This window comes from Aquabacterium sp., from assembly GCF_050725395.1.
Classification (GTDB): domain Bacteria; phylum Pseudomonadota; class Gammaproteobacteria; order Burkholderiales; family Burkholderiaceae_C; genus Aquabacterium.
In genome coordinates this window covers 1-57,092 of sequence record NZ_JBOHHL010000019.1, presented here as the reverse complement: position 1 = coordinate 57,092, position 57,092 = coordinate 1, and the positions used below count along the sequence as shown (strand labels likewise).

General features: G+C 65.4%; 49 protein-coding genes and 1 pseudogene. 27 read left to right on the top strand and 23 right to left on the bottom strand.

Translation table 11 applies throughout. The features are described from left to right. Positions 1–178: 178 nt before the first annotated feature. The 7 genes from ACREB4_RS13015 to ACREB4_RS12985 are packed head-to-tail and all read left to right on the top strand — an operon-like array spanning position 179 to position 7,003. Positions 179–1,234, top strand: a complete 1,056-nt coding sequence (locus tag ACREB4_RS13015) for an ABC transporter ATP-binding protein (protein ID WP_431588653.1) — start codon at positions 179–181, stop codon at positions 1,232–1,234. Between the two features lie 42 nt (positions 1,235–1,276). Then, entirely contained in the window at positions 1,277–2,593 is a 1,317-nt protein-coding gene (locus tag ACREB4_RS13010; RefSeq protein WP_431588652.1) for an ABC transporter substrate-binding protein, read from the top strand. 45 nt (positions 2,594–2,638) lie between these two features. Then, positions 2,639–3,712 (top strand): porin, encoded by a 1,074-nt coding sequence (locus ACREB4_RS13005; protein WP_431588651.1) that lies wholly within the window; start codon positions 2,639–2,641, stop codon positions 3,710–3,712. A gap of 34 nt (positions 3,713–3,746) precedes the next feature. Further along, positions 3,747–4,622: an ABC transporter permease gene (locus ACREB4_RS13000; RefSeq protein WP_431588650.1), complete on the top strand. Its 876-nt coding sequence runs from the start codon at positions 3,747–3,749 to the stop codon at positions 4,620–4,622. Beyond that, positions 4,622–5,509 (top strand): ABC transporter permease, encoded by an 888-nt coding sequence (locus tag ACREB4_RS12995; protein ID WP_431588649.1) that lies wholly within the window; start codon positions 4,622–4,624, stop codon positions 5,507–5,509. Before ACREB4_RS13000 ends, ACREB4_RS12995 begins: the two co-directional genes overlap by 1 nt. 9 nt (positions 5,510–5,518) lie before the next feature. After that, complete coding sequence (locus tag ACREB4_RS12990; RefSeq protein WP_431588648.1) at positions 5,519–6,319, top strand: GntR family transcriptional regulator; 801 nt, start codon at positions 5,519–5,521, stop codon at positions 6,317–6,319. Between the two features lie 21 nt (positions 6,320–6,340). After that, on the top strand, positions 6,341–7,003 hold the full coding sequence (locus tag ACREB4_RS12985; RefSeq protein WP_431588647.1) for an aspartate/glutamate racemase family protein: 663 nt from the start codon (positions 6,341–6,343) through the stop codon (positions 7,001–7,003). Positions 7,004–7,020: 17 nt separating this feature from the next. Here the strand turns inward: ACREB4_RS12985 and ACREB4_RS12980 are convergent, their stop codons facing one another. From ACREB4_RS12980 to ACREB4_RS12960, 5 genes are all read right to left on the bottom strand, one after another. Further along, entirely contained in the window at positions 7,021–7,356 is a 336-nt protein-coding gene (locus tag ACREB4_RS12980; RefSeq protein ID WP_431588646.1) for a hypothetical protein, read from the bottom strand. A gap of 102 nt (positions 7,357–7,458) precedes the next feature. After that, positions 7,459–8,850 carry an efflux transporter outer membrane subunit gene (locus ACREB4_RS12975; protein WP_431588645.1) on the bottom strand — a complete coding sequence of 464 codons (1,392 nt, stop codon included), beginning with the start codon at positions 8,848–8,850 and terminating at the stop codon, positions 7,459–7,461. Further along, the gene (locus ACREB4_RS12970; RefSeq protein WP_431588644.1) at positions 8,847–12,059 is read right to left on the bottom strand and encodes an efflux RND transporter permease subunit; all 3,213 of its coding nucleotides are present in this window, start codon (positions 12,057–12,059) and stop codon (positions 8,847–8,849) included. Before ACREB4_RS12970 ends, ACREB4_RS12975 begins: the two co-directional genes overlap by 4 nt. Before the next feature lie 12 nt (positions 12,060–12,071). Further along, positions 12,072–13,298 carry an efflux RND transporter periplasmic adaptor subunit gene (locus ACREB4_RS12965; RefSeq protein WP_431588643.1) on the bottom strand — a complete coding sequence of 409 codons (1,227 nt, stop codon included), beginning with the start codon at positions 13,296–13,298 and terminating at the stop codon, positions 12,072–12,074. After that, complete coding sequence (locus ACREB4_RS12960) at positions 13,295–14,122, bottom strand: alpha/beta hydrolase (RefSeq protein ID WP_431588642.1); 828 nt, start codon at positions 14,120–14,122, stop codon at positions 13,295–13,297. The genes ACREB4_RS12965 and ACREB4_RS12960 overlap by 4 nt, the downstream gene beginning before the upstream one ends. Before the next feature lie 126 nt (positions 14,123–14,248). Between ACREB4_RS12960 and ACREB4_RS12955 the strand changes: the two genes are divergently transcribed. Continuing rightward, positions 14,249–15,262 (top strand): LysR substrate-binding domain-containing protein, encoded by a 1,014-nt coding sequence (locus tag ACREB4_RS12955; protein WP_431588641.1) that lies wholly within the window; start codon positions 14,249–14,251, stop codon positions 15,260–15,262. A gap of 10 nt (positions 15,263–15,272) precedes the next feature. On the opposite strand, the gene ACREB4_RS12950 is transcribed toward ACREB4_RS12955, so the two are convergent. Together ACREB4_RS12950 and ACREB4_RS12945 are read right to left on the bottom strand one after the other, a co-directional pair. Continuing rightward, positions 15,273–15,734 (bottom strand): VOC family protein, encoded by a 462-nt coding sequence (locus tag ACREB4_RS12950; RefSeq protein WP_431588676.1) that lies wholly within the window; start codon positions 15,732–15,734, stop codon positions 15,273–15,275. A gap of 101 nt (positions 15,735–15,835) precedes the next feature. Beyond that, positions 15,836–17,935 (bottom strand): putative bifunctional diguanylate cyclase/phosphodiesterase, encoded by a 2,100-nt coding sequence (locus ACREB4_RS12945; RefSeq protein ID WP_431588640.1) that lies wholly within the window; start codon positions 17,933–17,935, stop codon positions 15,836–15,838. Between the two features lie 571 nt (positions 17,936–18,506). Between ACREB4_RS12945 and ACREB4_RS12940 the strand changes: the two genes are divergently transcribed. From ACREB4_RS12940 to ACREB4_RS12930, 3 genes and pseudogenes are all read left to right on the top strand, one after another. Beyond that, on the top strand, positions 18,507–19,595 hold the full coding sequence (locus tag ACREB4_RS12940) for a lipid A deacylase LpxR family protein (protein ID WP_431588639.1): 1,089 nt from the start codon (positions 18,507–18,509) through the stop codon (positions 19,593–19,595). Between the two features lie 235 nt (positions 19,596–19,830). Next, positions 19,831–20,226 (top strand): annotated as a pseudogene (locus ACREB4_RS12935) (EAL domain-containing protein); the annotation flags it as partial. 258 nt (positions 20,227–20,484) lie between these two features. Then, positions 20,485–22,158: an autotransporter outer membrane beta-barrel domain-containing protein gene (locus tag ACREB4_RS12930; RefSeq protein ID WP_431588638.1), complete on the top strand. Its 1,674-nt coding sequence runs from the start codon at positions 20,485–20,487 to the stop codon at positions 22,156–22,158. An 8-nt stretch (positions 22,159–22,166) separates the two neighbouring features. Here the strand turns inward: ACREB4_RS12930 and ACREB4_RS12925 are convergent, their stop codons facing one another. Next, on the bottom strand, positions 22,167–22,565 hold the full coding sequence (locus tag ACREB4_RS12925; protein WP_431588637.1) for a tautomerase family protein: 399 nt from the start codon (positions 22,563–22,565) through the stop codon (positions 22,167–22,169). Positions 22,566–22,585: 20 nt separating this feature from the next. Beyond that, positions 22,586–23,002, bottom strand: coding sequence for a MarR family winged helix-turn-helix transcriptional regulator (locus ACREB4_RS12920; protein ID WP_431588636.1), 417 nt, complete (start codon positions 23,000–23,002; stop codon positions 22,586–22,588). Positions 23,003–23,206: 204 nt separating this feature from the next. Between ACREB4_RS12920 and ACREB4_RS12915 the strand changes: the two genes are divergently transcribed. Then, the gene (locus tag ACREB4_RS12915; protein ID WP_431588635.1) at positions 23,207–23,581 is read left to right on the top strand and encodes a DUF4148 domain-containing protein; all 375 of its coding nucleotides are present in this window, start codon (positions 23,207–23,209) and stop codon (positions 23,579–23,581) included. Positions 23,582–23,814: 233 nt separating this feature from the next. Here ACREB4_RS12915 and ACREB4_RS12910 read toward each other — a convergent pair whose 3' ends face one another. After that, positions 23,815–24,309 carry a host attachment protein gene (locus tag ACREB4_RS12910; protein WP_431588634.1) on the bottom strand — a complete coding sequence of 165 codons (495 nt, stop codon included), beginning with the start codon at positions 24,307–24,309 and terminating at the stop codon, positions 23,815–23,817. Between the two features lie 151 nt (positions 24,310–24,460). Here ACREB4_RS12910 and alaC point away from each other — a divergent pair, with 151 nt between their 5' ends. Further along, the gene (gene alaC / locus ACREB4_RS12905) at positions 24,461–25,675 is read left to right on the top strand and encodes an alanine transaminase (RefSeq protein WP_431588633.1); all 1,215 of its coding nucleotides are present in this window, start codon (positions 24,461–24,463) and stop codon (positions 25,673–25,675) included. A 5-nt stretch (positions 25,676–25,680) separates the two neighbouring features. On the opposite strand, the gene ACREB4_RS12900 is transcribed toward alaC, so the two are convergent. Further along, entirely contained in the window at positions 25,681–26,607 is a 927-nt protein-coding gene (locus ACREB4_RS12900) for an alpha/beta hydrolase (protein WP_431588632.1), read from the bottom strand. Positions 26,608–26,671: 64 nt separating this feature from the next. Here ACREB4_RS12900 and ACREB4_RS12895 point away from each other — a divergent pair, with 64 nt between their 5' ends. After that, positions 26,672–27,214, top strand: a complete 543-nt coding sequence (locus ACREB4_RS12895) for a TetR/AcrR family transcriptional regulator (RefSeq protein ID WP_431588631.1) — start codon at positions 26,672–26,674, stop codon at positions 27,212–27,214. A gap of 18 nt (positions 27,215–27,232) precedes the next feature. Here ACREB4_RS12895 and minE read toward each other — a convergent pair whose 3' ends face one another. From minE to minC, 3 genes are read right to left on the bottom strand one after another with little or no spacing between them, the layout of a single operon-like run. Further along, positions 27,233–27,493, bottom strand: a complete 261-nt coding sequence (gene minE / locus ACREB4_RS12890) for a cell division topological specificity factor MinE (protein ID WP_431588630.1) — start codon at positions 27,491–27,493, stop codon at positions 27,233–27,235. A gap of 5 nt (positions 27,494–27,498) precedes the next feature. Beyond that, the gene (gene minD, locus ACREB4_RS12885) at positions 27,499–28,314 is read right to left on the bottom strand and encodes a septum site-determining protein MinD (protein ID WP_431588629.1); all 816 of its coding nucleotides are present in this window, start codon (positions 28,312–28,314) and stop codon (positions 27,499–27,501) included. Positions 28,315–28,341: 27 nt separating this feature from the next. Next, positions 28,342–29,112 (bottom strand): septum site-determining protein MinC, encoded by a 771-nt coding sequence (minC, locus tag ACREB4_RS12880; protein ID WP_431588628.1) that lies wholly within the window; start codon positions 29,110–29,112, stop codon positions 28,342–28,344. Between the two features lie 63 nt (positions 29,113–29,175). Between minC and ACREB4_RS12875 the strand changes: the two genes are divergently transcribed. The 5 genes from ACREB4_RS12875 to ACREB4_RS12855 all read left to right on the top strand — a co-directional run bounded on the left by ACREB4_RS12875 (position 29,176) and on the right by ACREB4_RS12855 (position 36,578). Next, positions 29,176–29,838: an ABC transporter ATP-binding protein gene (locus tag ACREB4_RS12875; RefSeq protein WP_431588627.1), complete on the top strand. Its 663-nt coding sequence runs from the start codon at positions 29,176–29,178 to the stop codon at positions 29,836–29,838. Further along, positions 29,828–32,374, top strand: a complete 2,547-nt coding sequence (locus ACREB4_RS12870; protein ID WP_431588626.1) for an FtsX-like permease family protein — start codon at positions 29,828–29,830, stop codon at positions 32,372–32,374. Before ACREB4_RS12875 ends, ACREB4_RS12870 begins: the two co-directional genes overlap by 11 nt. After that, on the top strand, positions 32,374–33,513 hold the full coding sequence (locus ACREB4_RS12865; protein WP_431588625.1) for a lipocalin-like domain-containing protein: 1,140 nt from the start codon (positions 32,374–32,376) through the stop codon (positions 33,511–33,513). The genes ACREB4_RS12870 and ACREB4_RS12865 overlap by 1 nt, the downstream gene beginning before the upstream one ends. A 94-nt stretch (positions 33,514–33,607) precedes the next feature. Then, a complete protein-coding gene (locus tag ACREB4_RS12860; protein ID WP_431588624.1) occupies positions 33,608–34,948 on the top strand; it encodes an Hsp70 family protein in 1,341 nt (446 codons plus the stop codon). 79 nt (positions 34,949–35,027) lie between these two features. Then, complete coding sequence (locus tag ACREB4_RS12855; protein ID WP_431588623.1) at positions 35,028–36,578, top strand: methyl-accepting chemotaxis protein; 1,551 nt, start codon at positions 35,028–35,030, stop codon at positions 36,576–36,578. A gap of 23 nt (positions 36,579–36,601) precedes the next feature. Here the strand turns inward: ACREB4_RS12855 and ACREB4_RS12850 are convergent, their stop codons facing one another. Then, positions 36,602–38,047: an aldehyde dehydrogenase family protein gene (locus ACREB4_RS12850; protein WP_431588622.1), complete on the bottom strand. Its 1,446-nt coding sequence runs from the start codon at positions 38,045–38,047 to the stop codon at positions 36,602–36,604. Between the two features lie 61 nt (positions 38,048–38,108). On the opposite strand from ACREB4_RS12850, the gene ACREB4_RS12845 reads away from it, so the two are divergent. Both ACREB4_RS12845 and ACREB4_RS12840 read left to right on the top strand, forming a co-directional pair. After that, entirely contained in the window at positions 38,109–38,702 is a 594-nt protein-coding gene (locus tag ACREB4_RS12845; protein WP_431588621.1) for a Crp/Fnr family transcriptional regulator, read from the top strand. Positions 38,703–38,808: 106 nt separating this feature from the next. Beyond that, positions 38,809–40,482 carry a hypothetical protein gene (locus ACREB4_RS12840; protein WP_431588620.1) on the top strand — a complete coding sequence of 558 codons (1,674 nt, stop codon included), beginning with the start codon at positions 38,809–38,811 and terminating at the stop codon, positions 40,480–40,482. A 12-nt stretch (positions 40,483–40,494) separates the two neighbouring features. Here ACREB4_RS12840 and ACREB4_RS12835 read toward each other — a convergent pair whose 3' ends face one another. After that, the gene (locus ACREB4_RS12835; RefSeq protein ID WP_431588619.1) at positions 40,495–41,652 is read right to left on the bottom strand and encodes a pyridoxal phosphate-dependent aminotransferase; all 1,158 of its coding nucleotides are present in this window, start codon (positions 41,650–41,652) and stop codon (positions 40,495–40,497) included. Positions 41,653–41,723: 71 nt separating this feature from the next. Further along, positions 41,724–42,407 carry a ribulose-phosphate 3-epimerase gene (gene rpe / locus ACREB4_RS12830; RefSeq protein ID WP_431588618.1) on the bottom strand — a complete coding sequence of 228 codons (684 nt, stop codon included), beginning with the start codon at positions 42,405–42,407 and terminating at the stop codon, positions 41,724–41,726. Between the two features lie 262 nt (positions 42,408–42,669). Here rpe and ACREB4_RS12825 point away from each other — a divergent pair, with 262 nt between their 5' ends. Further along, positions 42,670–45,702, top strand: coding sequence for a type VI secretion system Vgr family protein (locus tag ACREB4_RS12825; protein WP_431588617.1), 3,033 nt, complete (start codon positions 42,670–42,672; stop codon positions 45,700–45,702). Positions 45,703–45,732: 30 nt separating this feature from the next. After that, positions 45,733–48,219 carry a hypothetical protein gene (locus ACREB4_RS12820; protein WP_431588616.1) on the top strand — a complete coding sequence of 829 codons (2,487 nt, stop codon included), beginning with the start codon at positions 45,733–45,735 and terminating at the stop codon, positions 48,217–48,219. Between the two features lie 6 nt (positions 48,220–48,225). On the opposite strand, the gene ACREB4_RS12815 is transcribed toward ACREB4_RS12820, so the two are convergent. Beyond that, entirely contained in the window at positions 48,226–49,209 is a 984-nt protein-coding gene (locus tag ACREB4_RS12815; protein ID WP_431588615.1) for a formylglycine-generating enzyme family protein, read from the bottom strand. 608 nt (positions 49,210–49,817) lie between these two features. Between ACREB4_RS12815 and ACREB4_RS12810 the strand changes: the two genes are divergently transcribed. Next, positions 49,818–50,864, top strand: coding sequence for a PEP-CTERM sorting domain-containing protein (locus ACREB4_RS12810; RefSeq protein ID WP_431588614.1), 1,047 nt, complete (start codon positions 49,818–49,820; stop codon positions 50,862–50,864). On the opposite strand, the gene ACREB4_RS12805 is transcribed toward ACREB4_RS12810, so the two are convergent. After that, positions 50,803–51,156 (bottom strand): hypothetical protein, encoded by a 354-nt coding sequence (locus ACREB4_RS12805; protein ID WP_431588613.1) that lies wholly within the window; start codon positions 51,154–51,156, stop codon positions 50,803–50,805. The two genes, ACREB4_RS12810 and ACREB4_RS12805, sit on opposite strands and share 62 nt — an antisense overlap. Before the next feature lie 140 nt (positions 51,157–51,296). Between ACREB4_RS12805 and apaG the strand changes: the two genes are divergently transcribed. From apaG to mltA, 3 genes are all read left to right on the top strand, one after another. Beyond that, a complete protein-coding gene (gene apaG / locus ACREB4_RS12800; RefSeq protein ID WP_431588612.1) occupies positions 51,297–51,671 on the top strand; it encodes a Co2+/Mg2+ efflux protein ApaG in 375 nt (124 codons plus the stop codon). Positions 51,672–51,770: 99 nt separating this feature from the next. Beyond that, complete coding sequence (locus ACREB4_RS12795; protein WP_431588611.1) at positions 51,771–53,780, top strand: site-specific recombinase; 2,010 nt, start codon at positions 51,771–51,773, stop codon at positions 53,778–53,780. A 137-nt stretch (positions 53,781–53,917) separates the two neighbouring features. Beyond that, on the top strand, positions 53,918–55,093 hold the full coding sequence (mltA, locus tag ACREB4_RS12790) for a murein transglycosylase A (RefSeq protein WP_431588610.1): 1,176 nt from the start codon (positions 53,918–53,920) through the stop codon (positions 55,091–55,093). Positions 55,094–55,104: 11 nt separating this feature from the next. Here mltA and cynS read toward each other — a convergent pair whose 3' ends face one another. The 4 genes from cynS to ACREB4_RS12770 form a co-directional block, all read right to left on the bottom strand. Next, positions 55,105–55,548: a cyanase gene (gene cynS / locus ACREB4_RS12785; RefSeq protein WP_431588609.1), complete on the bottom strand. Its 444-nt coding sequence runs from the start codon at positions 55,546–55,548 to the stop codon at positions 55,105–55,107. A gap of 27 nt (positions 55,549–55,575) precedes the next feature. Next, positions 55,576–56,001: a DUF1348 family protein gene (locus ACREB4_RS12780; protein WP_431588608.1), complete on the bottom strand. Its 426-nt coding sequence runs from the start codon at positions 55,999–56,001 to the stop codon at positions 55,576–55,578. Between the two features lie 101 nt (positions 56,002–56,102). Beyond that, entirely contained in the window at positions 56,103–56,768 is a 666-nt protein-coding gene (locus tag ACREB4_RS12775; protein WP_431588607.1) for a response regulator, read from the bottom strand. Beyond that, the coding region (locus ACREB4_RS12770) for a sensor histidine kinase (RefSeq protein WP_431588606.1) at positions 56,765–57,092 on the bottom strand (328 nt) is incomplete at its 5' end. The genes ACREB4_RS12775 and ACREB4_RS12770, both read right to left, overlap by 4 nt.

Below are 57,092 nucleotides of genomic sequence, written 5' to 3'. Positions count from 1 at the left end.
TACCCGAGCCCGGCGGCCACCAATCAAGTGCATGCACAAATCACAGGCACATTGAATACAGTTTTTGTATGCAATCTGGTGCGCACTGCAGGCGTTTCGCCCCGGAAAAGCGCAAAAAAAGCTGGCACATGCATTGCAATGAAGGCCTCCGTTGGCGCAAGCCCGATGGAGAAGTCCGATGTCATCCCCGCCGCTTCACGAGCAACGCAAGGCCACCATGGCCGCCCAGGCCGACCTGGAACTGACGAGCCTGGTCAAGCGCTATGGCGCAGGCCCCCAGGCTCCCATGGCCGTCGACCACATCGATCTGAAGATCAAGGCCGGCCACTACTGCTGCCTGCTGGGCCCGTCGGGTTGCGGCAAGACGTCGACCCTGCGCATGATCGCCGGCCACGAAGACGCCAGCGAAGGCGACATCGTGCTGGGTGGCCGCAACATCACGCACCTGCCGGCGTCGGCGCGCGGCACCTCGATGATGTTCCAGAGTTATGCGCTGTTCCCCCACCTGAGTTCGCTGGACAACGTGGCCTTCAGCCTGAAGATGCGCGGCATGGAGAAGGCCGAGCGCCACGCCAAGGCCCAGGCGCTGCTGGAACGCGTGTCGCTGGGCCACCTGGCGCACCGCAAGCCGGCCGAGTTGTCGGGCGGCCAGCAACAGCGTGTGGCCCTGGCCCGCGCCCTGATCACCGAACCGCGCGTGCTGCTGCTGGACGAGCCGCTGTCGGCGCTCGATCCCTTCCTGCGCATCAAGATGCGCGCCGAACTCAAGGCCTGGCAAAAGAGCCTGGGCATGACCTTCATCCACGTGACCCACTCGCAGGAAGAAGCCATGGCCCTGGCCGACCAGGTGGTGGTGATGAACGCCGGCCGCATCGAGCAGGACGGCACGCCGCACCAGATCTTCAACGCGCCGCGCACCGAGTTCGTGGCGCGCTTCATCGGTGGCCACAACGTGATCCCCACCAGCACCGCCAAGCTGGCCGTGCGCACCGACAAGACCCAGCTGAGCCGCGAAGCGCTGCCCACCTCGAACACCAGCCTGCCGGCCACCGTGACCGGCGTGGAGTACCAAGGCACCTATGTGCTGCTGACCCTGCAAAGCCCGGCCTTGCCCAACGAAGGCGAGCTCAACGTGGTGCTCAGCGAAGCGGCTTTCGACGCCGCACCCTGGCAGCCCGGCGAGCGCGCTTCCGCCCACTGGCTGGCGTCCGACGTGCATGCCCTGGCCGCCTGATCCATTTTCACCACCCCACAGTTTTCATCCCTGGAGAGACCCATGCCTCAACGCCCCGAAGATCTCGGCACGACGCCCACCACTGAATCCACCGACACGAACACCGGCCTGTCGCGCCGCACCGTGCTCAAGGGAGGCCTGCTGGGCGCCACCGGCATCCTGGCCAGCGGCTACGCGCCCTTCGTGCATTCGGCCGACCCCATCGTGCTGCGCTACCTGGGCACCGCCGTCAACCAGGACAAAACCATCGCCGACAAGTTCGAGGCCGACACCGGCATCAAGGTGCAGTACATCCCCGTGACGACCGACGACGTCACCAAGCGCGCCGTGACCGCGCCCAACAGCTTCGATCTGATCGACACCGAGTACTTCTCGCTCAAGAAGATCATCCCCACGGGCAACCTGAAGGGCATCGACGTCAAGCGCATCAAGAACGCCGACAAGATCACCTCGCTGTTCACCAAGGGCGAGGTCAACGGCAAGAAGGTGGGCGACCAAGGCACCGCGCCCAAGAAGGTGATGTTCCTGGAAGGCGAGAAGAGCAAGAAGTTCGCCTCGACGCCCACGCAGTTCATGACCCTGATCCCCACGGTCTACAACGCCGACACGCTGGGCATCCGCCCTGACCTGATCAAGCGCCCCATCACCAGCTGGAAAGAGCTGCTGAACCCCGAGTTCAAGGGCAAGGCCGCCATCCTCAACATCCCCTCCATCGGGATCATGGACGCCGCCATGGTGGTCGAGGCCATGGGCCTCTACAAGTACCCCGACAAGGGCAACATGACCAAGAAGGAGATCGACCTGACGATCAAGACCTTGATCGAGGCCAAGCGGGCCGGCCAGTTCCGCAGCCTGTGGAAGGACTTCAACGAGTCGGTCAACCTGATGTCGTCGGGCGAAGTGGTGATCCAGTCGATGTGGTCGCCCGCCGTGACCGCCGTGCGCACCAAGGGCATCGCCTGCACCTTCCAGCCTTTGAAGGAAGGGTACCGCGCCTGGGCCGCCGGCTTCGGCGTGCCGGCCACCGCCTCGGGCAAGAAGCTGGACGCCACTTATGAATTCATCAACTGGTTCCTCGATGGCTGGGCCGGCGCCTACCTGAACCGCCAGGGCTACTACAGCGCCGTGCTGGACACCGCCAAAGCCAAGATGGAAGCCTACGAGTGGGCTTACTGGATGGAAGGCAAGCCCGCTTCTCAAGACATCAAGTCGCCCACCGGCCAGCTGCTGGCCAAGGCCGGTGAAAAGCGCGATGGCGGCAGCTACGAGGACCGCATGGGCGGCATCGCCTGCTGGAACGCGCTCATGGACGAGAACACCTACATGGTCCAGAAATGGAACGAGTTCGTGGCCGCCTGATTTTTCTTTCCCCTCATTGATTTCACCCCTCGGAGCATCCCACTCATGAAGCATTCCCTCTTCACCTGCTCGGCCCTGGCCGCCGCCGCCCTGCTGTGCATGGCCGGCAGCGCGCAGGCCCAGTCCTCGGTCACCATTTATGGCGCCATCGGCCTGGATGTGCTGAGCGCCAGCAAGGTCTACAACCCCGCCCTGGGCACCACGAAATCCGTGGCCAAGCTCGAAGACAACGCCATCGTCAACTCCCGCATCGGCGTCAAGGGCGTGGAAGACTTGGGCGGTGGCCTGAAGGCGGTGTTCGACCTGGAGTCCTCCATCGCGCCTGACACGGGCGCGGCACGCAGCGCCTTCTGGAACCGTGGCGCCTACGTCGGCCTGGCCGGCGATTTCGGCTCCATCAAGCTGGGCCACCAGTGGAACGTGGCCGACGACTACATGGGCAACTACTTTGTCTTCGGCTACTACTCGCCCTTCTTGATGAGCGGCTTCTTCGCCCTGAGCGATTACTACGACAACGCCATCAAGTACAACTCGCCCAACTGGGGCGGTTTCGAAGGCGGCGTGTATTACTCGGCCGGCGAGAAAACCGTGGGCAAGAGCGCGGGCCAGAAGATCCAGGGCGCCGCCACTTACACCGTGGGCGGCTTCAGCATCGGCCTGACCGCTTTCCAAGAAAAGGACCCCTTCGGTCTCTACAAAGGCAACAGCATGTACGCCGGCGGCCTGAGCTATGACTTCAAGGTGCTCAAGACCCGCCTGGGCCTGGCCTCGTCCGAGGTGAACTACCTGGTGCCCCCGCCTGGCACGGCCAGCACCAACGCGGGCGCCTTCAAGGCCAAGCTGTTCGACGTGGGCCTGGACGTGCCCATTGGCGCTGCCGCCGCCATGTCGGTGGACTACGTGAAGAAGGACGTGGACAACAGCGCCGACGGCACCGGCTTCACCCGCGTGCGCGCCAGCTATGCCCTGTCCAAGCGCACCAGCCTGAACGCCAACCTGATCTTCTCGCGCAACATGGGCAACGCCAACTTCGCCTTCGTCACCGAAGGCAATGGCTTCGCCGGCCTGCCCGGCCAGAAGCAGACACTGGTGACCGCCGGCATCACGCACAGCTTCTGATCCAACCCTTCGACGCAGCAGCACCATCACCACCATGAAAACCTTGCCCGCCTGGATCCAGGCCTTGCCCATGGGCGGGGTCTTTCTGGTCTTCTTCGTGATGCCGCTGCTGCTCGTGGGCGCGGTGAGCTTCTGGCCGCAGAACGAGTACACGCTGGAGCCCGGCTTCACGCTGGACAACTACGTGTCCTTGTTCGACGGTTGCTTTGGCGGTGGTGAATCGGGCGAGCTGTGCACCACCTTCAAGACCTACCTGTCGACGCTCAAGTTCTGCGGCCTGGTGTGGCTGATCACCCTGGTGATCGGTTTCACGCTGGCCTACTTCGTGGCGTTCCACGTGCCCAGTGTGGGCGCGCAAACGGTGATCTTCACCGTGATGACCATCCCCTTTTGGACGTCCAACGTGATCCGCATGATCTCGTGGATTCCGCTGCTGGGCCGCAACGGCTGGGTGAACCAGACCCTGCAAAGCCTGGGGCTGACCAACGCGCCACTTGAATGGCTGCTGTACTCGGATTTCGCCGTGGTGCTGGCCTTCGTGCACCTGAACACCACCTTCATGATGGTGCCCATCTTCAATTCGATGATGAAGATCGACCGTTCGCTGATCGAGGCGGCGGACGATGCCGGTGCCACCGCCTGGCAAACGCTGTGGAACGTCATCGTGCCGCTGTGCCGCACCGGCATCCTGATCGGCTCCATCTTCGTCATCACCCTGGTCATGGGCGACTTCGTCACCGTGGGCGTGATGGGCGGCCAGCAGATCGCCTCGGTCGGCAAGACCATCCAGGTGCAGACTTCTTACCTGCAGTTCCCGCTGGCCGCCGCGAATGCCGTGGTGCTGCTGGGGGTGGTGTTGTTGATCATCGTGGCGCTGAACCGCCTCGTTGACTTGCGCAAGGAACTCTGATGGCCGGCACCGTTCGCCGCCGCTCGCGCGGCTTCATCCCCCTGGCCATCGTTTGCGCGCTGTACATCCTGTTTTTGTATGGGCCGGTGATCACCATCTTCGTGCTGAGCTTTCAAGGGCCCGAAGGCGGGCTGACCTTCCCGATGCGCGGCCTGTCGCTGCACTGGTACCAAGAGCTGTTCAAGGGCTTGGGTGTGGTCGACATCGGCGCGGCCATCCGGCGCTCCATCGCGCTGGGCGTGGTGGTGATGCTGCTGACCACGCTGTTCTCGCTGATGGCGGGCCTGGCTTTCCGCAAAGGCTTCAAGGGCAGCGGCCTGTTGTTCTACACTGCAGTGGCCAGCCTGATCATGCCGTCCATCATCATCTCGCTGGGCATCGGCCTGCAGTTCCGCTTGTTCGATGGCGTCATCAAGTCGATGCTGGAGCACGCGGGCTGGACCGAAACGCTGGAGTCCTACACCACGCTGATGGGCCTGTACACCTCGGGCCTGGGCGCGCACCTGACCTGGACTTTGCCCTTTGGCATGCTGATCATGTTCGCGGTGTTCAACCGCTTCAACCCCGCCTATGAAGAGGCCGCGCGCGACCAGGGCGCCACGCCATGGCAGACGCTGCGCCACGTGGTCCTGCCCCTGATCGGTCCCTCGCTGGTGGGCGTGGGCATGTTCGGCTTCACGCTCAGCTGGGACGAGATCGCCCGTTCATCGCAGGCCATTGGCGATGTCAATACACTGCCGTTGGAATTGCAGGGCCTGACCACCACGGTGACCACGCCCTCGATCTATGCCTTGGGCAGCAGCACCACGGTGGTGTCGCTGCTCGTGATCTTCGCCGCCCTGGGTGCCGCCGCGCTGATGCGGCGCCGCGCGGGAGCCCAGGCCTGACCCCCTTCCATGCCCACCCCCCGATCGCCCAAACCCATCCCCGCCGAACCCACGTCGACCTTGTCCGACGAGGAGATCTACCAACGCCTGATCGAGGCCATCGTGGACCAGCGCCTGCTGCCCGGCACCAAGTTGGTCGAGGACAAGCTGGGCCAGGCCTTCGGCGTCTCGCGCACGCGCATCCGCCAAGTGCTGATCAGGCTGGCGCAAGAACAGGTCGTCACCCTCCAGCCCAACAAGGGTGCCAGCGTGGCCGAGCCCACGGTGGAAGAGGCACGCGAGGTGTTCGAGGCCCGTGCCGTGGTCGAGACCGTGCTGGTGCAGCGCTTCGCGGCCCGGGCCAAGGCCCGGGACCTGAAGACCCTGGCCGATTGCATCGAGGCCGAGGAAGCGGCGCGCCAGACCGGCGACAAGACCATGGCCCTGCGCATGTCCGGCCAGTTCCACTTGCTGCTGGCCGAAGCCGCGGCCCACCAGACCTTCGCGCGCTTCCTGCACAAGCTGGTGTCCCGCACCAGCCTCATCCTGATGAGCTACACCCCGGTCGAACACCTGCGGGTGGCCGGTGGCCAATTGCCCCAGCGCTGGGTGCAGGCCTGCCGCTGCGAGGAGCACCGGGGGCTGCTGACCGCCTTGCGCAGCGCTTCACAAGGCAAGGGCGGCACCGATGAAGCCGTGCGTTTGATGACCGAGCACTTGGCCCACATCGAGGCCAGCCTGTGCTTCAATCAAGCAGAGACGGCCGGCGTGGACGTGGTCCAGGCGCTGGCCAAACCCGCGCCACGGCGTCGGCGCGCACCCGCGCGCTGAACGCCCTTCCGAGGAGCCGCCATGCATGTGCTCATCATCAACCCCAATATGCGGGCCGAGCTGACCGACGAGCTGGTCAAACAACTCACACCTTTCGTGGCCGACCGCGGCGTGGACGTGATCGGCACCACCGCCACCTTCGGCAACGACTACATCGCCTCGGAAGCCAGCTACGTGATGGGCGCACACGCGGTGCTCGACGCCTGGCACCTGCATTTGTTTCAGCACGGCCAGCCCCAGGCCGTGCTGGTGGCCTGCTTTGGCGACCCCGGCGTGTGGGCCCTGCGCGAAATCACCGGGGTGCCCGTGATCGGACTGGCCGAAGCCTCGATGCAGGAAGCCAATGCGATCGGGCCCTTCGGCATCGTCACCGGGGGCGCAGCGTGGGGCCCCATGCTGGAACGGCTGGCCCGGGGATGGGACATGAGCGGCCCTGCCGGCTTGCAACGCGTGCTCACCGTGGAAGCCCACGGCGGCGAGCTGGCCGCGGATCCGACACAAGGTGCGAGCAGCCTGAATCAGGCGGTGACCGACATCCTCGCGCAAGCGCCCGCCTTGAAGGCGGTGATTTTGGGGGGCGCGGCGCTGGGGGGTTGGGCGGACAAACTGCCCGCCGGACAGGGCACGGTGTTGATCGACAGTGTGGCGGCTGGCGGCCGCTGGCTGGCCGCCGCCGTGGCTTGACCGATTCGATCGGCGGACTAAAGCAAGAAGACCCCCAGGAACTTGTTCAAGGCCGCCTGGAAAGACAGACCGAGCACGAAGAGGATGAAAGCGCCCAGGAAAGAGGTGTCCAGGTAGAACTTGTAGATGCCCAGGTACACGAAGGGCATGATCAGCAACGCCTTCAAACCCAGGGACAGCAGCAGCAAGCCGGAGATCACGCCCCCCGCCACCACCGCGATGCCCACGGGCAGGAACTCGGTCTTGCCCGCGCCCACGATCTTGGCGGCAAACCAGATGGGCGCGGTTTGCAAGACCAGGATCAACAGAACGATCGACAGGCCCGCGCCGACTGAAAAGGTCGTGATGTCCATGAGCTTGGTTCCCCCTGAGGTATCAGGCCACTCTTTGGCAAGGCCTTGCCCCGATGCTACCGCCACACGGTCAGCTCGGGGACACCCCAAAGGGGGGAGGACTCACTCCCAGGCGCCGCCCAAGGCACGCACCAGGCCCACCGTGGCTTGGTATTGAGCGGCCTTGACCTGCAAGGCTTGGCGCCGGTTGCTCAGCTCGCTGCGTTGCGCGTCCAGCAGCTCCAGTTGGCTGACCAGGCCATTGCGGTAGCGTGAAGCCGACAGCACCGTGGCCCGCGTGGCCGAGTCCACCGCGCGCGACTGGGCTTGCGCCTGGTCGGCCAGCAGGCGCAGGGCGGACAATTGGTCCTCCACGTCCTTGAAAGCCACCAGCACCTGCTCGCGGTAGGCGGCGCCGGCGATGTCGAGGTCGGCATTCGCGATCTGCACGCCGGCTTCGCGCTTGCCGCCATCGAAGATGGGCAGCGACAACAAAGCACCCACGCCCCAGGCCCGGGTCGACCACTTGAACAGGTCGCCCAGGTCGGGCGAGGCGTAGCCACCATTGGCGGTCAGCGACAGGCTGGGGAACCACGCGGCCTTGGCCACACCCACGCGCGCCTGGGCGGCCAGCAGCGAATTCTGCGCGGCGGACACATCGGGGCGGCGGGCCAGCACCGTGGAAGGCACGCCCGCCGGGATCACGGGCAATGCCGTGTTCCAGTCACGCGGCTCGACCTGGAAGCTGGACGCGGCCTCGCCCACCAGCACGGCCAGGGCGTGCTCGAGTTCGGCGCGGCGCCGGTCCAGCGCGATGGCCTCGGACTCGGTGGCCGCGACCTCGGTGCGCACGCGGGCCACGTCCAGCTCGGCCACGTCGCCGGCCTGGAAGCGGCGCTCGGTCAGGCTCAAGGTGTTGCGGTAGGCCTCCACGGTGTCGCGCACCAAGGTGCGTTCGGTGTCGAGCGCGCGCAGTTGCAGGTAGCTTTGCGCCACGTTGGATTGGACCAGCAGCCGCGTGCTCTGCAACAGCGCCTCACGCGCCTTCGCATCCAGGCTGGCGGCGTCGGATGCCTTGGCCAGACGGCCGAACAGGTCCAGCTCGTAAGAGAGGTTGGCGCCCACATTGGCCACGGTGCCCAGGGGCGTGCCGATGGCGGGCGCCGTTTGGCGGTTGACGCCTGCACCCAGTCCCACTTGCGGCAGGCGGTCCGCATCGGCCGACCTCAGCAAGGCGCGGGCTTGCGCCAAGCGCGCGGCGGCCGTCTGAATGCTGGTGTTGCGCGCACCGGCACGGTCCACCAGCTCGTCCAGCACCGGATCATTGAAGGACTTCCACCAGGCGCCACGCGCTTGTGCTTCGGCGGGTGCGCTGACGGTCCAGCGGGCTTGGCCTTCTTCCTTGAAGTTCGCGGGCGTGATCGGCAACTGGGCGGTGTCCACAGCTGGCGCCGAGGCGCACCCAGCCAGGACCAGGACGGCCAGCACGGGGCTCAACAAGAATGTTTTTTTCATGCGGGTTGCTCCTGCAGGGGGGCGCCGCTGCCATCGGGCAGGGCGTCGATGTGCGGCACGTCGCCGTGGTGCTTGAGCGGGCGGTTGCCCGCCAGGCGGCGCATCAGCACGTAGAACACGGGGGTGAGGAAGAGGCCGAAGGCCGTCACGCCGATCATCCCGGCGAACACGGCCACGCCCATGGCCTGGCGCATCTCCGAGCCCGCGCCCGTGGACAGCACCAGGGGCAGCACGCCCATGACGAAGGCCAGCGAGGTCATCAGGATCGGGCGCAGGCGCAAGCGGCTGGCTTCGATCGCGGCCTGCAGTGGGGTGCGTCCGTTCAACTCCAGCTCCCGGGCGAACTCCACGATCAGGATCGCGTTCTTGGCGGACAAGCCCACCAGCACGATCAAGCCAATCTGCGTGAAGACGTTGTTGTCGCCGTTGGACAGCCACACGCCGGTCATCGCGGCCAACAGGCCCATGGGCACGATCAGGATGATGGCCAGTGGCAAGGTCAGGCTTTCGTACTGCGCGGCCAGGACCAGGAAGACCAGCAGGATGGCCAAGGGGAAGACCAGGATGGCGGAGTTGCCGGCCAGGATCTCTTGGTAGGTCAGCTCGGTCCATTCGAAGCCGATGCCGGGGGGCAAGGTTTCAGCAGCGATGCGCTCGACGGCTTCGCGCGCCTGGCCGGATGAGAAGCCGGGGGCCGCACCGCCATTGATGTCGGCCGACAGGAAGCCGTTGTAGCGCATGGCACGCTCGGGCCCGAAGCTGGGCTTGACTTTCATCAGGGCCGACAGCGGCACCATCTCGCCGGTGCTGGAACGCACCTGCAACTGCCCCACGTTCTCGGACCGGGCGCGGAAGGCGGCGTCCGCCTGAACCCGCACCGAATACGTCCGGCCGAACTTGTTGAAGTCGTTGGCGTAGAGGCTGCCCAGGTAGATCTGCATGGTGTCGAACACATCGGTCAAGGGCACGCCCAACTGGCGGGCCTTGGTGCGGTCGATGTCGGCATACAGCTGCGGCACGTTGACCTGGAAGCTGGAGAACATGCCCGTCAGCTCAGGCGCCTTGTAGGCCTTGGCCATGAAGGCTTTGAGGGCGGCGTCCAGCGCCTCGTAGCCCAGCGAGGCCTTGTCCTGGATCTGCAGCTTGAAGCCGCCCGTGGTGCCCAGGCCCGGCACGGGTGGGGGCGGGAACATCACGATGAAGGCGTCCTGGATGGCGCCGAACTTCTGGTTCAGCTGGCCGGCGATGGCGCCGCCGCTGAGGTCCTTGGTCTTGCGCTCGTCAAAGCCCTTCAAGGTGGCGAACACGATGCCCGAGTTCGAGCTGTTGGTGAAGCCGTTGATCGACAGGCCGGGAAAGGCCACGGCGCTTTCCACGCCCGGCTGCTTGAGCACAATGTCGCCCATGCGGCGGATCACGTTCTCGGTGCGGTCCAGCGTGGCGCCATCGGGCAGTTGCGCAAAGCCAATCAGGTACTGCTTGTCCTGGCCTGGCACGAAGCCACTGGGTACGGCCTTGAACAGGCCCACCGTCACGCCCACCAAAATCAGGTAGCCCACCAGCATCACGGCCTTGCCCGAGATGGCGCGCTTGACGCCCCCGCTGTAGGCGTGCGAGCCGCGGTGGAAGACCTTGTTGAAGCCGCGGAACAACCAGCCCAGCGTCTTGTCCATGAAGACCGTGAGCTTGTCCTTCGGTTCGTCGTGGCCCTTCAGCAGCATGGCGGCCAAGGCCGGTGACAAGGTCAGCGAGTTGACGGCCGAGATCACGGTCGAGATGGCGATGGTCAGCGCGAACTGCTTGTAGAACTGGCCGGTCAAACCACTGATGAAGGCCAACGGCACGAACACGGCGATCAGCACCAGGGCGATCGCGATGATGGGACCGGACACTTCGCGCATGGCCCGGTAGGTGGCCTCGCGCGGGCTGTGGCCAGCCTCGATGTTGCGCTCCACGTTTTCAACGACCACGATGGCATCATCCACCACGATGCCGATGGCCAGCACCAGGCCGAACAGGCTCAGCGCGTTGATCGAGAAGCCGAACAAATGCATGATCGCGAACGTGCCGATCACCGACACCGGCACGGCCAGCAACGGGATCACCGAAGCACGCCAGGTTTGCAGGAAGAGGATCACCACGATCACCACCAGGGCCACGGCTTCGAGCAAGGTGTGCACCACGGCGTCGATGGACGAGCGCACGAACTGCGTCGGGTCGTAGACGATGCTGTAGTCCACGCCTTCGGGCATGTTCTTCTTGATCTCGGCCATGGTGGCGCGCACGTTGTCCGAGATCTGGATGGCGTTGGAGCCCGGCGCAGCGAACACGGGCACGGCCACCGCAGACTTGTTGTCCAGCAGCGAGCGCAAGGCGTATTCAGAAGCGCCCAGCTCAAGACGGGCGATGTCCTTCAGGCGCGTCACGGCACCATCGGGGCTGCTCTTGACGATGATGTCGCCGAACTCGGCTTCGCTTTGCAGGCGGCCTTGCGCGTTGATGGACAACTGCAAATCAACACCCGGCAGGCCGGGCGAGGCACCGACCACACCGGCGGCGGCCTGGATGTTCTGCTCGCGGATCGCCTTGACGACGTCACCCGCTGACAGCCCACGCTGCGCCACCTTTTGCGGATCGAGCCACACGCGCATCGAGTAATCACCCGAGCCGAACAACTGCACCTGCCCCACGCCTTCGATCCGCGCGAGGCGGTCCTTGACATTGAGCACCGCGTAGTTGCGCAGGTAGGTCATGTCATAGCGGCTGTTGGGCGAGACCAGGTGGACCACCATGGTCAGGTCCGGCGCGCTCTTGATGGTGGTGACACCCAGGCGGCGCACTTCCTCGGGCAGGCGCGCTTCGGCCTGCGACACGCGGTTCTGCACCATCTGCTGCGCCTTGTCCGGGTCGGTGCCCAGCTTGAAGGTCACGGTCAGCGTCATCAGGCCATCGGTGGTGGCCTGGCTGCCCATGTAGAGCATGTTCTCGACGCCGTTGATGGATTCCTCCAGCGGCGTGGCCACGGTTTCGGCGATGACCTTGGGGTTGGCGCCTGGGTACTGCGCGCGCACGATCACCGAGGGCGGGGCGACCTCGGGGTACTCGGAGATCGGCAGCGCACGCAATGCGATCAGGCCTGAGATGAAGATCAACAGGGACAGCACACCCGCGAAGATCGGGCGGTCGATGAAGAATTTGGACAGGTTCATGGCGTTCTTCTTTTAGATTTGGGGCTTGCCTTCTTGGCGCGCTTGCAGTTCGGGCTTGGCGTCCATGGGCACCGTGGTCGGGGCGACCAGCGATCCGGGGTGCACGCGCTGCAAGCCGTTGACGACGATGCGCTCATTGGCCTTCAGGCCACTGGTGACCACGCGCAGGCCATTGGCCTCGGCGCCCAAGGTCACCTCGCGGTAGGCGGTCTTGTTGTCGGCGCCCACCACCATCACGAACTTCTTGCTCTGGTCGGTGCCGATGGCGCGTTCGTTGACCAGCAGCGCGCCGGTCGTCTTGGTCTGGCCCATGCGCACCTTGGCGAACTGGCCCGGCATCAGGCTGCCATCAGCGTTGTCGAACACAGCGCGCACGCGCACCGTGCCGCTCTTGGCATCGACCTGGTTGTCGATCAGCTGCAGGTGCCCGGCGATGGTCGCGTCTTCTGTCGTCGCGGTGCCGATTTGCACGGGGATGCTTTCCAGCTTGCCACGTGCGCTGGCGCCGCCCGGCAGGTCGCGCAAGGCGTGCATCACCACCTGCTCGTCGGCGTCGAAGCTGGCGTAGATGGGGCTGACCGACACCAGCGTGGTCAGCACCGGCGCACCCGGGCCAGCCGCCACCAGGTTGCCCACGGTGACTTCCAGCTTGCCCACGCGGCCACTCACCGGGGCGCGCACCTGCGTGTAGCCCAGGCTCAGCTTGGCGGTGTTCAAAGCCGCTTGTGCGGCGCGCAGGTTGGCGTCGGCCTCGTGCAGGGCGTTCAGGCGTTCGTCGTATTCGCGCTGGGCGATGGCCTGCTCGTCCAGCAGGCGCTTGGCCCGGGCCTGGTCGCTCTTGGCGTAGGTGGCGCGGGCCTGGGCCGACACCACCTGCGCTTCGGCGCGGTCCACCTCGGCCGCGTAGGGCGCAGGGTCGATCGTGATCAGCAGATCGCCCTGCTTGACGATGGCGCCTTCGCGGAAATGCACCGACTGGATGGCGCCGGCCACGCGCGAACGAACGTCCACGCGCTCGACCGCTTCAAGACGGCCCGAAAACTCATCCCAAGTCGCCACGTCGGAGGCCGTGACCACGGCGACGGACACCGGCGTGGCCTGTGGCTGGGCCGAGGTTTCGGCCGCGTTGGCCTTGGCATCGGGCAGGGCGCGCAGGCCGAAGTAGCCAGCGGATGCGGCGATGAGGGCGGTGGCCACGGTGCCGATGGCCCAGGGACGTGCGTTGATGCGGTTCTTCATGATGGGATTCCCTTTGGAACAGATGCAGATGCGTTGGATGAGGCGAAAAACTGTTGGACGTGTCGGCGCACGCTCTCGGCCCAGGGGGCCTCGTGGCTGGCGGGGCTCATGCAGCTACAGGGCCAGCCGGTGGGGGCGGGCAGGACGGCGTCCTTGACCTTCACGCCAGCCGCGCGCAGGCGCCGGGCGTAGTCCAGGGACTCGTCCTTGAAAGGGTCGTCGCCGGCCGTCAGCAGCAAGGTGGGTGGCAGTTCGCCCAGGCGCATCGAGGGGCCGGGCGCGGCGTAAGGGTGGCTGCAATCGCCCACCTGCGACAGGTAGTGCTTCCAGCCATCGGCCCAGCGGCAGCCCTTGACACCGGCATCGGCCGCGCGCAATGAAGCGGTGCCCAGGCAAGGGTTGAGCATGGGCGACAGCAGGATCTGACCCGCCAGCGGGGGCTGGCGCTGGTCGCGCACCATCAGGGTCAGGGCCGCGGCCAGGTTGCCCCCGGCCTCTTCACCGGCCACGAACACAGGCGCCTTGTCACCCGCCAGCTTGCCGCGGTGCTTGAAGGCCCATTGCAGGGCCGCGTACCCTTGGTCGGCCGCCTGCGGAAACGGGTGGGCGGGTGCCAAGGGGTAGTCCAGCGAGACCACCACCGCGCCCGCCTCGGCAATCAGCCGCGCCACGGTCGAGCCGCTGTCCAGACCACCCTGCACGAAAGCCCCGCCGTGGAAGTGAACCACCAATGGCACATGCCCAGCCTTCGGCTTGGCGCCATAGAAGCGCACCGACAAGGCCTGGTCCAGCACGGGGATCTCGGTGGGGTAGGTGGAAGCCATCTTCTGTGGCCACGGTGGTGGCCCCTGCACGATGTTGCGATGCAGCAGAATTTATTGGATTGGGCCTTGCCAATAAATAGCCCTGGCGCTTATGCTTTATTTCAAACGCGACAACAATCGACACCCATGGACAAATTCCTCGCCATGCAAACCTTCGTGCGGGTGGTCGAAGCCGGCACCTTCACCAAGGCGGCCGATTCGATGGCCATGCCCAAGCCCACGGTCACGCGCCTGATCCAGACCCTGGAGACGGAGCTGCAGACCAAGCTGCTGCACCGCACGACGCGCCGTGTCACCGTCACGCCCGACGGTGCGGCTTATTACGACCGCGCCACGCGCCTGCTGGGCGAGTTGGACGAGCTCGAATCCAGCATGTCGCGCGCCAAGGCCAGCCCGCGCGGGCGCCTGAAGGTCGACGTGCCCGCTTCTTTGGGCATGGCCGTCATCATCCCGTCATTGCCCGACTTCCACGCGCGTTACCCCGACATCCAGCTCGACCTGGGCGTGAGCGACCGGCCGGTGGACATGGTCAGCGAGAACATCGACTGCGTGGTGCGCGGCGGCGAGTTGCACGACCAATCGCTGGTGGCCCGCCGCATCGGCGACCTGTACCTGGTGATGTGCGCCACGCCCGACTACCTCAAGCGCCACGGCACGCCCCAGCACCCGCGCGACCTGGAAGAGAACCACACCCTGGTGCGCTACACCATGCCGCGCACCGGCCAGCTCAAGCCCATCAAGCTGAGCAAGGACGGCGAAGAGCACGAAGTGCTGGGCCGGCATTTGATCTCGCTGAACGATTCCAACGCCTACGTGGCCGCCGGCATGGCCGGCCTGGGGGTCATGCAAGCGCCGACCTTCCTGGTGCAGGACCACATCAGCAGCGGCGCGCTCGATCCCTTGCTGACGGACTGGTGCTCAGGCCCCCGGCCGGTTTACGTGGTCTACCCGCCCAACCGGCACCTGAGCAACAAGCTGCGCGTGTTCGTGGACTGGATCGCCGAGTTGTTCGCCACGCACGACCTGATCCAGCAGAAGTGTTCGCTGGCCATGGTGGCCAAGCGCAAACCGCAGGTGGTGGAGGCCCTGGCGGCCGAGGCCGCGGAACAGGCGGCCAAGGCCATCGCGGCGGCCGCCTGAGCCCGGCCGCTCAGACCCAGCCTTCGATCTTCAAGCCGCTGAGCTGTTCGGCCTCTTCGCGGCTGACCTGGCGCACGGTCTGGCCAAAGCTCCAGACGTGGCCTTCCGGGTCGCGCGCGGAATAAACGCGGTCGCCGTAGAACTGGTCTTCGGGCTCACGCACGATGACCGCGCCTGCCGCACGCGCCCGCGCGCAGTGCGCGTCGATGCCGTCCTTCAGTTGCACGTGCACCGTCTGCGTGTTCTTGCCCTCCAGGTCGAGCGGGCTCATGGTGCTGTCGTTCCAGGTCGGGCTGACCATCACGTAGCCCTCGCCAAAGCGCATCTCGGAATGGCCCAGGTGGCCTTCGTGGTCGGTGATGACCATGGTCCGCTCGAAGCCGAAGGCTTTCTCCAGCCAATCGAGCGCGGCGAAGGGGTCTTTGTAATGCACCGAGGGACCGAAGGTGGTCCGCCGAAATGGGTCTTGCAAAGGTGCTGGCATGGCGAGGCTCCTGACCTGACTGTTTTGATGTGATCGCCACCCAGTGTGGGTCAAATCCAGGCCCCCGCCAAGCCCCTTGGATCAAGGCCTCACGGGGCGTCCAGCCATTGCCCGAACGCCGATTGCGCCACCGGCCGGCCGTACAGGAAGCCTTGCACGACCTCGCAGCCCAGGCCACTCAGGTAGTCGGCCTGCTCCTTCGTTTCAACGCCTTCGGCCACCAGCGCCATGTTCAAGCTCTGGCCCAGCGACACGATGGCCTTGACCAGTTGCTCGGCATTGCCCCGGTCCGACGGCAGTTCCTTGATGAAGGCACGGTCGATTTTCAGGATCTGCACCGGGAAGCGCGTCAGGTAGCTCAGCGCCGAGTAACCCGTGCCGAAGTCGTCGATGGCGATGGTGATGCCCAACTGCGACAGCGCTTCCAGGGTGCCGCGCACCTCGTCGCGCCCGTCCAGCAGCAGGCTTTCGGTGATCTCCAGCTCCAGCCATTGCGGCTGGCAGTTCGCGGCAGCCAGGGCCTCCTGCACGGTCTTGACCAGCTCGCCGCCGGGGAACTGGCGCGCCGACAGGTTCACCGCGATCTTCAAGGGCCGGCTGCTGCGGGCGTTCCATTCCGCGGCAGCTTGGCAGGCCGTGCGCAAAGCCCAGGCGCCCATGGGCACGATCAGGCCAGTGTCCTCGGCCAGCGGGATGAACTGCACCGGCGACACCATGCCGCGCACCGGGTGGTTCCAGCGCATCAGGGCCTCGGCGCCCACCAGGCCACCCGAGGCCAGGTCGAACTTGGGCTGGTAGTGCAACTCCAGTTCTTCGCGCTCGATGGCCTTGTGCAGTTCGCTCTCCATGGTCAGGCGGGCCGAGGCTTGCGCGGTCAGGTCGCGCGAGTAGAACTGGAAATTGTTGCGGCCCTGCCCTTTCGCGTGGTACAGGGCCGCATCAGCGTGTTGCAGCAGCTGGTTGGCATCTTGCCCGTCGCTGGGGTAGAGCGCACCGCCAATGCTCACGGTCACGAACACATCGTTGCCGCTGACTGTGAAAGGCGCGGTGAAGGCGCTGATCACCTTGTTGGCGATGCTGCCCAGGTCGGTGGCTTGGCGCACATCGGGCAGCACCACGGCGAACTCGTCGCCGCCCAAGCGGGCGATGGTGTCGTAGTCGCGCAGCACCTGGCGCAAGCGCTGCGATGCCTGCTTGAGCAGGTCGTCGCCCGCGCCATGGCCCAGCGAATCGTTGATGTCCTTGAAGCGGTCCAGGTCGAGCAGCAGGGTGCCCACCTGCTGGTGGTGCCACGAGGCATCGATCAAGGCCTGGCTCAGGCGGTCGACGAAGAGCGCGCGGTTGGGCAACTCGGTCAGCGGGTCGAAGAAAGACAGCGAATGCAGTTGGCGCCGGTAGGACTTCATCTCGGTGATGTCCTGCACCGTGGCCAGCAGGCGGCGCGGGTGGCCCTTGGGGCCGTAGCTGATGCGGGCCACGGTGTGGATCTCGCGGAAGCCCTCGCCCTCGGCGTGGCGAACCTCATAGCGCAAAGTGGTCAACCGCTTGTCGAAGGCGTCCTTGTAGAGGGCGAGCACCCAGTCGCGCTGGTCCTCGGGCACCACGGTGAGGATCTCGCGCATGTCCGGATTCCAGTCGGGCGGCAGGCGCAGCATGCGCAGGGTGGCGGCTGAAAAGCGTGCCTGCTTGCGCGTGTAATCCCATTCCCAGCAACCGAATTGCGCGATCTCCTGGGCCTCTTCCAGCCGCGCTTCGCTTTCCGACAGGGCATGCAACATGGCCCGCTGGGCGCTCACGTCCTGCAAGCCGATGGTGCAGCGGTTCAGGCCGCCATGGTCGGCGTACTCGCACAGGGCCACGCCCCGCAGGTGACGGATCGAGCCATCGGCCAAGGCAACCGAAAATTCAGCGTCCACCATGGCGTGGCGGCGCGCCAGGGCTTCGGACCACAACGCATGGATGCGGGAGGCGTCGGACGAGCCGATCAGGCCCACCAGTTCGGCCACGCCGAGGTCATCGGCCAAGGCATGGCCCAACATGGCGCGGGCCTCCAGCGACACGTGCAAGGCATCCTGCGCGGCGTCCCAGCGGATGAAACCAACTTCCACCAGGTGCTGCGCCACGCGCAGGCAATCATCGCTGCCGGGCTGGGCAGCCATCAGCACTTCCCGCTGAACGAGGGCTGTCATCTGGTGATGGTCCTTGTCTGGTTGAGACGCCGCACCCCGCCAGGCAAAAGCCGGGCATGGGTTTCATCCTTTATCGGCCGACGCAGGCCGGGACTTCAGTCCCATTCAGGCACACCAAGTCTCCCGCGCCATGAAGCCGAGCCATAGCGTGTTTTTAATCACGGGCATGGCTCGAAGCTGGCGCGTGCCCAGCATGTTCGACGCCGGGAAGGCGCCGCGCCCATGGCCTTGCTGGTCACCAGAGCGGCCCAAACGTCAAGATCTACCGGGTGTTGAAAGCGGTGGAGCTGCCGCCCGACATGCCTGGGTTCAACGTCTTCATCGTGCCTTCGGGGGTGCCAGTGCCGCAGACCGAAGGCCGCGCCGTCTTGCTGACCAATGATCCACCAGAATGCACGGGCATGTTGTGTGGGTGAACGCCCCAGGTTCGCCAGCCACGCAGATTGGCCTGTTCGCCTACAAGCCCAGCCGTCAAAGGCTTACAACGGCAATGGCCGCCGCATATTGAAATAATGGTCACGCAAAACAACTTCCATCAAAAACAACAATGGCCTGGCAGCTCCGTGCTCATGTGACCCCTCCCCACCGCCTGATGAACTGGCTGGTGTTGGCCACCGCCAGCCTGGCCACCATGCCTGTCCAGGCCGACACGGCTCAGGCGGACACCGATGGCGCTGTCTTGAAAGGCTGGGCTTTCGTCTTTGAAAACGACCTGCTCGGCGCTCAAAGCGCCAAGGACCGTTGGTACACCAATGGCCTGGAGCTGATGCTGGCTTTTCAGCCGGGCCGCGAGCCTGATCTGCTCAAGCCCGCGGTGTCCTGGGGACAATGGATCGTGCCCCAGGACTGCCAAGGCAGCGGCTGCAGCCTGACCATGAACACCGTCCTTGGCCAAAACATCTACACGCCACGCCGGGTCGATGTGGCCGAGCCTCAGTTGAAAGACCGCCCTTGGGCAGGCTGGCTGTACGGCGGCATCGGCCTGACCAGCTTCAGCGGCAACCGCCAGCAGACACTGGGCCTGAAAGTGGGCGTCACCGGCCCGGCCTCGCTGGCCGAAAAAACCCAGAAAGGCGCGCACTGCTGCCTTGGCTCGTCCAAAGAACCCTTGGGCTGGGACAACCAATTGCGTCCGATGCTGGGCGTGCAGTTGAGCTACCTTTCCACCCACTACCATTTCACCGATGGCCCGGTGGGCCTGCAAAGCTCCTGGGGCGGCTCCGTGGGCAATGTCCGCACCTACCTGCGTGGCGCGTTGGCGTTGACGTGGAGCCCGGCTGGCGGCACCCAGCGGGGCAGCCAGTCCGGCAGTCTGGACGAAGGCGAGTTCTTCACGCCCGACTTCAATGCCCAGGCCGTCGATGGCTCCATCCTGGACAGCCTCAAGCACACCGTGTTCTTCGCCCATGCCCAGGTCAGCGCGGTGGCCTACAACGTCTTCCTGCAAGGCCGCACGTATTCGGGCCGCTCGCAGATCGACCCTGAACGGCTGGTGGGCACGTCCACGCTCGGCTTCATGATTCCTTTCGGCGAACAAGGCCAGCACAAGCTCAGCCTGGCCTGGAAGCGGCGAACACCCGAGTTCAAGGTGCAGGGCACAGATCTGCAGGGCGACCGCTTCCAGAGCTGGGGCGTGCTCAGCTACTCACGCGACCTTTGACATCAGCCGCAGGTGCGTGAACAGCGCGCGCCGGCGGGGCTGACCAACTCAAGTCCGGCCCAATTCCTGCCGAAGAGAGGGCAAGGCCATGCGCGGCGTCAGGATGCGCGTGGCCTTGTTGCCCATTTGGAAGATAGGAATGCTTGTGGCCTACCTGCCTTCGAGCCACGACCCCTGGCTCGTTGTCGCCTCCCTGCTGATCGCCAGTTTCGCCGCCTACGTGGCCCTGGACCTCGCCTTCGAGGGGCTCTCCGGCATTGGCGTGTTCTTGTCCATCGACGACTTTGGCACCGGCTACTCCAGCCTGAGCTACCTGCGTCAGTTGCCGGCACGCCAGCTCAAGATCGACCGCAGCTTCGTGGCCGACCTGGAAACCAGCAGTGACGCGCGCTCCATCGTGCGCGCTGTGGTGCAACTGGCCCACGCCCTGGGCCTGCACGTCGTGGCCGAAGGCGTGGAGACCGAAGGCCAGCGCGACATCCTGCGCGAGATGAACTGCGACGAACTGCAAGGCTACTTCTTCGCCAAGCCCATGCCGGCAGACATGCTGCTGGCCTGGGCCTTGGGCCAGAAGCCGCCGGGGTCGGCCGACTTCTCGCCTTCGGTGATGGATTTCGACTACTCGGTCTGACCGAGCGGGCTCATCCAGCCCGCTTGCGCCGCCCCATTGAACAGGAGACTGTTGCGTGGCAAACACTCGCTGCCTTCACGGACTTTCCTGTGGTGCGTTGACGTGGTGGCGGGCCTGCCTTTAAAAAACAGGTCTGCGAGCACCGGCACAGGTCCTGACCGACCAAAGGGCGCGAACAGGTAGTTGTCATCGGCACGACCTCCAACGAGTAGTTCCCATCAACGCAGTACCTGATTGCAGCCACCCGCTGCTTGCCCCATGAACACACACCTCACATGCACCGCCAGGGCTTCGGCAGCCCTGGTGCTTGGCAGCCTCCTGTCCGCGGGCGTTCAAGCGCACACGTCCTCGGTCGGCTATGAAAGCGCCGGGCCTGGATCGGTCACCTTCTGGTACGGGACGTACCACTCGAGTGCAGAAGCCACGGCGACGGAAGGCAGCCTCCTGGTGACCGGCGGCGGCGGCTATTCGGTCACCGTGCCTTTCACCTTGCTGGTGTATGCCAAGCCCTCCGGGCTGATCGACGGCACCAACAATTTCTACACCAACGGCACAACCCTCATCGGCACCTACTCCGGCACCATCCTGGCCTGGCAAGGGACCACGTTCACCGGCTTGGCCGAAGGCACCTACACCTTCACCTATGTGCCCATCAACAATCCATCCGCCACATGGAACCCTGGGGGCACGAACTCACCCATCCGTTCCAGTTCCGTGACCCTCACCTCCGCCGATGTTGGCGGTGGCAGCGGCCTGTTCAGCCCCAACGCCAACACCCGCAGCAGCGGCGCCGCCGGCGTGCTGGACAGCCTCGCGGGTTCGGCGACGGGCGAACTGGGCGCGGCCATTGCCGCCTTGGCGGCCTTGCCCGCCAGCCAACAGGCGGCGGTTCTGCAGCACATCGCGCCTCAGACCAACCGCGCCCTGGGCGCGGCATCGGCCCAAACCGTCAGTGGTGCGCTGGACACCGTGCAGGTTCGCATGGACGCGGTGCGCACACAGGGCTTCGTCACCAGCCTCATGGAAGACATGCTGCAAGGCCAGGTGATGCTTGCCTCGGCGGATTCCGGCGCTGGCCTGGTGACGGACGATGCCCCGCGCACCCGGGGGGTCTGGGGCAAGGTCTTCGGCAGCGAAGCACGCCAAGGCCTCAATGGAGGCTATGCCGGCTACCAGGCCAACACCTATGGCCTGTCGCTCGGAGCGGACACCCTGGTCAACAACCAGTGGGTGCTCGGCGGCGCCTTCACCTACGCCAGCACGGACGTCGCCTTGCGCGACAGCTTCGCGGGCGATGGCAGCGACATCAAGTCCTACCAACTGACCGGGTACGCCACGCGCGACTTCGGCCCCTGGTACCTGGAAGGCATGCTGGCCTATGCGCGACAGGACTTCAACAGCGTGCGCAACACCGTGGTATCGGGCATCGCGCAGGGCGACTTCAAGGGCGACCAATGGGCCGCCCGCCTGAGTGCCGGCAAGCCCTGGGCGGTGAGCGACAAGGTGACGCTCACGCCTTCGGTCGGCCTGGAGGCCAACCGCTTCCAGCAAGACGGCTACACCGAAACAGGAGGGGGCCCTCTGTCCCTGAACGTCGATGAACAATCTGCCACGCGCGTGCGCAGCGTGCTGGGTGTCAAGGCCGCCACCCGCTTCGACCTCACCGGCGGCGCGGTTCTGACGCCTGCCGTTCATGCGTTCTGGCGGCACGAGTTCAAGCGCGGCGGCGTCGACACCACGTCGACCTTCACGGGCGGCGGCGCCAGCTTCCTGACCCCTGGCCAGAAGCTGGCACGCAACACCCTGAACATCGGCGGCTCGCTGGTCTATGAGAAATCCAAGACCTTCTCGCTGAGCCTGCAGATCGATGGCGAACGCTCACCGCACTATGGCGCCGCCTCGGCCCAGGTCGTGGGCCTGTGGCGCTTCTGAAGCAAGCGTCAGGCTGAAGGATGCTGGTAGCGGTACTCCTGTGTCTTGCCACCATAGCCGTAGGCCGCCGCCCGCACATCCTCCACGTGGATGTAGCTTTCCTCGTGCAGATCGCCCAGCAATGAAGCAAAGCCCGCGAAAGCCTCGGCGATGTACGCCGCCTTCTCAGCCTTGGTGTTGGTCTCGTCGGTGATCTTGATGTCGAAGTAGACGCTGTGCTTGCCTTGCTCGCGCAGCGTTTTTCCACCCACGATCCAGTCGTCAGGGTCCACGTAGTCGATGGCAATGGACGTGAGTTCGGGCTTCTTGCCCAGGATGCGGGTGGTGAGCTCCAGCAGCAAGTTGGCGATCCGCCGGGACAATTCCGGCGATCTGGTGGCACTGACTTTGACGTTGAGGATGGGCATGGTGTTCTCCTGAACATCGCTCACTTGAGGGCGGAGCGCACACCCTTGACGCTTTCAACCGTGGCCGCAAAGCTGTCCGACCCCAGCAATTTCTTGAGCCGGGCAGTGACGGCGCCACTGGCCTGGTTCAGGTCTTTCTTCATGGCCACGGCCTTTGGTGTGGGATGGATGGCCTGCTCGCGGCCATCCGCTTCCACGCTGCGGCGCTCGATCAGCCGTTTGGCCTCCAGGCCATCGAGGGCCCGCGTGGCCGTGGGCCGGGCGATGTCCAGAAGGCTGGCCAACTGGTGCTGCAGCATGCCGGGCTGCTCGATCACCGCGCGCAGCATGAAAGCCTGGGGGGGCGTCAGTTCGAACGGCTTGAACGCCAAGGCCCATTCGCGCTCGAGCTGGCGCGCCAGGGCGGTGGTGTTGAAGTAAAGGCAGTGATCGAACATGGACTCAGCATAAGGCCAAATAGTTAGCAATGCAACCAATTAGCGCCTGGGATTGTTGCCGCTGGTGAAATGGTGAATGCGCGCCACGGCGGTTGATCTGGCCGCTCGAAGCCCCTAAATTGAACCCAAGGCGACAGACGGTCGCCTTGTTCTTCACTTAAAATATGACGATCGTCATATGTTTTGCAAGCAAGGAGCTTCCACATGAACACCTCAGCCACTTTCAGCACCTTGAGCCATGCCACGCGGGCCTTCATCCTGAGCGGCGCCCTGGCCGCCTTGTTCAGCCCCGCCGTCCAGGCCGAGCAAGCGCAGTACCGCCCAGCGGCCACGTCCAGCGCGACCGGCCTCAGCCGCGCCGAAGTCGTCGCCGACACCCATCTGTGGATCAGGGCTGGCGTCGACAAGTACGCCGATCAAGCCCAGTACCACGCCGACACCACGCAGTACGACCGCGCCCTGGCCGAGTACCACCGCCTGCGCAACAGCCCGGCCTATGCTGAGGAAGTGGCCCGGGTCGAGCTGCAACGAGGCGAAGCGCCGGCCACCCGCCTCAGCCAGCAAGGGGCCGCGAACTGAGATGGGCAACCATCGCGGATGGTGCCAACCACCATCCCACCCCGGCGTCATGGACTCTCGGTTGTGCCGTGGTCAGGGGAGGTCTAGCATGGGCTTGCCGATGGCTCAACACCTCGGCCCGGCTTTTCTCCCTGAGCCGGCGGCCCACCGCCACATCGGTGTGCGCCTTGGCCCGCTGGCCCCCGTCAGCGGGCCTTTTCGCTTCTGCAGACCCGGGGCCAGGCGCTGGATCGTCAATGGGCCTCGCTGTGGGTCTGGGTTTTCTCCGGGAAAAGGCGCCGGGTGATGTCCTGGTTGCCCAGGTGCACCAGGTCCTTGTCCAGCGATCCGCTCACCAGCTTGGCCACTTGCGGTGGCAAGGCTTGGCGCAGCAAACCCAGGAAGCGCGGGGCGGCGACCAGTTTCAGCTCGGTGAAACGCTGTTGCTGCAAGGCTTGGGCCAAGTGGGCGGCCACGCGGCTGGCAAAGCGTTCGGCCTCCTGGTGGCGGTCGTCAGGGCCAGCGCCGCTGGTGACCGATTGAGGTGCGCCGCCTTGCTGCCCCGCGCCACGCGCCACGCCACCGCTGCGGCGGCCTTGCGCGTCGTTGCGGAACTCGGCGCCCTTGGCGTGGGCGTCCGGGTCGGTGATTTCCTCAACGCTGTCCAGCACACCGGTGTCGGAAGGGCCAGCCAAGATGCGGGCAATGGCCTCGTCGGCCACCACCACCCAGGTGTTCTTCTTTGTCATGGTCTTCTCCTTGTTGATGGATCGGACTATCGAAGGGGCAAAGGCTGTGCCCATCAGCGCCTCGGCATCGTTTAGGATGCACACGGGCCGCACCCCATCGTGTGGCCACGTCGCTCGGACGGTTCCGGGCGCTCACGTGAAAGTCATCCCCATGTCCTCATCCGCAGGCAAGCGCCGATTTGCGCGCATCGATCGTCTCCCCCCCTACGTCTTCAACATCACGGCCGAATTGAAACTGGCCGCGCGCCGCCGTGGCGAAGACATCATCGACATGAGCATGGGCAACCCCGACGGGGCCACGCCACCGCACATCGTCGCCAAGCTCACCGAGGTGGCCCAGCGGCCCGACACGCACGGCTATTCGGCGTCCAAGGGCATCCCGCGTTTGCGGCGCGCGATTTCGCACTGGTACAAGGACCGTTACCAGGTCGACATCGACCCGGACAAGGAAGCCATCGTCACCATCGGATCGAAGGAAGGCCTGGCCCACCTGATGCTGGCCACGCTGGACCGAGGCGACACGGTGCTCGTGCCCGATCCTTCTTACCCCATCCACATCTACGGCGCGGTGATCGCGGGGGCCGACATCCGATCGGTGCCGATCGTGCCGGGCGTGGACTTTTTCGCCGAGCTGGAAAAAGCCATCCGTGGCAGCTATCCCAAGCCCAAGATGATGGTGCTGGGCTTTCCCTCGAACCCCACCGCGCAGTGCGTGGAGCTGGACTTCTTCGAGCGCGTGATCGCTTTGGCCCGCAAACACGACATCTTCGTGGTGCACGACCTGGCCTACGCCGACATCGTGTTCGATGGCTGGAAGGCGCCATCGATCATGCAGGTGCCGGGCGCCAAGGACATCGCGGTCGAGTTCTTCACGCTCAGCAAGAGCTACAACATGGCCGGTTGGCGCGTGGGCTTCATGGTCGGCAACCCTGACCTGGTGGCCGCCTTGGCACGCATCAAGAGTTACCACGACTACGGCACCTTCACGCCCTTGCAGGTGGCGGCCATCGCGGCGCTGGAAGGCGACCAGCAGTGCGTGAAGGACATCTGCGCGCAGTACCAAAGCCGGCGCGATGTGCTCTTCAAGGGCTTGACCGAGGCAGGTTGGGAGGTCGACTGCCCCAAGGCCTCGATGTACATCTGGGCGCGCATCCCCGAGCACTACCGGCACCTGGGCTCGCTGGAGTTCGCCAAGCAGTTGATGGAGAAAGCGAAGGTCTGCGTGTCACCCGGCATCGGCTTTGGCGACCATGGCGATGACCATGTGCGCTTTGCCTTGATCGAGAACGAGGCACGGATTCGTCAAGCCGTGCGCGGCATCAAGGCGATGTTCAAGGCGGATAGGGTGACGGCCTCATCCGCCTGATTCCCTCAATGGCCAGCGCCGAAATGCCTGGCCAGGAACGCCAGCTGCTCATTCACATTGCGCTCGAAATCCTCACCCACATAGATGTCGAAGTGGCCGGCCGGATAGCGGACCACTTCGCCTTGGGGCGCGTTCTTCACATGCTTGAGCGTGGCCTTGGCGGGCGCCACCGTGTCCTTGTCGCAGACGCAGAACAGCGCGGGGCACTGGATGTGGCGGGCCTGCCGCCCGGGCGAATCCAGCAAGATCTGCAGCGCGATCCGGGCAGGCACATCGATGGGCACATGGTCGACGCCCGCAGCCTGAAGGATGGCGTTGTAGCCGGCCAGGCCGTCCTTCGAATTCATCAGTGCCACCGAGCCGGGCTCGCCCACCGTGGGCACGCGCACCGGGCCCATGCCGAACCACGAGGCCACCTGATCGCTGAGCGCGCGCACCGTGATGCGAAAGCTGGTCAGGGGATCCACCGCGAGGGTGGAGGCCAGGCCGTCGGTGAAAGGGCACTGCGCGATGACGGCGGCCACGCGCGGGTCTCCCGCAGCCACGGCCATCACGTGCCCACCGGCAAAGGAGGTGCCCCACAAGATCACCTTGTCAGGGTCGACGTTGGGCAGGCCGCGCGCGCAGGCGATGGCGGCCCGCCAGTCCTCTCGCTGGCGCCCGATGTCCAGCCATTCACGCGGCGTGCCTTCACTGTCGCCAAAACAGCGGTAATCAAAAACGAGGCAGGCAAAACCGGCCTGCTGGAAACGGGCGGCAAAGGCATGCAGGCCGCCGGCTTTCACGCCGCCCAACCCATGGGCCATCACGATGATGGGGCAGCGCTGCGGATGCTGGCCGGAAGACGCCGCTGGTTCATAGAACCAGGCGTGGCACCGGTCGCGGCCAGAGGAGAAGCGGACGTCTTGGCGGCGCGAAATGGGGTACTGCATGGTTTCTCTTAAATGTTAATCAAGAATAGAATACTCGAATCTTAAATGGCAATCAAGAACGCCTGTGCCAAGTAATCGACGAGTTCAACCGGAAGCGGAAAGACGCGGCCCCATCGTGGCCGCGGCGAGGCAGCTGTTCACCCAGAACGGCTATGAGGCCACGTCCATGGCCAGCATCGCCGCCACCGCAGGCGTCACCCCGAACACGATCTACTGGTACTTCAAAGACAAGGATGAGCTGCTGGTGGGCGTGCTCGACGTCCTGCTGCAGGAGGACATCCAGGCCTATGCGAGCGAGGCCGCCACCAAACCGGCGGTAGAGAAACTGTGGTGGGCGGTCGAGCGCCTTCGCGCCTTCAAAGGCTTGGTGACCACGGTGCACAACCGCGTCAACCTGTCACCGCGGCTGAACGAATGGCACGAAGCCTTTCACACCATTTTCGAAGGCTTTTTGAGCCCTGAGATGCCCTCGGCATGGTCGGAGGCCCAGCGCAAGGCGGAAGCGCGCGTGGTGTCGTTCACCATCGAGGGATTGCTGTCGCACGGGGTGGACCGTGAAGACACGCTGGCCACATGCCGCGCACTGGCCGATCGCTGGGCCCTGTGAGAACCCAGCGCCAGGGGATCAACGTCCGCCGTCGGGCAGCTCGATCTTCACTTCCAGCACATCAAGGTTGTCCTGGCGTTCCAGGCTCACCTTGATGTCGTCCGGGTTGATCGAGATGTACTTGGTAATCACCGCGACCAATTCCTTTTGCAAAGCGGGCAGGTAGTCGGGGTTGCCTTGTCGACCATTGCGCTCGTGCGCCAGGATGATCTGCAGGCGCTCCTTGGCCACCGAGGCGGTCTTTTTCTTTTCACCGAGGAAGAAGGACAGGAAGGACATGCTGCTTACCTCCCTCCGAACATGCGCTTGAAGAACCCAGGCTTGACGGCCTCGGTGAAGCGCATGGGTTTGTCTTCGCCCAGGAAGCGCGCGATCACATCCTTGTAGGCCTCGGACACGTCCGATTCGGCCAGGTGGATCGCGGGCAGACCCTGGTTCGACGCGGTCAGCACCGATTCGGATTCGGGGATCACGCCGATCAGCGGAATGCGCAAAATTTCCTGGATGTCTTGCAGCGACAGCATCTGCCCTTCTTCCACACGCGCCGGGTTGTAGCGCGTGATCAGCAGGTGTTCCTTGATCGGGTCCTGGCCTTCGATGGCGCGCTTGGTTTTCGAGGCCAGCATGCCAAGGATGCGGTCGGAATCGCGGACCGAGGACACTTCGGGGTTGGTCACCACCAGGGCTTCATCCGCAAAATGCATGGCCAGCAGGGCGCCGGTCTCGATGCCCGCGGGCGAGTCGCAGATGATGTATTCGAAGTCCATCGCGGCCAGGTCGTTCAGGACCTTTTCGACGCCTTCCTTGGACAGCGCATCCTTGTCGCGCGTCTGCGAGGCGGGCAGCACGAACAGGTTGTCGCACTGCTTGTCCTTGATCAGCGCCTGGTTCAGGTTGGCTTCGCCATTGATGACGTTGATGAGGTCGTACACCACGCGCCGCTCGCAGCCCATGATGAGGTCGAGGTTGCGCAGGCCGACGTCGAAGTCGATGACCACGGTTTTGTGGCCGCGAAGGGCAAGACCTGACGAAAAGCTGGCGCTGGTGGTGGTTTTGCCCACCCCTCCCTTGCCGGAGGTCACCACGATGATTTTGGCCATCGGTATCGAGTCCTTCTTGATGAACGGTTAATTGAGTTTGATCGCCTCGATCACCAGCTTGTCGCCATCAAGGCGAACCTGGGCGGGCTTGCCCAGCACATCGGGTGAAAGGGGCGTCTCGGAGGTGCGGTAAGTGCCTGCGATGGAGATCAGTTCAGGCTCCAGGCAGGTGGTGAAAATGCGGGCTTCGAGGTTGCCGCGCGCACCGGCAATGGCCTTGCCGCGCAGCGGTGCATAGACGTGGATGTGGCCATCGGCCAGCACCTCGGCGCCGTTGTTGACGGCCGCCAGCACCACCAGGTCGCCGCCCTTGGCGTAGACCTGCTGGCCTGAGCGCAAGGGCTTGTGGATCACCATCGTGGGCACGGAGGGGCCGGGCACTTGCACGGGCACTTCGCGGATCACCTCGACCTCGCGGACGACTTCCTGCACCACGGTTTCAACGCGCACGGGCACTTTGGCGGAGGGGCCGTCGGGGGCTTCGAACAGGCCCACGGCCTGCGCCGCCGCCATCTGCGCGGGGCTGCCGCCCTTGACCGCCACCGGCACCATGCTGTGCTCGCGCAGCAGAGCGATCAGGTGGGCGAAGGCGATGGGTTTGGCATCGTCCTGCACCGGGCCCAGGTCGATGACGACCGGGTCCTGGTTGAAAAAGTCGGCGTTGGCACCGAAGCGCTCGCCCAATTCGCCGGCCAGGGCCGCCAGGTCGGTGGTTTTCAGCACCACCGCGACCAGGGTCAGCGTGGCGCTTTTCAGATCGACGATGAGCGGGGTGTTCCCTTTGGAGACAACAGCCATGGGGCAGCGAGACCTCGAAAGGGATACAGTTTACCGGTTCGTTCGCTCCCGGCCCGATTCCGCATGCTCGAAGTTCAAGGATTGACCAAACGTTATGGCCCCGAGGCCGTGTTCGCCCACGTCGATCTGCGGGTGCCGCCGGGTGAGTTCATCGCCATCGTGGGCGAGTCGGGCGTGGGCAAATCGACGTTGCTGAACTGCCTGGCGGGCTTGGACCGGGCCGACGAAGGGCGCGTCACCCTGGATGGCGTGGACGTGCAATCGCTGGCCGAGACCGCACAGGCGCATTTCCGCCGCCGCCACCTGGGCTTCGTCTTCCAGGCCTTCCATGTGCTGCCGCATTTGAACGTGGCGCAAAACGTGGGCCTGCCCTTGATGCTGCTGGGCGAGCACCGGGACGCGGCCTACGCTGAGCGTCTGGCCGCGGCCTTGCGCTCGGTGGGGTTGGACGAGTTGGGCGAGCGCTTGCCGCAGCAACTGTCGGGCGGGCAATTGCAGCGCGTGGCGATTGCCCGCGCCCTGATCCACCGGCCCGCTTTGCTGCTGGCCGACGAGCCCACCGGCAACCTCGACCCCGAAACCGCCGAGCTGGTGATGAAAGCCTTCGTCGCCCAGATCCGGGTGCACCAGACCGCCTGCGTGATGGTGACGCACTCACCCGCGGCCGCACAGCGCGCCGACCGCGTGCTGCGCCTGACGCGCGAAGGTTTGCGCGATGCGGCCTGAGGCGCCGTCGCCGATCCCCACCCTGCTGCGCCATTTTTCCTGGCCAGAGCTGAAGCACCATGGCCTGCGCCATGCCACCGCCGTGCTGGCCGTGCTGCTGGGCGTGGCGCTGGCGTTCTCGGTGCACTTGATCAACGAATCGGCCTTGAGCGAGTTCAGCTCGGCCGTGCGCTCGGTCAATGGCCAGGCCGATGTGAGCCTGCGCGCGGCCCACGGCGGCTTCGACGAAACGATTTACCCACGCGTGGCCAGGCACCCGCAAGTCGCGCTGGCCAGTCCCGTGGTTGAAGCCAGCACGCTTGCGCTGGGCAAGGCTGGCCGCCGCCAGGCCTTGAAGATCATCGGCTTGGACCCGATGGTGGCCGCCCCCCTGGCGCCCGCGCTGATCCCTCGACTGGCCGAGGATCAGGACCGGCTGATGCTGTTCGCCACCGATGCGATCTCGCTGAACGCACAGGCACGGCAAAAGCTGGGCGTGGAAGCGGGTGATGCCCTCCAGGTGCAGGTGGGACTGGCCTTGAAAACCTTGCGCGTGGTCGGCACCGTCACCGCGGGGGGCGAGGCCCTGGGAGTGATGGACATCGCCGGCGCACAGGCCACGCTGGGCACCTTGGGGCAGCTCAGCCGCATCGACCTGAAGCTGGCGGAAGGCGCGCAAGCCGGTTCCACCGTCCAGGCCTTGCAGTTGCCCGACGGGGTGGTGAGCGATTCAGGCGAGGAGTCGCAGCAGAAGGTGTCGAACGTGTCGCGGGCCTACCGGGTCAACCTGACCGTGTTGGCGCTGGTGGCGCTGTTCACCGGGGCCTTCCTGGTGTTCTCGATCTTGTCGCTGTCGGTGGCCAAACGGCAGCAGGGGCTGGCGTTGCTGGGGGTGCTCGGCCTGAGCGCGCGCGAACGGCTGGCCCTGGTGCTGTGCGAATCAGCCTTGATCGGCCTGCTGGGTTCGGTGCTGGGCATCGCCGCCGGCTCGGGCCTGGCCTACACCGCGCTCAAGCTCCTGGCGGGCGACCTGGGCGGCGGCTACTTTCCGGGCATCGCGCCGAGCTTGCAGTGGTCGCCCTGGGCGGCGGCGCTCTATGGCAGCCTCGGCGTGGTGGCGGCCATGCTGGGCGGCTGGTTGCCGGCACGGGCTGCGCAAGACCTGCCGCCCGCCCAAGCCTTGAAGGGCCTGGGCGACCAGCAGCGCGCCTCGCGCAGGCCCTGGCTGGGACCACTGCTGCTGGCGGTGGGCGTGGGCCTCGCCTTGTTGCCTCCGGTGGCTGGCGTACCGCTGTGGGCCTACCTGAGCGTGGCCTGCCTGTTGATGGGCGGCATCGCCTGCGTGCCAGGCGCGGTGGGGATGCTGTTGCACCTGTGGCCCCACCCTCGCCAAGCCGCGCCCCTGCTGGCCTTCGAGCGCGCACGGCGCATGCGGCACACGGCCACCGTCGCCATCGCGGGGGTGGTGGCGAGCTTGAGCTTGTCGGTGGCGCTGACGGTGATGGTGGCCAGCTTTCGGGGCTCGGTCACCGCGTGGCTGGACGTGGTGCTGCCCGCCGACCTCTACGCCCGCGCCACCCATGGCGACGCGGGCGGCGACACCTTGAACCTGGGCCCCGAATTGCTGAACGATGTGCGCCGGGTGCCCGGCGTGCAGCGCGCCGTCGGCGTCCGCGTGAGCTCGCTGAGCCTGAGCCGCTCGCTCGGCGAGGTCGCTTTGCTGTCAAGGCCGCTGGGCCAGGCGGAACGCAGCCTCCCGCTGGTGGGCGACTTGCTGCCACCCAAGGCTGGCCAGGTGTCGGTCTATGTGAGTGAAGCGATGGTTGACTTGCATGGCGCCGCGCCAGGCCGGACGCTGAGCCTGCCACTGCGCGCGGGCCATCCACCGGTGCAAGCCCATGTGCGCGGCGTTTGGCGAGACTATGCCCGCCAACAAGGCGCCATCGTGATCGACCAGGCCGACTACCAGCGCCTGACCGGCGACACCGGCATCAACGACCTCGCCATCTGGCTCAAGCCCGAAGCGCGCACGCCCGACGTACAAAGCGCCATCCGCCGCGCGGCCGAAGACCGCGGCCTGGCCGGTGGCCTGATCGAATTCGCCGAACCGCGCCAGATCCGCGAAACGACCTTGCGCATCTTCGACCGCAGCTTCGCCGTCACTTACTGGTTGCAGGCCGTGGCCATCGGCATCGGCCTGTTCGGCACGGCGGCGAGCTTTTCGGCGCAGGTGCTGGCCCGGCGTAAAGAGTTCGGCCTGCTCAGCCACCTGGGTTTCACGCGCGGCCAGGTGCTGGCCATCGTGGGTGGCGAGGGCCTGGTGCTGACCAGCATCGGCGCCTTGATGGGATTGGGCCTGGGGCTGGCGGTCAGCGTCGTGCTGGTCGAGGTGGTCAACCCACAAAGCTTCCACTGGACCATGGACCTGTTGGCGCCGTGGGAGCGGCTGGGTCTGCTGTGCCTGGGGGTGGTGCTGGCCGGCACGCTGACCGCGCTGCTGGCCGGCCGGCAGGCCATCGGGCGCGATGCGGTGATGGCGGTGAAGGAGGACTGGTGATGAAGGGCTTGAACAACATGAGCCGGCGCTTCTGCCTTCAGGCGCTGGGGGTGGCCGGTGCCCATGTGACGCTGCCCTCCTTCGCGATGCCCACAGCGGTCTTGCCAACCCCCCATGCCCTGGCCCGGCCCGAGGTTCAACCCGGCCAGACCCTGAACTTTCCCCGCGATTTCGGGGCCCACCCCGAGTTCCGCACCGAGTGGTGGTACATCACCGGCCGCCTGCTCACGGCCGATCGGCAGACCCTGGGCTTCCAGGTCACCTTCTTCCGAACCCGCGTGGACACGGCCCAGGACAACCCCAGCCGCTTCGCCGCGAAGCAGCTGATCCTGGCGCACGCGGCCATCACCGACGTGGCCGGTCAACAATGGCTGCACGACCAGCGCATCGCCCGCGAAGGCCTGGGCCTGGCCGGCGCCGGCACGCAAGACACGCGGGTGCACTTGAAGGATTGGTCGCTGCAACGCACGGGCAGCGCACTGCAAAGCCTCTACCAGGCGCAGGTCAAGGCATCGACCTTTGCATTTCAGCTGGACCTGCGCAGCACGCAGGCGCCGCTGGTGCAAGGACAAGCCGGCTATTCGCGCAAAGGCCCGCTGCCCAGCCAGGCCAGCCGCTACTACTCGCAGCCGCAGCTGAACGTGCAGGGTCAAGTCCAACTGAACGGCCGGGCCCACGCGGTCACGGGCCGCGCCTGGATGGACCACGAGTGCGGCGAAGGCCTGCTGGCGCCCGACGCCGTCGGCTGGGACTGGGTCGGCATGAACTTGCGCGATGGCGGCGCACTCATGGCCTTCCGCGTGCGGCGGGCCGATGGTTCAACGTCGTGGACCGGCGGCAGCTTCCGCGCACCCGGCCGGCCTGCCCGCATTTTCAAGCCCGAGGAGGTCCGCTTCACCCCTGGCCGCACCTGGCAAAGCCCGGCCACGCATGCACGCTATCCGGTCGAATGGCAGGTCGACACGCCCGCGGGCCGCTTCACCGTCCGGGCCCTGCTCGACGCGCAAGAGCTGGCGGGCCAGCCCAGCACGGGCGCCGTCTACTGGGAGGGGTTGAGCGAGTTGCTGGACGCCAGCGGACGCGTGGCTGGCGATGGCTACCTGGAAATGACGGGCTACGCCAAACCCCTGGTGCTGTAGAGCTGGGCTATGCTGGGGCAGGCGCTGGCTGATACAGTGTGCGCCCCGTCCGCCACGCGGCACGTTTCCCGTTCCCCCTGCGAGAGCCCGCCCCTTGAGTAGTTATTGCGCCATCGACTTCGGCACTTCCAATTCCGCCATCGCCATCCCTTCCGCCCAAGGGATGCGGCTGGTGCCGCTGGAGGGTGACAGCCTCACCATGCCCACGGCGGTCTTCTACTGCACCGACGTGGACGACCTGCCCACGGGATTCGAGAAAGCCACGGGCCGGGCTGGCGCCGAACTGCCCCGCACCTTCGGCCGAGCCGCCGTGCAGGCCTACATCGAGGGCTACGAAGGCCGCCTGATGCGCTCCATGAAGAGCATCCTGGGCAGCTCGCTGGTCGAGCAGACCACCGACCTGGGCCACGGCTTCGGCGTCAAGTACATCGACATCATCACCGGCTACCTGCACCACCTGCGCAGCCGCGCCGAGCGAGCCAGCGGCCAAGTGCTGAGCCACGTGGTGCTGGGCCGCCCCGTGTTCTTCGTCGACGACGACCCCGAACGTGACGCCCAGGCCCAGGCCTCGCTGGCCGCCGCGGCCCACGCAGTGGGCTTCAAGGAAGTGGCCTTCCAATACGAACCCATCGCCGCCGCCTTCGACTACGAGCAACAGGCCACGCGCGAGGAGCTCGCCCTGGTCGCCGACATCGGCGGCGGCACCTCTGACTTCTCGGTGGTGCGCGTGGGCCCGCAACGCGCCGCCCTGCTCGACCGCCGCAGCGACATCCTGGCCAACCACGGTGTCCACGTGGCCGGCACCGACTTCGACCGCCGCGTGTCCCTGTCCTGCGTGATGCCGCCCCTGGGCCACGGCGGCATGGGCCCCAGCATCGGCGGGCAGCCACCGCGCCCCGTGCCAAGCCGCGTCTACTTCGACCTGGCCACCTGGCACCTGATCAACAACGTCTACCAGTCGCCCCGTGTGGCCGAACTGAAAAGCATGAACGGCTTCTACGCCGACCAGACGCAGTTCAAGCGCCTGATGAAGGTGGTGAACGACCGCCTGGGCCATGCCCTCGTGGGCAGCGCCGAAGCCGCCAAGATCGCGGTGGCGGCGGGCGGTGACTTCGACATCGACCTTTCCTTGATCGAAGCCGGCCTGCATTCACCCCTGACCGAATCTCACGCCGAGCAGGCCTTCCGCGACGACCTGGGCCGCATCACCGCCTGCGCACTCGACACGGTGCGCATGGCCGGCCTGAAACCGTCGGATATTCACGCGCTGTATTTCACGGGTGGCTCCACCGGTCTGAAGCTGCTGACCGACCAGCTGGAAGCCGCCTTCCCGGAGACCCGCGCGGTGCGCGGCGACCGCCTGGCCTCGGTGGCCACGGGGCTGGGACTGCACGCCGGCCGCTTGTTCGGCGCCTCGGTGCGCGGCCCCGTGTAAGTCTTTCCGCGGGACCTCAAGTTCGGGGCGAGGCGGCCGTAAGAAACCGGTGCTTCCATGTCCGTTCCAAGGTTCCGTCATGAATTTCTTCCGTCAATTGCGCATCGGCCAACGCCTTGCGCTTTCTTTCACCGTCGTGGTGGCCCTCAGCCTGGTCATCGCGGTGCTGGGCAGCTCGCGCCTGGGTGAACTGGCCGCCACCACCCACGAACTGGTCACCGACCGCATGGTCAAGGTCAAGGCCATTGGTGGCCTGCGCAACAACATCAACATGCAGGCCCAGGCGAGTCGCAACCTGCTGCTGTTCCGCGAGCCGGAACAGGTCGCGACCGAATTGAAAGCCATCGAAGAGGCCAAGGGCAACAGCAACGTGGCCTATGAGCGGCTCAACCAACTGATCACCGACCCCAAGGGCCGCGAGCTGTTGGCAACCACCGAATCCGCCCGCGATGCGTTCCGCAAAGAACTGAAGGTCTTCTCTGACCACCTCGCGAAGAACGACGTCAACACGGCCATCGAGGTGCTGAACAACCAATTGCAGCCGGCCCAGATGGCCTACCTCAAGGCCGCTGGCGCACTGGGTGACTTTGAGTTCGCCTCGATGACCGCCGACGCCCAACAAGCCGAGCAAGGCGCCAGCAACGCCTCGCGCCTGAGCTTGGGCCTGAGCCTGGCCGGGGCCGCCATCGCCGCCTACCTGGCGTGGGTGACCACGCGTTCGGTGACCCAACCGCTGGCCGAGGCCGTGAAGATGGCCAACAGCGTGGCCGACGGCGACCTGACCCACCGCGTGCAGATCAGCTCGAACGACGAAGTGGGTCAGTTGCTCAAGGCCCAGCAAGCCATGTCCGACAAGTTGCGCACCTTGATCGGCGACCTGAAGGCCGCGTCCGACAACATCGCCACCGGCTCCGGCGAGATCGCCGCCGGCAACCAGGACCTGTCGCACCGCACGGAGCAGCAGGCCAGCAATCTGCAGCAAACGGCCGCGTCGATGGCCCAACTCACGTCCACGGTGCGCCAGAACAAGGAGGCCTCGCAGCAGGCCAACCAACTGGCCTCGTCGGCTTCGCAAGTGGCCTCACGCGGCGGCGCCGTGGTCTCGCAGGTGGTGCGCAGCATGGGCGACATCGCCGAAAGCTCGCGCAAGATCAGCGACATCATCAGCGTGATCGACGGCATTGCGTTCCAGACCAACATCTTGGCCTTGAACGCGGCGGTGGAAGCCGCCCGCGCTGGTGAGCAAGGCCGTGGCTTCGCCGTGGTGGCCAGTGAGGTGCGCTCACTGGCGCAGCGCTCGGCCAACGCCGCGAAGGAGATCAAAACCCTGATCACCACCAGCGTCGAGAACGTGGACAGCGGCACGCGCCTGGTCGACGACGCCGGCCAGACCATGCTCGAGATCGAGAACCAGGTCAAACGCGTGACCGACCTGATCGCCGAGATCACAGCCTCGTCGACCGAGCAGGACACCGGCATCGGCCAGGTGAGCCGCGCGGTCACCGAGCTGGACGAGGTGACGCAGCAAAACGCGGCGCTGGTCGAACAGTCGGCCGCGGCCGCCGAAAGCCTGCGCTCGCAAGCCGACCGGCTGGCCACCGCCGTGTCGGCCTTCCGCCTGCACGGCTGAGCTGCCACGCGAGGTGCGGCTCGTCAAAGCCGTCGCAGCACCTCGACCAAACCCCGCATCAAGCGGCCCTTGAAGGGCGTGTACGGCGGGAACATGAATCGCGCGGGCAAGGTCCAACCAGCCTTGAGCACCGCGCGTTCGTGCGAAAAAGCCTTGAAGCCGAAGTGCCCGTGCGAACTGCCCATGCCGGAGTTGTTGACGCCGCCAAAGGGCAGGCCGCCGTGCACGTAGTGCAGCATGCAGTGGTTGACGCACACGCCGCCCGAGCTGGTCTCTTCGATCAAGCGACTCTGCGTCGAACCGCGCCGGCTCCAGATGTAGAGCGCCAGCGGCTTGGGCTTGGCATTGATCCGCGCGATCACCTCGTCGAGCGAGCCGTAGTCGATGATGGGCAGCACGGGGCCGAAGATCTCCTCGTCCAGGATGTCGGAGCCGGCCGGCAAGTCGGTCAGCAAGGTGGGCGGAACGAAGCGTTGCGCGTGGTCGGCCGGACGGCCCAGGGCCACGGTCGCGCCCGCCTCAACGGCCTGCGACACCAGCTGCGCGATGCGCCCGGTGTGCCGCAGGTTGATGATGCGCGCCAGATCGGGGCTGGCCTGCTGTTCGGCGTCGCTTTGGCCAAAGCGCGCGCGCACCACCTCCGCGCAAGCCCGCACGAAAGCCGCGCGCACGCTGCGGTGCACGAAGACATGGTCGGGCGCCACGCAAGACTGGCCCAGGTTGATCAGCTTGCCCCACATCACCACCTCGGCCGCCTTGTGCAGGTCCGCCGTCTCGTCCACGATCACCGGCGACTGCCCCCCCAGTTCCAGCGTGACCGAGCTGAGGTGGTCGGCCGCGGCCTTCATCACCAGCTTGCCCACGGCGGGCGAACCGGTGAAGAAGATGTGGTCGAAGGGCAAGCTCAGCAGGTGCTGCGCCGTGCTCACACCACCGGGCACCACCACCACCTCTTCGGGCACGAAGACTTCGGCGATCAGTTCACCCACCAGGCGGGACACCGCAGGCGTCAACTCCGAAGGCTTGACGATCACGGTGTTGCCCGCTGCGATGGCCGACACCAAAGGGCACAACACCGTGTTGACCGGGTAGTTCCAGGGCCCCAGGATCAGGCAACGGCCGCGCGGCTGGGCTTCGACGCGCGAGTGCGTGCCCAGCGTCAACCAGGTCGCGCGCACGCGCACCGGCTTCATCCAGCGGCGCAGGTGGCTCACGGCATGGCGAACCTCCTCGATCACCGGCAGCAGTTCGGTCGACTCGACCTCGGCCGGGGGCTTGGAAAAGTCCTGCGCGAAAGCCTCGTACCAGGCAGAACGCCGGGCCACCAGGGCGTCCGCGAAACGGCGCAATTTGGCGATGCGTTGTGGCGCCGTCGAGGTGCGCAGGGCCAGCGAGGTGGGGAGTTGCCGCGAGAAGACCTCGTCGATCCAATCGGTCGGGCTCTCGGACAACTGGGGCAGGTCAGCCATGTTCATGGTCATACTGTCGTTCTTGTGATCGATGGCGCCATGCTCGGGCACCGCACGCACCATGTCATTAACCTTCGATAAGAACGACCTGTTCAGCTGGCGTGTGCTGCGCGCCCTCGCTGGCGACGACGTGCCCTGGCTCGACGGCGCCGAAGACCACATCCAGCTGATGCGCCTGGAAAAGGGCCAGGTGCTGTTCGAGGTGGGCCAGCCGCACCCCTACCTGTACGTGGTGCGCCAGGGCTGCCTCAAGCTGCTGTACCGCGGCGCCAGTGGCGATGAATGGGTGCAGGACTTCGTGGCCGAAGGCGCCTTCTTCTGCAGCCTCACGGCCCTGGTCGGCGGCCTGAGCAGCTACGCCTGCGAAGCGCTGGAAGCCTGCGAACTCGAGCGCCTGCACTACCCCTGGCTGGAAGAGACCGCCCGCCAACAGCAGCCCTGGCAGCAGGCCCTGCTCAGCGGCTGGAAGGACTACGCCACCCGCAAAGAACTGCGCGAACGCGACCTGCTGACATTGACGCCGCCCCAGCGCTACGAGGCCTTCATGCGCACGCACCCTGGCCTGGCCCAGCGCATACCGCAGAAGGACCTGGCGCGGTATCTGGGCGTGACGCCGGTGTCGCTCAGCCGCATCCGGGGGCGGCTCAAGGCTTGACCAACGGGGGCTTGGCTTGTCCACCCTCCAAGCCGGGGGCTGGATTCGGGGCCCGCCTGGGCGACAATCCACCGTTGTCCAAAAAGACCCCAGGGAGAAAGCCTTCATGGCTCAGCAGTGCGTTTCGTGGTTCCGCGTCCTCCGTTGGGCGCCTGTTTTGGGCGTAGCCTTGCTCGCGGCCTGTGGCGGTGGCGGCAACCCCAGCGAGCCCCCCCGACAAGCAGCCGCAGATGGCGAGGTGGCGGCCTTGTCCGCCAACCCGTCGAGCATCAGCATCCGCTATGCAGTGGCCGACACCTATCAGGGACTGACCAGCAACCTCACGCATCAGCTGAATGTGGTGGACAGGCTGAGCGGCGAAGTGGTCTGGCACACCGATCTGGTGGCAAGGTCCGACCACGCCACCTGGTTCGTGAGCGAAGGCCAGCAACGTGATGCGAGCACCAACAACATCCAGTATTTGGGGCCCCAACTGCTGCACTACGTGCAACAGGGGAAAGTGTTCCAGATAGACATCGGCGGTGGCATGACGCTCACGCCGCAACGCATCTCATCGCTCACCAACGCTTGCGGCTTCGACCCGGAGATCTTTCCGGTGCAAGGCGATGGCCGGCACGCTTGGCTGGTGGTGCGCACCAGCGGCGCGGATGGCGATTGTGCCCAGTCCTTCGACAACGGCAAGGTGCTGGTCTTCTCCAGCATGCCGAGCACCACCGACGCCATCGGCGTTCCCAGCAGCCAGACAGTGGTCCTGAACTCCCTGGCCGATGGGCAGGATGGGTCCACCGGACTGCTGACCCTGGATGCCGGTCTTCGGCGCATCGTCATCAAGTCCAACGACCTGACCCAGACGCTGCACACCTTCCCCGGCGATGTCGCGCCGGACCAGTTCGTCCGCCTGCTGGCACCGCTGCCAGGGCAGAGCACACGGTGGCTGGTGCAGGTCGGTGCCCAGCTTCGGGTGCTGGACCGCAGCAGCACCACCCCGACCCTGGGCCCCGTCCTGGCCAGCCTGACGGACAGGTCCGCGCCACTCATCTATCAGCGAGATGAGCAGGGCCTGTACTTGGCCAACGGCCATCAGTTGCTGTCGGTCAATGAGGCAGGCACGGTATCCACGCTCAGCTCCCTGCCCGACGAGGGCGGCAACGCCAACAGCCTGTGGCTGACTACCACCTCGGTCCTGGTGCTTCAAGACGAAGACAACATCAACTTGCCGCCCCGGAACGGTCGAGTCTTGTGGTCCATTCGCCGTGATGCGTCCAACCGGCAGGCGCTGGTGCAAGGGCAGCCGTATGACGAGACCATGGTGGTCAACGTCGAAAATGGCCTGGTGTATTACACCCAATGGTCGGAGAGCCCGAACCCGACGCTCCGCAAGATCCGGGACAACGGCAGTGGCCAGGCATTGGTGGCCAGCAACATCCAGCTGATCACCGCCGTCATCCACCCGGTGTACCGACCCGACAGCGTGTCGATGCAGAAGCTGATCTGGTGCGAGCCCCTGCCGGAGCGGTTCGATTGTGGCGACGGCAAGGTGGTGGCCTACGACACCGCCAGCTTCGCCAAGACCACCCTGGGCACCTTGCCTGGCAATGGTGCGGTGTACGCCGACGCGCGCGCAGTCCAGCATGGCTGGACGGGTGCCCAGAACCTGCTGTTCTCGCCCCGCTGGTACACGGTCGAGGACAGCAACACCGTCTTCGATATCAAGACATCCTTGTGGCTGTTCTCGGCGGACACCGCCAACTCGCTCAGGCAGGTGGCCTTGCCCCCTTGAGAGAATCCAGGCCTACAGTTTGACCAGCTTGTCCAGCGCCTTGCCCAGCGTGGCCGCCGACTTGGCAAAACAAAAACGGATCACGCCGAAGTCGTCTTGCTGCTTGTAGAAGGCCGACACCGGAATGGCCGCCACGCCGTGCTCGGTGGTCAGGCGCTCGACGAAAGCGCGGTCGCCCTCGTCGCTGATCGCGCTGTACTTCACGCACTGGAAATAGGTGCCCTGGCAAGGCATCAACTCGAAGTTCGACCCTGAGATGGCCTGGCGAAAGATGTCGCGCTTGCCTTGGTACAGGGCGTTCAGCTCCGCATACCAGTCACTTTTCTTCATGAAGTCGGCCAAGGCGTATTGAGAGGGCCCATGCACGGTGAACACCACGAACCGTTGGGCCTTGCGGAACTCGGCCATCAGTTCGCGCGGCGCCAGGCAGTAGGCGACCTTCCAGCCCGTGACGTGGTAGGTCTTGCCGAAGCTGGACACCACGAAGCTGCGCTCGGCCAGGCCGCGGTAGCGCATGACGCTTTCGTGGCGCGCGCCATCGAACACCATGTGCTCGTAGACCTCGTCGCTCAGCACCACGATGTTCGTGCCTTGCACCAGGGCCTGCAGCGCCAGCAGGTCCTCCCCCGACAAGGTCGCGCCCGTGGGGTTGTGTGGCGAGTTGATGATGATCATGCGCGTGCGCTTGGTGATCAGCTTGCCGACCTGGGCCCAGTCGGGCTTGTAATCGGGCAGCGCCAGCCGCGCGTACACGGGCTTGCCACCATTCAGCTCGATGGCCGGTCCGTAACTGTCGTACACCGGCTCGAAGACGATGACCTCGTCACCGCGCCGCACCAGGCTGGCCACGGCCGTGAAGATGGCCTGCGTGGCCCCGGCCGTGACCGTGACCTCGGTGTCGGGGTCGTAGGTCGCCCCATACAGGGCCTCGGCCTTGGCCGCGATGGCCTCGCGCAGCACCGGCACCCCGGCCATCGGCGCGTACTGGTTGTGGCCGGCGCGCGTGTGCTGGTCCAGCAGGTCGAGCAGCTCTCGCGGCGCGTCGAAATCCGGGAAGCCTTGCGACAGGTTGATGGCCCCGTGCTGCTGCGCGAGGGCCGACATCACCGTGAAGATGGTGGTGCCGACGTCGGGCAGGCGGGATGTGATCGAAATGGGCGTGGAAGGCATCCACCGAGGATAGCCTCAGCCTCGGTGGGCGCGTGTGCAGCCGTTACAGCCGCACGGCCCGCGTTCGTTCGTCAGCGGGCCAGTTCCGCCCGCATCGCGTCGATCACCGCCTTGTAGTCCTTCTGCCCGAAGATGGCGCTGCCCGCCACGAAGGTGTCGGCACCACTGTCGGCCACGCGGCGGATGTTGTCCACCTTCACGCCGCCATCGATCTCCAGGCGGATGTCGCGGCCCGAGGCGTCGATCAGCTTGCGCACTTTTTCGGCCTTGCGCAGCGCGCTGTCGATGAAGCTCTGGCCGCCGAAGCCGGGGTTCACGCTCATCAAGAGCACCACGTCGACCTTGTCGATCACCCATTCCAGCACGTCGATGGGCGCGGCGGGGTTGAACACCAGGCCCGCCTGCACGCCCTCGGCCTTGATGAGCTGCAGGGTGCGGTCCACGTGAGTGGACGCGTCGGGGTGGAAGGTGATGATGTCGGCGCCCGCCTTGGCGAAGGCCACGGCCAGGCTGTCCACCGGCTGCACCATCAGGTGCACGTCGATGGGCACCTTGGTGCCGTCGGCCTTGACCGAATGCTGGCGCAGCGCCTGGCAAATCATCGGCCCGAAGGTGAGGTTGGGCACGTAATGGTTGTCCATCACGTCGAAGTGGATCCAGTCGGCGCCGGCGTCGATGACGTCGCGCACCTCCTGGCCCAGGCGGGCGAAGTCGGCCGAAAGGATGCTGGGGGCGATGCGGAAGGTGCGCGACATGGGAGGGGGCTCGTGAAGGGCCGGGTTGGGGTCAGGCCACCATTTTAAGGAGGCGCGGCCGATCCGCCTCCGGGCCTCACCCTGACCCGCCGTGGATGCGCGCGCAGCAGGCCCTCAAAACAACATTTGCTTGCACTTTCACGGGCCCAACGACGCCCCCATGCGGGGGTTGGCCCCGATCCGGTGGCCGGTTTTGCGATAACTTCCCGATTCTGCGCCGGGGCCTCGCCGCCCCGATCGCCACAAGATTCAGGGATCCCGCATGACCGACCTTTCCGAGCTGCCCAGTTCATTGGCCAGCGCCGCGCACGACCAGTTCGACCGCCTGCTGGCCGAGCTGTCGTCGCTGGGCGAGCGCCAGCACACCCGCCTGCTGCGCCTGCACACGCCCCTGGGCCCGGATGTGCTGATGGCCGAACGCGCCGAGATCACCCAAGCCATCGGCCCGGCCAACGGTGGCGAACCCGACCGCATCGAGCTGCTGGCCTTGAGCCGCAATGCCCACCTGCAGGCGCACGACCTGCTGGGCCAGCCGGTGCTGCTGGAACTGCTCACCTCGCAAAGCCGCAGCGCGCTGCGCCCCTTCCATGGCCACGTCACCGAGTTCCGCCTGCTGGGCTCCGACGGTGGCCATGCGCGCTACCAGATCGTCATCGAACCCTGGCTGGCGTTTTTGCGAACACGCGTCGATTCGTGGACCTTCCAGAACCTCAGCGTGCTCGGCATTTTGGAAACGGTGTTCGCCGACTACGCAGGGCAGGGTGCCCTGAGCGCCGCCTACCGGCTCGACATCGCCGATGCATCGGTCTACCCCGTGCTCTCCACCCTCGGCCAGTTCAACGAAACCGACCTGGCTTTCGTGACCCGGCTCATGGCCGACAACGGCCTGTTTGGCTGGTGGGAACACACCGGCCATCCCGGCGACCCCGCCACGCTGGGCAGCCACACCCTGGTCATCGCCGACCAGAACGGCGCGCTCCAACCCAACGCCCAAGCGAGCATCCGCTTCACCCAGCCGGGCGCGGTGATGAAGGAAGACAGCATCACGCACTGGCGCGGGCACCGTCGTCTGGGCACGTCCAGCCTCAAGCTGGCCAGCTGGGACTACCGCAGCGTGGACAACCACCACGGCAGCGCCCAGGTCGATGCCGGCCATGGACAAGACTTCGTCCTGGCGCACCACGATCAGCCCGGCGCCTACGCTTTCGAGACGCCCGAGGAAGCCCAACGCCTGGCCACGGTGCACCTGCAGGCCCTGGAAGCCCGGCGCAAGCAGTTCCACGGGCGCGGCACCGTGCGCACCTTGGCCCCGGCCACGGCCTTCGTGCTGCGCGATCATTTCGAACACCCTTTGAGCGAGGGCGACGAGGCCGCGCGCTTCGTGGTGCTGAGCGTGACGCACCAGGCGCGCAACAACCTCAGCGCCGACGCGCAAGCCGGCCTTCAGCACCTGCTGGGGCCGGTGGCGCCCTGGTTCAAAAGCACGCTGGCCAACGGCAGCGACGAGCCCTTGTACGAAGCCCGTTTCACCGCGCAGCGCGCCAGCATCCCCGTGCGCCCTTTGCTGGTCGATGAGCGCGGCCGGCGCCTGCATCCCCGCCCGTCCATCGACGGCACACAGACCGCCTTGGTGGTGGGCCTGGGCGAACCCGTGCACACCGACCGTGACGGCCGCATCAAGGTGCAATTCCACTGGCAGCGCGGCGCGCAGAGCAGCCACCGACTGGGCCACACTTCGCCCACGCCTGACGCCGACAACGCGCCAGCCTCCGACGCCTCGGGCACCTGGGTGCGCGTGGCCCAGGACTGGGCCGGCGCCAACTGGGGCAGCGGCTTCATCCCGCGCCTGGGCCAGGAAGTGGTGGTGGCCTTCCTCGAAGGCGACATCGACCGCCCCGTGGTGATCGGCGCAGCCTACAACGGCCAGGGTTCCGGCAATGCACAAGGCAACGAGGTGAACGCGGGCGCTGCCGAGGCCAGGGGCAACGCGCCCGCTTGGTTCCCTGGTGACCAGAAGCAAGGCGAGCATGAAAGCCATGCCCACACCGCCACCCTGAGCGGCTTCAAGAGCCAGAGCCTGGACAGCAGCCAGAGCGGCAACGGCGGCCACAACCAACTGGTGTTCGACGACACGCCTGGCCAAGGCCGCCTGCTGGCGCACACCACGCAAAGCCAGACCTGGCTGCAGATCGGCCACCTGCTGCAACAGAACGACAACCAGCGCCTGGCTCGGCGTGGCCATGGTTTGGAACTGCACACGCAGGCGCAAGGTGCCTTGCGCGCCGGCAGCGGCTTGCACATCAGCACCTTTGGGCGGCCAGGCGGCACCAGCACGGCGCAAGGGCAGCCCACCAACACGCGCGAAGCGCAAAGCCAGTTGCACAGCCATGCCGAGTTGCTCAAGTCATTGAGCGAGAACGCGCAAACGCACCTGGCCAAGTTGCCTGGAGAGCCAAGCGCTGATCAGCTGAATGCGCAAAAGGCCTTGCAGGCCACGCTGGTGAGCTTGAAAGGGACGCAATCGTCTACCGGTGGGGCATCGTCGTCCTCATCGCCGTCCGACGCCGAGATCCTGGCCATCGATGGCGGCCACGGCAGCATCCCCGTCACCGAGCGGCCTGACCTGGTCCTGAGCGCCGCCGCCGACATCAGCAGCGCCACGCCCGCCCACACGGTTGTCAGTGCCGGGCAGAACGCAACCATCACCGCAGGGCAGGACACGAACCTGCTGAGCCAGCGCCATGCGGCCTGGGCTGTCAAGGATGGCATCAGCCTGTTCACGCGTGGCGAGGCCAAGGATGGCCAGCGCGCGGTGCAGGACGTGGGTTTGAAGTTGCATGCGGCCAGCGGCAATGTGAATGTGCAGGCGCAGAGCGATCGCTTCACCTTGACGGCCGAGAAGGGCATCGACCTGCAGAGCACGGCGGCCAGCGTCGTCATCAGCGCGCCCAACAGGATCATGCTGAATGGCGGGGGCAGTTACATCCAGATCGAAGGTGGCGACATCGAGGTCGGGACCAGTGGGGCGGCCTCGTTCAAAGGGGCGATGAAGGAGTTGACATCTGGCAGCGGTGCATCAGGCAACGAGCCTTCACTGAGCAAAGCCAAGGACCTGTTCGATGAGCAGTTCGTGCTGAAAGACCAGGACACTGCCGTTCTTCTGGCAGGCACCCCCTACCGAATTGAAAACAGCAAAGGAGAGGTGGTTGCCAGCGGCATCACTGATGCCACGGGACGTACATCTCGGATCACCTCTTCCAAAGCCGAAACGCTCAAGATCTATTGGGGACACTGACCTCAGGGTTTCCTCTCATCAGCCAATACCATGAACGCCATCGTTGCATCGGAACACACCACCCCCATTGGTCAGGGGACCGCCAACACCATAGCTGGCAGCACCGTATCAATTCAGGTCAGAGCCGAACCCATGACCTACCTTCGCCTGGACACGGGCGAGGTCTATGCCATTCCCGCCGCCGATGTTCCCGCCCTGCACAATGAATTCGATACCTGGAATCGACTCATCCATGCACAGCTTCTGGCCAATGAGGTCCTCGCACTGGCCGATGAGCGCCTGCTTCTGATCGCCACGGCAAAGGCCAGCAACCCCTTGAGCATCAGCAAAGACATCGAAGACGATGCCCGCGCTGCCCAAGGTTTGTCCGTCAAGTGGCGCGAAGAAACCACCGAAGCGGTTCGCAAGGAAATGCAAGCCCTTGACAAACTGGGAAGCGCTGGCAAGAGCTTGATCGAGATGGTGCCACTGATGGACAAGGCCGGCGACAAGCCCTACAAAGTCACGCCGGACAAGGCCAATGGCGACTGGAAGCAAAAGGGGCTGGATCTCAACCGAAAGTGGAACGTCAAGACCGGGGTTGGACTCAAAGACAAGTTCGAACAGGAAGCCCGCTACCGGGGACTCGGCCCATTGCGCTACGTCAACTCAGAAACACTGGGCAAGAAGAACTGGCCCAAGTTCAAAGACAAGAAGTCCATGAAATGGGCCGAGGTCTACCAGAAGGATCAGAGTGGCAAGCGCAAGATCGATCGAACCAAACTCAAGCAATACCTTGGCGAGCAGGTGATGGCGGCCAAGGTGTCCAGCAAAGACTTCGTGAAGCTGGAAATCAGCAACGTGGGCACACTCGGGCCGGAGTCGCTGGAGAAATGGAATGCCAATGCACATGCCAGTGGAGAAGGCAAGGTCGTCTGGGGCGACGTGGAACTGGGTGACGTGGATTTCAGCGCCGAAGCAGCGGCCATGCGTTACTACAGCGGCGGCAGCCTGAGTGGCGAGATTGCTCCGCTCAAAGGCAGCGTGAACCTCAAGGCCGAGGGCAGCGTGGAGGTGGCATTTGCCGAAGGCAAGGCGGCCGGCAACCTGTACCTGCCCAGCAAAGAAGGCGTGTTGCTGTACTACCTGGATGCCGAGCAACTGGTGGACGTTGCCAAAGGCAAGTCGGTGGACAGTGGCCGCTACGACCTGGGCGCCATCCGGCTGGCTTGCAGCGCTGAACTCAAGGGTGTGATCGGCGTCAGCCTCGCTGGCGAAGTGTCCATCGGCGTGGAAATGAAAGACATCGATGCGCAAGACGTGGACGGCAAGGCCAAGCCAGGCAAGATGCCGCAGATCAAAGGCAGTCGCCGCAAGACCAGACGTCGAAAGGCCGTGGACGTGACCGGCACCGACGACGACTGGAAGGACACCGCCGGGGTCGCGGTTGAAGTGAGCTTCTTCGCTGGCGCGAAAGGTGGGCTGGGCATCTCAGGCGCGGTGCAATGGCGCAATCCGCACAGTCAGGACAAAAAGTTCGAGGTCTTCGCCAGCATCGCGCCTCAACTTGAGGGCATGCTCGGCCTGGCCGGCTCGGCGAAGCTAAACATCGACTACGTGGATGGCATCTTCCGCATCACAGCCCACGCGGGCATTTGCCTGGGCATTGGAGCCGAAGGCACTGTCACCATGGCGGTGGGTGCCAAGCAGTTGGCCAGCTTTGTGTATTGGATGTACTACAACCTGCTGAACGCGGGGTTCAGGTCGTTGGTATTCATTGCGAAAAGGGCGTTTGAGGCACTGAAATATCTTGGCTACGTTTTGGTGGCAGAGGGTAAAGATGTTGCCGCGTACTTTGGTAAGGGCGAACTAGCCTTGTCAAAGGCTGTTGACGATCTCAACACCAAATTCAAAGAAGAGTCCGCGAACTTGGCGCTGGCCAGGCGAGTGCTGGACAACCTGGAGGGTGTGCGCTTCTCCACCCCCGAGAGCAAGGGCATGCTCATCTACCAGCTGACCCGCTTTGGAGCGGTGAGTTGGGCTTTGGATGGAGGCGGTCTAGGCAATGCCTATTTACCCACACAACGCAAGGCCGTGCTGGCCGTACTGCGACAAGCGACCATCGCCAGTGATCTGAAGAACGTGATCCAGCACATCCACCCTCAAGGCAAGAAGACATCATTGGATCGCAACTTGGGCGAACTCAAGAATTTCTTCGCTGCAGAAGGCCCTGGCGGTCTGGATTTACCCGGCATACGCACCGACTACCAAAACCAATTCCAGCAAATGGTGCGCAAAACGATGGACCCACACTTCATCGCCATGGGAAGGGCTGGAACGGTGGATCAACTGGCCATGAATGGAGATTTTGGCGCTTGGTACGACGCAGTACTGCCATCGCTGATGGATGAGCCGGTTCGCGGGCAAATGGCTCTGGCAAGTTCAGATCCTGGCTACGCCCTATTACGCGAAAGCCTCCACCGTGACCATCCGCTCTTTGCCTCCGCGGAAGGTGGCTTCTACTGCGACATGGCCTAATGTCCGTCAGCGCGGTGAATTGACGGCGCAGCGCATGGCAGGCGCATATGCTGATGGGCTAGGAACCAACTTGCCGGTATCTTCGTCCTTCTCGACAGGCATCGGCTCTTCCTTTCGCCGCCATACAGCCACCCCGATCTTGAGGTCGTTGCTCCACCAAGAGCGAGTCACCTTGTGGGTGCCAGTGGCTGGGCCCTGCGGGTCATTGGTGCCAGCTTTTGCATAGGCGTCTTCGGCGTACCAATCCTTCACCCACTCTGCACCATCGCCGCTCATGTCGTAGAGGCCCAGCGGGTTAGGTGGAAACAGGCTGATGGGGTAGCGATCCATGCTTCCAACCGGCGACAGCATTTCCTCCTCGGCCCCATAAGGCACATTCGTGCCGTATTCGATGGTGCCGTCATTCGTGGGGATGGCGAAAAACTGCCCCCGGCTACGCGCCGCATATTCCCACTGCGCCTCGGTGGGCAAATCCATTGGCAAACCAGTGAGTTGACCTAACCACAGACAGTACTCGCGGGCGTTTTGCCAGTGAGCATGGGCGGGAATAGCGAGATGCCTGTATTTGGCATCGTATTCGGTGCCTGTCCTCGCCCTCGCCGTGGCATCCGTGAACACATCGAACTCGGCGTACGTCACTTTGTATTTACCGATCCAGAAGTCACTCAAGGTGATCTCCTTGAGCACCTTATCGTCCTCGTTGTAGGTCATGCGCGTCACGCCGGGAACGCCCATCAACCGAGCAAAATCCCCGCGCATGAAGGCACCACCCCGCACATAGACCATGTCGGCCACGGTCTTGGCCCTGAGTCTGGCCTTACGCTCTTCGATAGAGCCCGTCTGCAAATCGGCCAGCGCCTTGGCGAGTTCCGGTGGCTGCCGGCGAACTGGCAAGGCTTCAAGCTTCTTCTCGCTGATGAAATGGTCGCTGATCTTGGGATTGCCCGGCGGCTTGACCGTGGCCAGAGTAGGCGCTTCAGCTTTGGACAAGGAAGCAATCGAGGCACTGAGTGACCGAGTAGCCGTGGAGTTGCTTGCGTCAGGCGTTGATACAGCCCTCGCGCATCCAGTAATCACTGACATCACACCCAAACTCAACAACCCGCAAGTAACCAAGCGATTCGCCTTCATGACATCCCAATTTGTATTCGTTGTTCATCGTGCTCCCCAATGGTAATGGCAAGAGGATTGCAGACATTTGAATCGCTTGTCAGCACAATTTGACAGGCGGCCTCAAACTCGGCCTTATCCATTTCCGTCATAAAGGATTCTGTCGAGCTCCGTCAAAGCGACACCGACGACGATACGCATTGGGTTCACAGCAGACTTCAATTTTGCAAGGGCCGCATTTCGCCCGTGGTGTACGGTGTAGCGGTGGTTTCCACCATCTGATCGCCGTGGATCGCCTGCGCGCTCTACGCTGGCGTGGCCTTGATGTGGCTGGTGCCCGGCACCGCACCATGCTTGATCCCCGTCCGAGTCCGGCGCAATCATCACCTGCAGGACAAGCTGCCCCAACAACAAACTAGGGGTTGTGACCACGCAGGGCTCCGCCTTAACTTGGCGGATCGCATCAATCCACCGCCAGGAGTGCTCACATGGTTGTCCGCCTCACCTCCGTCTTATTCGGCCTTGTCACAGCCGCAGCCCTGCCATCCCACGCCGCCCAATTGCGCGCCTACGCCGGCGTGGTCGCCGGCAACGCTCAAGGCACGGGCAGCATCTTCGCCTGCGCCACGTCCGGCCCCACCATCGGCAATGGCTGGTTCGCGGGCGTGGCCATCCCCACCGAGGGCTTCAGCGGCTGCAATCTGGCCGGTGGCATCGATGACCATGTGGCGGCATCAGGCCCCTTGACGGCGAGCCAGACGGGCACGGCGCCGATGGTCAGTGGCCTGGGGACCTACACCGGCTCGGCCCAGGCCCGGGCCGATTACTGGTCGGTGGGCGTGTCCACCGAAGGCACGGCGACGGGCGGCACTTCGTCCAGCACCTACCACCAGGCGGCCGCCTTCGCCAGCTTCACCGACACCCTGACCTTGCGCAAAACCGGCATCGCCACCGGCACAGCGGGCTCCACAGATTTCACCTTCCTGGTCGAGGGGGCGATGCAAAGCCTGTCCCACTCGCCTTATGCGCAGCAAGCCGATGTGCGCCTGGGCATCCGCGTCAACGGTCGGTACATCTGGGATTCCTTCATGGCCACCACCTACGGCAGCGCCGACACGCCTTATGTGCGGGGTGGCGCCACCGGCCTGCCAGGCTCCTTCGCGATCGGGCCGGGCAGCTTGAGTGGATCGGCGCTGGTGACGAGCACCGCCAATTTCGACATACAGTGGGGCGTGCCTTTCACGGTCGAGGTGGCCTTGCTGAGCAGCGCTTACCCCTGCTGTCATGGCGCCTCGAACAGCGCGGATTTCCTCAACACGGCCTTGCTCAAGGGCATCGTGGCCCGCGGGCCGGGGGGCGAGGTCACGGGCTTCGATGTCCTCGCCGAATCCGGCGCCAAGCTGGGGCCGCAAGGCCTGATGGCCACGGTGCCCGAACCCAGCACTTGGTCGCTGATGGTCGCCGGCCTGGCCTTCAGCGCGTGGCGGATTCGCCGTCGTCAGCCTGCGGCGCGTCGTTATCGTCCAGCTCGATAGGCGCCCATCCCAGCAACTCCGCCAACCGCGTCACCACCCACCCCGCCTCGTCAGGCGACAGACCCGCCTCGGGCACCATCAGCCCACGGTGGCAACGCACCAGCACCTCGTCCTCGGCCACGCCGATGTCGCGCTGCACGCCCTGGCAATGCTCCACCATGTGGTTGGCCAGGTCCTCGCACACCTCGTAGCGCTCGCGCACCAAAGCCATCGGCACGGTCAGACGGTGCCGGGCGTCGGTGTGCAAATCGTAGAAGGAAGGCGGGATCTCGATCTGGTACTCGTCGGTCATGCCCGGTTGTACCTCAAAGTCGTGCCCTCTTTTCGTGCCACCATCGCGGTCTGGCTGAACGACGGCATCCCCAGCGGGATCGAGGGTTATTCAGACGCCGTTTCACCGAGTTTGCGTTTCGACTTCCTAGAATGGGCCGAATGAGTCATCCCCAATTCACATGCGCCGTGGTGCCACAGTTCCTTGAAGAACAGAGCAACCCCTCTCAGCAAGAGTACGCCTTCTCATACACCGTCACCATCGTGAACAGCGGCAACGTGCCCGCGCAGTTGATCGGCCGCCACTGGGTGATCACCGACGCCACCGGCCATGTCGAAGAGGTGCGCGGACTGGGCGTGGTGGGCCACCAGCCCATGCTGCAGCCCGGCGAGAAGTTCGAATACACCAGCTGGACACGCCTGAACACGCCGCATGGCCTGATGCAAGGCACCTTCTTCTGCATGACCGAGCAGGCCCACCCTTTCGACGCCCCCATCGAGCCTTTTTCGCTGGCACGGTCACAGTCCCTGCATTGAGATGAGGTCGCGCATTTGACTCCGGACACGACGACAACGCCCCGCAAGACCAAACGACGCTGGTTGCCGCGCCCCGGTGGACCAGTCAGCATCAGCCAGTTGCTCGATTCAGCCAGCGGTGACATGCCCCTGGCCGAACGGCACCTGTGGTTGGTGCAGCTGATGGATTGGGTCCGCGCGGGCGAGCCGGTCTCCGGCGTGAAATACATCGTGCGCCAGCTGGCACCGAACTCCGAGCGCCGCACCCGGGTCGTGGCCCTGCTGTCGGCTTTCTGGCGCGACATCGACGTGGCCGCGCTGTTGGCCGATTACGGCTTCGCCGCCCGCACCTCCTTCATCGACGAACTGGGCGAACGCCTGCGCACGCGCATGCTGCCCATGAGCCCGGCGACCACCGACCTGGCCAGCCTGTTCAGCCTGCTGTTCAGCGAAGCCCGGGACACCGAATGGCTGCTGAAGCTGGACGATGCCCTGTTGTCGGACCTGGCGCTGCTGTGGCGCGAGGCCATCGACGCGATCGAGTCCGAGCCCCTGGGCTGGCACGAGCCTTTCTACGACGCGATCATGTTCCTGTCGAGCCAGGTGCGGGCCGAGGGCTTTTCGCGCGAGTTGCGCGGGCGCATGGGCATGCGGGTCGACGTCGATTTCGATGGCGTGGAATCGGGGGCCGAAGTGGCGGCACCCACGCCGACGCGGCAGGCTTTCCGGCAACTGGTGCACGTGGCCGAAAACCTGCATGTGCTGGCCCTGAAAAGCGTGGTCGGCCCCTCGCCCGACAGCGGGGCGCCCACGCAGACGCTGCTCCAGGAGGCCCAGTACCTGCGCGCCTTGCTGGACACTTGCGTGAGGTCCGCCCAGGGCATCCATGACCACCTCGAATCGAACGGGGTGTCGATCGACATCGTGTTCCAGATCGACCAGCTGACCGAACGTTGCCGACGCATCGAGCAGTTGCTCGATTGCGTGCTGTCCAGCCAGCCGGCGTCGGACCTGCGCACCTTGATCGTGGACCTGATCCTGGTGGGGGCCAAACGCAGCGGCGTGCGGGCGCTGTTCACGCAGCACTACTCGCTGCTGGCGCGCAAGGTGGCCGAGCGCAGCGCCGAAACCGGCGAGCACTACATCACCCGGGACCGGGCCGCCTACCTCGACATGTTCAAGCGCGCGGCCGGGGGCGGCGCGGTGATGTCGGTCACGACCTTCCTCAAGTTCGCGATCCTGGCCGTGGGCCTGTCGCCCTTCTGGAGCGGCCTGGCCGCCGGCACCAACTACGCCACCAGCTTCGTGCTGATCCTGCTGCTGCATTTCACCGTGGCCACCAAGCAGCCCGCCATGACCGCGCCGGCCATGGCGGCCAAGCTGGCCGACACGCGCAGCGACGAGGCGGTCGAGGGCTTCGTGGACGAGGTGGCCAACCTGATCCGCTCGCAGGTGGCGGGCATCCTGGGCAATGTGCTGGTGGTGGCGCCGGTGGTGCTGGCCATCCAGTCGCTGTCCTGGTGGGTCTTCAAGCGGCCCATGATCGACGTGCACACCGCCCAGCATGTGCTGGACAGCCTGACCCTGCTCGGCCCTTCGCTCTGGTATGCCGGCTTCACCGGCGTGCTGCTGTTCTGCTCCAGCCTGTTCGCGGGCTGGCTGGAAAACTGGTTCGTGCTGCACCGGCTGGACAGCGCCCTGCGCTGGAACCCGCGCATCCGCGCCACCCTGGGGCCCGAACGCGCCGTGCGTTGGGCGGCCTGGTGGCGCCAGAACATCTCAGGCCTGGGCTCGAACGTGTCGCTGGGCCTGATGCTGGGCCTGGTGCCGGTGATCGCGGGCTTCTTCGCCTTGCCGCTCGATGTGCGCCACGTGACCCTGTCCACCGGCCAGATCGCGGCGGCAGCGGGCACCCTGGGGCCCGCGGTGCTGCACCACCCTCAGTTCTGGTGGTGCGTGGCGGCCATCCCTTTGACGGGGCTGCTGAACGTGGGCGTGAGCTTCGTGCTGGCCCTGCGCGTGGCCATGCGCTCGCGCGGCGTTCGCGTCAAGGACCGGGCTCGGCTCCAGGCCGCTTTGCGGCGTCGGCTGAGGCAGCGTCCCCTGAGCTTCCTGCTGCCCCCGCGTTGATGTCCTCCTCGGGCAGTTCGCCATGGCGGCGGCCCGAGAACATCGTCCACCACATGAGGAACAGGAAGAGGGCGAGCGCCCCCAAAGCTTCCAGCACAATCAACCACATGACGGTTCACCAGTTTCACAAACGGGCCATGGCGGCCCTGGTTTTGGCAGGCCTCGCGGCCTGCAGCAGCGGCCCTTCGCTGCGGTCTTCGGCCCCCATTGTCGCGCGCGCCCCAACGGTGCCTCCCGGCACGGTCATGCCCTTGCCCGATGGACGCGGCGACCTGCTGCGGCCCCGCGCCCTCTGGACCCCCGCCCAGTACACCGACCTGCCTGGCTGGTCGCAAGACCGGGTGAGCGAATCCTGGCCCGCCCTGTGGCAAAGCTGCCAGAAGCCCGGCCCGGGCTGGGCCGCGGTGTGCACCGAAGTGCGCGAGCTGGGCGCCGACTGGGGCCGGCAGGTGGCCGATGACTTCGTGCGCCAATGGCTGGAGGGCCACCTGCGCCCCTGGCGCCTGAACACGCTGGATGGCCAGACCACCGGCCTCCTGACCGGCTATTTCGAGCCCCTGCTGGACGCGAAACGCAAGCCCGACGCCCGTTACCAGTTCCCCTTGTACAAGGCCCCCGCCGACCTGGGCGTGCGCAAGCCGCATTACACGCGCGCCGAACTCGACACCTTGCCCGAGGCGCGGGCCTCGGTGGCCGGCCGCGAAGTGGTCTACCTGGCCGACCCACTGGACGCCCTGCTGATCCAGGTGCAAGGCTCGGGCCGCGTGCGCCTGCAGGACGAGTTGAATCCGCAAGGCCAGCCCCGCACGGTTCGCCTCGCCTTCGCCGGTCACAACGACCAGCCTTACCAATCGGTGGCCCGTTGGCTGGTGGACCAGGGCGCGTTCACGCTGGAACAGGCCTCCTGGCCCGCCATCCGCACCTGGGCCGCGCAGAACCCGCAGCGCGTGCCCGAAATGCTGCGCGCCAACCCCCGCATGGTGTTCTTCCGGGAAGAGGCGCTGGCCGATCCCACGGTGGGGCCGGTGGGGGCGCAAGGCGTGCCCCTGGTGCCAGGCCGTTCGGTGGCGGTCGACCGCGAAGCCGTGCCTTTGGGCACGCCCATGTGGCTGGACACCACCGTGCCCCAGCCCTGGAACACCAGCCCACCCGCGCCGCAATCACTGCAACGCCTGGTGCTGGCGCAAGACACGGGCGGGGCCATCATCGGCGGCGTTCGCGCCGACTACTTCTGGGGTTGGGGCGATGAAGCCCTGGCGCAGGCCGGGCGCACCAAACAGCCGATGTCGGCCTGGGTGCTGTGGCCCCGTTGAAGTGAACCGGTTCAGTAGGTCTTGTAGGGCAGGAACTTGCCCGACATGACGATGCTGACCCGGTCACCTGCCGGGTTGGCCTCGCGCTGGAGGTCCATCTTGAAGTCGATGGCGCTCATGATCCCGTCGCCGAACTCTTCATGGATCAAGGCCTTGAAGGTCGTGCCGTACACGCTGATGAGCTCGTAAAAGCGGTAGATCAGCGGATCGGTGGGCACCGACGTGGGCAGCGAGCCTTTGTAGGGCACTTCCTGCAGCCACAATTTGGCCTCGTCGGGCAGGCCGAAGACCTCGGCCACGGTGGCGGCCTGCCCGGCCGTGAAGGTCATCTGGCCCAGGCAGCCGGCGGTCACCCATTCCTTGCTCAGACCCACCTGGGTGGCCACGTCGGACCACTTCAGACCCTTCCTGACTTTGGCTTCGATGATGAGGTCGGTCACGTCTTCGCGGTTCATGGTGGCGGTCCTTCAGGGTTCAGGGTGTCAAAGTTGGCGTTCGGATGCGAGGATGGGAACGTCGTTGATGCTGGCTTCGCGCCGGGCCATCAGGCCGCGCTCGTCGAAGGTCCAGTTTTCGTTGCCGTAGGCGCGCCACCATTGGCCGGCGTCGTCGTGGTATTCGTATTCGAAGCACACGCCGATGCGGTTGGCGGTGAAGGCAAACAAGCGCTTCTTCAGCGTGTACTGGTGTTCCTTGGCCCACTTGCGCGCCAGGAAGGCCTTGATCGCCTCGCGGCCCTGCAGGAACTCGCTGCGGTTGCGCCACCACGAATCCTCGGTGTAGGCATTGGCGCAGCGCTCGGGGTCCTTCGAGTTCCAGGCGTCCTCGGCCATCTGCACCTTGAGGCGCGCGGTCTCTTCGGTGAAAGGCGGCAGGGGTGGGCGGGTGATGGGGGTGGCGTCGCTCATGGCATCGATCCTTCGTTGGGGTCCCACTGTAGGAAACCGCGCCTCATCGCACCATCACGGCATCCATGATTCGCCTGTAGGGCTGGCCCTACACCGGCTTGTCAAGCAACGCTGACCACCTGTTGCCGCACGGCGTACAAGGCCAGCTCGACATCGTTGCGTGTGCCGGTCTTGTCCAGAATGCGCGCGCGGTAGGTGGACACGGTGTTCGACGACAGGTGCAGCAGTTCCGCGATCTGGCCCACGCTGCGGCCCTCGGCCAGCAGCAGGAAGACCTGGTGCTCGCGCCGCGACAGGCTTTCGTGCCCAGGCTTGTCGCGCACCTCGCTGATCGAGGTCGCCAGCACCTCGGCCACGTTGGCGCTGAGGTACACGCCGCCCTGCGCGGCCTTGCGCAAGGCCATCACCATCTCGTCGGGGTCGGCGCTCTTGTTGAGGTAGCCGGCGGCGCCCGCGCGCAGGCAGCGCACGGCGAACTGCTTGTCAGGGTAGGTGCTGAGCATGAGCACAGCCAGCCCGGGGTACTCGGCCTTGATCTGCTTGAGCACTTCGAGCCCATCGCGGCCGGGCATGGCAATGTCCAGCATGACCACGTCCAGGCCCTGCATCGGATCGCCCATGCGCTGGCGGATGAGCTGCAGGGCCTGCACGCCATCGGCGGCGTCGGCCACCACGCTCAAGCCTTCGGCGTCGGCCAGCACCTGGCGCAGGCCCTGGCGCACGATGAGGTGGTCATCGACCAGCATCACCTTGATTGACGCACTCATGCCGCACGCTCCTGCCGGGCCGCCTGCGCGGAGGCCTGCTGGTACAGCGGCATGCTCAGGATGATCTGCGTGCCCTTGCCCATCTGGCTGTCGATGTGCAGCCAGCCGCCGAAGTGGCCGGCCCGTTCCCGCATGCCCATCACGCCATAGGCGTTGGGGCTGTTGAACACGCTGGGCGGGGCGCCGCGGCCGTTGTCCTTCACGCGCAGGGTCAGGTCGCTGGGCATGGCGCACAGCCGGATCTCGACCTCGGTGGCGTGGGCGTGGCGCGCCACATTGCTCAGCATCTCTTGAAAGATGCGGAACACGGCGGTGGCCATGGGA

Bases quoted from the DNA above. Each gene is read 5' to 3' on its own strand.
- ACREB4_RS12870 (WP_431588626.1), top strand. From the start codon at position 29,828: ATGCGGCCTGAGGCGCCGTCGCCGATCCCCACCCTGCTGCGCCATTTT.
- ACREB4_RS12930 (WP_431588638.1), top strand. From the start codon at position 20,485: ATGAACACACACCTCACATGCACCGCCAGGGCTTCGGCAGCCCTGGTG.
- cynS (WP_431588609.1), bottom strand. From the start codon at position 55,548: ATGAACCGCGAAGACGTGACCGACCTCATCATCGAAGCCAAAGTCAGG.
- ACREB4_RS13015 (WP_431588653.1), top strand. From the start codon at position 179: ATGTCATCCCCGCCGCTTCACGAGCAACGCAAGGCCACCATGGCCGCC.
- ACREB4_RS13005 (WP_431588651.1), top strand. From the start codon at position 2,639: ATGAAGCATTCCCTCTTCACCTGCTCGGCCCTGGCCGCCGCCGCCCTG.
- ACREB4_RS12920 (WP_431588636.1), bottom strand. From the start codon at position 23,002: ATGTTCGATCACTGCCTTTACTTCAACACCACCGCCCTGGCGCGCCAG.
- ACREB4_RS12945 (WP_431588640.1), bottom strand. From the start codon at position 17,935: ATGACAGCCCTCGTTCAGCGGGAAGTGCTGATGGCTGCCCAGCCCGGC.
- ACREB4_RS12840 (WP_431588620.1), top strand. From the start codon at position 38,809: ATGGCTCAGCAGTGCGTTTCGTGGTTCCGCGTCCTCCGTTGGGCGCCT.
- ACREB4_RS12955 (WP_431588641.1), top strand. From the start codon at position 14,249: ATGGACAAATTCCTCGCCATGCAAACCTTCGTGCGGGTGGTCGAAGCC.
- ACREB4_RS12780 (WP_431588608.1), bottom strand. From the start codon at position 56,001: ATGAGCGACGCCACCCCCATCACCCGCCCACCCCTGCCGCCTTTCACC.
- ACREB4_RS12865 (WP_431588625.1), top strand. From the start codon at position 32,374: ATGAAGGGCTTGAACAACATGAGCCGGCGCTTCTGCCTTCAGGCGCTG.
- ACREB4_RS12960 (WP_431588642.1), bottom strand. From the start codon at position 14,122: ATGGCTTCCACCTACCCCACCGAGATCCCCGTGCTGGACCAGGCCTTG.
- ACREB4_RS12900 (WP_431588632.1), bottom strand. From the start codon at position 26,607: ATGCAGTACCCCATTTCGCGCCGCCAAGACGTCCGCTTCTCCTCTGGC.
- ACREB4_RS12820 (WP_431588616.1), top strand. From the start codon at position 45,733: ATGAACGCCATCGTTGCATCGGAACACACCACCCCCATTGGTCAGGGG.
- ACREB4_RS12965 (WP_431588643.1), bottom strand. From the start codon at position 13,298: ATGAAGAACCGCATCAACGCACGTCCCTGGGCCATCGGCACCGTGGCC.
- ACREB4_RS12970 (WP_431588644.1), bottom strand. From the start codon at position 12,059: ATGAACCTGTCCAAATTCTTCATCGACCGCCCGATCTTCGCGGGTGTG.
- ACREB4_RS12990 (WP_431588648.1), top strand. From the start codon at position 5,519: ATGCCCACCCCCCGATCGCCCAAACCCATCCCCGCCGAACCCACGTCG.
- ACREB4_RS12835 (WP_431588619.1), bottom strand. From the start codon at position 41,652: ATGCCTTCCACGCCCATTTCGATCACATCCCGCCTGCCCGACGTCGGC.
- ACREB4_RS12850 (WP_431588622.1), bottom strand. From the start codon at position 38,047: ATGGCTGACCTGCCCCAGTTGTCCGAGAGCCCGACCGATTGGATCGAC.
- apaG (WP_431588612.1), top strand. From the start codon at position 51,297: ATGAGTCATCCCCAATTCACATGCGCCGTGGTGCCACAGTTCCTTGAA.
- ACREB4_RS12775 (WP_431588607.1), bottom strand. From the start codon at position 56,768: ATGAGTGCGTCAATCAAGGTGATGCTGGTCGATGACCACCTCATCGTG.
- rpe (WP_431588618.1), bottom strand. From the start codon at position 42,407: ATGTCGCGCACCTTCCGCATCGCCCCCAGCATCCTTTCGGCCGACTTC.
- ACREB4_RS12825 (WP_431588617.1), top strand. From the start codon at position 42,670: ATGACCGACCTTTCCGAGCTGCCCAGTTCATTGGCCAGCGCCGCGCAC.
- ACREB4_RS12875 (WP_431588627.1), top strand. From the start codon at position 29,176: ATGCTCGAAGTTCAAGGATTGACCAAACGTTATGGCCCCGAGGCCGTG.
- ACREB4_RS12810 (WP_431588614.1), top strand. From the start codon at position 49,818: ATGGTTGTCCGCCTCACCTCCGTCTTATTCGGCCTTGTCACAGCCGCA.
- ACREB4_RS12855 (WP_431588623.1), top strand. From the start codon at position 35,028: ATGAATTTCTTCCGTCAATTGCGCATCGGCCAACGCCTTGCGCTTTCT.
- minD (WP_431588629.1), bottom strand. From the start codon at position 28,314: ATGGCCAAAATCATCGTGGTGACCTCCGGCAAGGGAGGGGTGGGCAAA.
- mltA (WP_431588610.1), top strand. From the start codon at position 53,918: ATGGCGGCCCTGGTTTTGGCAGGCCTCGCGGCCTGCAGCAGCGGCCCT.
- ACREB4_RS12985 (WP_431588647.1), top strand. From the start codon at position 6,341: ATGCATGTGCTCATCATCAACCCCAATATGCGGGCCGAGCTGACCGAC.
- ACREB4_RS12805 (WP_431588613.1), bottom strand. From the start codon at position 51,156: ATGACCGACGAGTACCAGATCGAGATCCCGCCTTCCTTCTACGATTTG.
- ACREB4_RS12925 (WP_431588637.1), bottom strand. From the start codon at position 22,565: ATGCCCATCCTCAACGTCAAAGTCAGTGCCACCAGATCGCCGGAATTG.
- minC (WP_431588628.1), bottom strand. From the start codon at position 29,112: ATGGCTGTTGTCTCCAAAGGGAACACCCCGCTCATCGTCGATCTGAAA.
- ACREB4_RS13010 (WP_431588652.1), top strand. From the start codon at position 1,277: ATGCCTCAACGCCCCGAAGATCTCGGCACGACGCCCACCACTGAATCC.
- ACREB4_RS12915 (WP_431588635.1), top strand. From the start codon at position 23,207: ATGAACACCTCAGCCACTTTCAGCACCTTGAGCCATGCCACGCGGGCC.
- ACREB4_RS12975 (WP_431588645.1), bottom strand. From the start codon at position 8,850: ATGAAAAAAACATTCTTGTTGAGCCCCGTGCTGGCCGTCCTGGTCCTG.
- ACREB4_RS12995 (WP_431588649.1), top strand. From the start codon at position 4,622: ATGGCCGGCACCGTTCGCCGCCGCTCGCGCGGCTTCATCCCCCTGGCC.
- minE (WP_431588630.1), bottom strand. From the start codon at position 27,493: ATGTCCTTCCTGTCCTTCTTCCTCGGTGAAAAGAAAAAGACCGCCTCG.
- ACREB4_RS12980 (WP_431588646.1), bottom strand. From the start codon at position 7,356: ATGGACATCACGACCTTTTCAGTCGGCGCGGGCCTGTCGATCGTTCTG.
- ACREB4_RS12910 (WP_431588634.1), bottom strand. From the start codon at position 24,309: ATGACAAAGAAGAACACCTGGGTGGTGGTGGCCGACGAGGCCATTGCC.
- alaC (WP_431588633.1), top strand. From the start codon at position 24,461: ATGTCCTCATCCGCAGGCAAGCGCCGATTTGCGCGCATCGATCGTCTC.
- ACREB4_RS12845 (WP_431588621.1), top strand. From the start codon at position 38,109: ATGTCATTAACCTTCGATAAGAACGACCTGTTCAGCTGGCGTGTGCTG.
- ACREB4_RS13000 (WP_431588650.1), top strand. From the start codon at position 3,747: ATGAAAACCTTGCCCGCCTGGATCCAGGCCTTGCCCATGGGCGGGGTC.